General features: G+C 66.2%; 18 protein-coding genes, 1 tRNA gene and 1 pseudogene (1 of these 20 running past the window's edge). 18 read left to right on the top strand and 2 right to left on the bottom strand.

Annotated features, from left to right (window positions below):
* The 13 genes from mftE to CH262_RS14265 all read left to right on the top strand — a co-directional run.
* Window positions 1-221: the final stretch of a mycofactocin biosynthesis peptidyl-dipeptidase MftE gene (gene mftE, locus CH262_RS14325; protein ID WP_048319836.1), read on the top strand. The gene continues 466 nt to the left of window position 1, outside the view; the window shows 221 of its 687 coding nt (coding positions 467-687); the start codon falls outside the window, past its left edge; its stop codon occupies window positions 219-221.
* A gap of 126 nt (window positions 222-347) precedes the next feature.
* Window positions 348-1,745, top strand: coding sequence for a mycofactocin biosynthesis glycosyltransferase MftF (gene mftF, locus CH262_RS14320; RefSeq protein WP_027496281.1), 1,398 nt, complete (start codon window positions 348-350; stop codon window positions 1,743-1,745).
* Between the two features lie 3 nt (window positions 1,746-1,748).
* Entirely contained in the window at window positions 1,749-3,296 is a 1,548-nt protein-coding gene (gene mftG, locus CH262_RS14315; protein ID WP_094717860.1) for a mycofactocin dehydrogenase MftG, read from the top strand.
* Between the two features lie 57 nt (window positions 3,297-3,353).
* Window positions 3,354-3,491: a hypothetical protein gene (locus CH262_RS27655; protein ID WP_167326762.1), complete on the top strand. Its 138-nt coding sequence runs from the start codon at window positions 3,354-3,356 to the stop codon at window positions 3,489-3,491.
* A 109-nt stretch (window positions 3,492-3,600) separates the two neighbouring features.
* Window positions 3,601-4,896, top strand: a complete 1,296-nt coding sequence (locus CH262_RS14305; RefSeq protein WP_027496283.1) for a transcriptional regulator — start codon at window positions 3,601-3,603, stop codon at window positions 4,894-4,896.
* Between the two features lie 121 nt (window positions 4,897-5,017).
* Window positions 5,018-6,541 (top strand): acetaldehyde dehydrogenase ExaC, encoded by a 1,524-nt coding sequence (gene exaC, locus CH262_RS14300; protein ID WP_027496284.1) that lies wholly within the window; start codon window positions 5,018-5,020, stop codon window positions 6,539-6,541.
* Window positions 6,541-7,080, top strand: coding sequence for a DUF779 domain-containing protein (locus CH262_RS14295; RefSeq protein WP_179275009.1), 540 nt, complete (start codon window positions 6,541-6,543; stop codon window positions 7,078-7,080). Before exaC ends, CH262_RS14295 begins: the two co-directional genes overlap by 1 nt.
* A gap of 117 nt (window positions 7,081-7,197) precedes the next feature.
* Window positions 7,198-8,181 carry a cation diffusion facilitator family transporter gene (locus CH262_RS14290; protein ID WP_094715824.1) on the top strand — a complete coding sequence of 328 codons (984 nt, stop codon included), beginning with the start codon at window positions 7,198-7,200 and terminating at the stop codon, window positions 8,179-8,181.
* A 121-nt stretch (window positions 8,182-8,302) separates the two neighbouring features.
* On the top strand, window positions 8,303-9,757 hold the full coding sequence (eat, locus tag CH262_RS14285; RefSeq protein ID WP_094717859.1) for an ethanolamine permease: 1,455 nt from the start codon (window positions 8,303-8,305) through the stop codon (window positions 9,755-9,757).
* Entirely contained in the window at window positions 9,754-11,166 is a 1,413-nt protein-coding gene (locus CH262_RS14280) for an ethanolamine ammonia-lyase subunit EutB (RefSeq protein ID WP_094717858.1), read from the top strand. The genes eat and CH262_RS14280 overlap by 4 nt, the downstream gene beginning before the upstream one ends.
* A gap of 59 nt (window positions 11,167-11,225) precedes the next feature.
* On the top strand, window positions 11,226-11,999 hold the full coding sequence (eutC, locus tag CH262_RS14275; RefSeq protein WP_032365646.1) for an ethanolamine ammonia-lyase subunit EutC: 774 nt from the start codon (window positions 11,226-11,228) through the stop codon (window positions 11,997-11,999).
* Window positions 12,000-12,051: 52 nt separating this feature from the next.
* The gene (locus tag CH262_RS14270) at window positions 12,052-13,668 is read left to right on the top strand and encodes an AMP-binding protein (protein WP_179275008.1); all 1,617 of its coding nucleotides are present in this window, start codon (window positions 12,052-12,054) and stop codon (window positions 13,666-13,668) included.
* Between the two features lie 31 nt (window positions 13,669-13,699).
* The gene (locus CH262_RS14265; protein WP_094717856.1) at window positions 13,700-15,682 is read left to right on the top strand and encodes an acetoacetate--CoA ligase; all 1,983 of its coding nucleotides are present in this window, start codon (window positions 13,700-13,702) and stop codon (window positions 15,680-15,682) included.
* Here CH262_RS14265 and CH262_RS14260 read toward each other — a convergent pair.
* Entirely contained in the window at window positions 15,658-16,092 is a 435-nt protein-coding gene (locus CH262_RS14260; RefSeq protein WP_027496292.1) for an acyl-CoA thioesterase, read from the bottom strand. The genes CH262_RS14265 and CH262_RS14260 overlap by 25 nt on opposite strands.
* Before the next feature lie 76 nt (window positions 16,093-16,168).
* Here CH262_RS14260 and CH262_RS14255 point away from each other — a divergent pair, with 76 nt between their 5' ends.
* The 3 genes and pseudogenes from CH262_RS14255 to CH262_RS28435 form a co-directional block, all read left to right on the top strand.
* Entirely contained in the window at window positions 16,169-17,626 is a 1,458-nt protein-coding gene (locus CH262_RS14255) for an amidohydrolase (RefSeq protein WP_094717855.1), read from the top strand.
* A gap of 80 nt (window positions 17,627-17,706) precedes the next feature.
* The gene (locus CH262_RS14250) at window positions 17,707-18,132 is read left to right on the top strand and encodes a PPOX class F420-dependent oxidoreductase (protein ID WP_027496298.1); all 426 of its coding nucleotides are present in this window, start codon (window positions 17,707-17,709) and stop codon (window positions 18,130-18,132) included.
* Between the two features lie 296 nt (window positions 18,133-18,428).
* A pseudogene (locus CH262_RS28435) lies at window positions 18,429-27,941 on the top strand (amino acid adenylation domain-containing protein); the annotation flags it as partial.
* Window positions 27,942-28,332: 391 nt separating this feature from the next.
* Here the strand turns inward: CH262_RS28435 and CH262_RS27605 are convergent.
* Window positions 28,333-28,439: transfer RNA gene (locus CH262_RS27605), tRNA-OTHER, on the bottom strand.
* Between CH262_RS27605 and CH262_RS27600 the strand changes: the two genes are divergently transcribed.
* Together CH262_RS27600 and CH262_RS14240 are read left to right on the top strand one after the other, a co-directional pair.
* On the top strand, window positions 28,392-39,296 hold the full coding sequence (locus CH262_RS27600; protein WP_179275006.1) for a non-ribosomal peptide synthetase: 10,905 nt from the start codon (window positions 28,392-28,394) through the stop codon (window positions 39,294-39,296). The two genes, CH262_RS27605 and CH262_RS27600, sit on opposite strands and share 48 nt — an antisense overlap.
* Before the next feature lie 53 nt (window positions 39,297-39,349).
* Window positions 39,350-57,643, top strand: a complete 18,294-nt coding sequence (locus CH262_RS14240) for a non-ribosomal peptide synthetase (RefSeq protein WP_094717853.1) — start codon at window positions 39,350-39,352, stop codon at window positions 57,641-57,643.
* Window positions 57,644-57,671 lie beyond the last annotated feature (28 nt).

Here is a 57,671-nt window from a genome sequence, read left to right as displayed (position 1 = left end):
TCGACATGACGAAAGCGGCACCGGGAAACACCACCGAGATCGCGGCTCTACTGCCCGAGCTGCGCGCCGGCGGCCTGGCGCCCGTCACGGCCAACGGTGTGCTCGGCGATCCCCTCGGGGCCACCGCCGAGGAGGGACGGCTCATTTTCGAGCAACTGCGGGAACGCGTGCTGGGTGCGGTGCAGAGATGGAGTCCGTCCCCGCACGGCGTCATCGTGTGAGCGATCGCGGTGCAGAACCGGCGGAAAGCCTGTTCGAGGCCTCGAACAGAAACGGGGAGCAGGTATGTTCCGACCGATTTACCGGGTGGCCGACACACCGACCGTTTGTCCGCTTACGATGCCCTGATGGGTGAAGGTCGGTTGCCTGACGGCTTCGGGGTGCGAGTGGATCCACGCGTACGCACATTCTCCGAGGGACGCGTTCTGATCGGTGGTTCACCGATGCGGATGCTCACGTTGGCACCGACGGCCGCGGCAATGATCGGTGACGGTTTCATCGAGGTGACCGACTCGCAGTCCGCCCTCGTGGCGCGCAAACTGCTCGACTCGGGGGTGGGCAACCCGCGGCCCATGTCCATCCCGTCGCCCAGTGATGTCACCGTCGTGGTGCCGCTCAAGAACAACGAGGCCGGGCTCGCGCGGCTGATCACGGCGATGCACGGCATGCATGTGATCATCGTCGACGACGGATCCGACGTCCCTGTGGCAGTTCCTGCCGTGTCGTGGAGCGTGGGTAGCGTGACGGTGCTGCGGCACGAGACCTCACGCGGGCCGGCGGCCGCACGTAATACTGGACTGCGTTGCGCTACAACGGATTTCGTTGCTTTTCTGGACTCGGACGTGGTGCCGCGCAAGGGCTGGCTCGAGGTGATGCTCGGGCACTTCTCGGATCCGGCGGTGGGCCTGGTGGCACCCCGAATCGTCGCGCTGGAGCCCGAGGGCAGCGCACTGGCCCGCTACGAGCACGCCCGCTCCTCGCTCGACCTCGGACGCAAGGAAGCGGCGGTGCGCGCAGGAAGCGCGGTGTCGTACGTACCCAGTGCCGCCATGTTGCTTCGCCGGTCTGCTGCGGTGGAATGCCACGGGTTCGACGAGTCGATGCACGTGGCCGAGGACGTCGATCTGTGCTGGCGTCTGCAGGAGGCGGGCTGGCGACTGCGCTACGAGCCCGTGGCCCACGTGGCGCACGAGCACCGCGTCGCTTTCGTCGAATGGTTCGCCCGCAAACTGTTCTACGGCACCGGTGCCACGCCGTTGTCCGCGCGTCATCCGGGCATGGTGCCACCGATCGCGATGTCGCCGTGGACGTTGGTGACGTGTCTGCTCGCGGCCAGCCTGACGCGTATCGGATTGCTCGGCGCTCTGGCCAGTTTCGGGGTCACGGTCGTTCGGCTGCGCAAGATGTTCGTCGGTCTCGATCAGCCCACCCGCATCGCGGCCGTTCTCGCTGCCGAGGGCTTCGTGGCCGGGTTGTGGCAACTTGCCTCGGCGCTGTGTCGACATTATTGGCCGATCACGTTGCTCGCGGTGTTGTTGTCGAGCCGTATCCGGAAGATCGCGCTCGGTATGGCTGTGGCAGAAGCGTGTTCGGATTGGTACAAGCATCGTGAACTGGGCGGGCTCGATCCGGTTCGATACATCTTCTTCAAACGCGCCGACGACATCGCGTACGGAACCGGGCTGTGGAGCGGCGCGCTGTCGGCTCGTTCCATCGAGGCGTTGAAGCCCCGCCTGGACGGCTGACCCGTGCGCCGGGAAGGCCGGGCCGACGCCGAGGGAAGTCCACTCGACGCCGACGTCATCGTCGTCGGAGGCGGGTCGTGCGGCTGTGTCGTCGCGGCGCGACTGAGCGAGAATCCCGACCGCTCAGTTTTGCTGCTCGAAGCCGGGCCGGCATCTGCGGGGGTCGACGACATTCCGCGCAGCCTGGGCGACTCGACGACGCTCCCCATCGGTCCGGACAGCCGGTGGGTGAGCCGCTACAACGCCGAACTCACCCGCGACGTCACGCGCACGGTGACCCGGGGCCGAGTGCTCGGCGGATCGGGTGCCGTCAACGGTGGCTACTTCGTCCGGGCGATCCCCGCCGACTTCGATGCGTGGCCACAATCGAACTGGTCGTTCGATCAGGTGCTGCCGTTCTTTCGTCGTTCCGAGAGCGATCACGACCTCGATGCCGCCGGCGGTACCGGCATCGCGCGTCGCTGGCACGGAACGGAGGGGCCGATGCCGATCACCCGACCGCCCGCGCGGGCCTGGCATCGGGTGACCGCCGCGTTCGTGGACTCGGCGACGGACGCCGGGATCGACTACCGCAAGGACCTGAATGCTCCCGATGCGGGGGCGGGCGGTGTCGGTGCTGTTCCCTCGAACGTTCTGGGCGGGACACGGGTGAGCGCGGCCAGGGCCTACCTCCTGCCGAATGCCGACCGGACCAACCTTCGTATCCAGGGTGATACGACGGTCGTGTCGTTGAAGTTCAACGGCAGCAAGGTGATCGGAGTGGAGACAGTCGTCGGCGGAGTGCGCAGAATCGTTCGAGCCGATACCGTGATCGTGTCGGCGGGGTCCGTGCACACGCCCGCGCTGCTGATGCGATCGGGCATCGGTGATCCCGAAAACCTTGTCCCGCTGGGTATCTCGATGTTGGTCGACAGTCCGGGTGTGGGTCGCGGATTCTCCGACCACCCCGAGGTCGCCGTTCCCCTCGTTCCGAAACATTCCCCCGAACATTGCCCCGATGATCGGTTGTCGTCTCCGCTCGAGGCGGTGCTGCACGCGGGCGACGCGGAAATCCGGCCGTACACGAGGCGGTTCGACGAATTGATACCCGGACTGGACGTGGGGCCGCACTCGTTCGGCGTCGGTCTGATGCGGTCGACCGCGCGAGGACGCATCGTGTTGCGCACGGCGGACGCGTTCACTCCTCCCGCGGTGAACTACCACTACCTCGAATCGGAACAGGACCGTCGGGCGATGCGAGACGGGGTCGAACTCGCCGTCGACCTGCTCCGATCCCCGGCCATGGCGTCGGTCGTGGACGTTCCCGCCATCGCCGATCCGCTCGCGCCACTCGGTACGTCGCTGCACCTGTCCGGAAGCGCTCGAATGGGGCCAGAATCTGATCCGGGGTCGGTTCTGGACGACCATTGTCGGGTGCGTGGGATCGACGGCGTGTACGTCGTCGACACCTCGGCGTTCCCGGTAGTGCCCAGCAGAGGGCCCCACGCAACGGCCGTCATGTTCGCCGAACGGGCCGCGGTGCTGATCGATCAGCACGATCGCGGCGCATGAGGCGTAGCGTTCGTGGTCTGGGGACCGTTCAGGTTCCCCAACAGATGGGTTTCTGCCATGTCGGACAAATCGCCCCGCAACACGATGACCAAGAAATCCGGCAAATCGCTCAAGGACAAGCGCGCCGACAAGCGAGCGAAGTCGAGTGGCGACACCAGCAACGACATCATCACCTCCGCCGTCAAGAAGAAGTAGCCGGTCGTCGTCGACGGGACCGGCCCCGGTCGCACCCGTCGACAGCGGCTGTATCCTTGCCTGTGAGCTGGGTTACAACGATGTGGACAGGTCACGGAGGAAGCGTCGAATGGCAAGCCGATCGGACAGTGGCGGCAACCCCTGGGTCGCAGTGCGTCCCGGTGAGGATGTCACTGTGCTGGCGCGCCAAATGTCCAGTGCCCATCAATCTTTCGTCGACGACATTCGTACTCACGGCTCGGCGGTGCGGTCCGTCGTACTCGACTCGTGGATGCGAAGTCGAACCAAGGGTGTCGACCCGGACGGCGGTAGTCAGGCACCGGCCCTGAGCGGACCGGACCTCGACCGCTATCGCAACGGGCATCCGATGGCACTCATCCGCCCGGTGATCCGCAAACTGCTCGTCGAGGACGCCTCCGACACCGGTCTGCTCGTTGCGATCTCCGACGCGGAGGGCCGCCTGCTGTGGGTCGAGGGCGATTCCTCGGCCAAGGACCGTGCGCTGACGATGGATTTCGCCGAGGGCGTCGATTGGAGCGAGGAGAGCAAGGGGACCAACGCTCCGGGAACGGCACTCGCCGTCGATCACAGCGTGCAGATCTTCGCGTCCGAGCACTTCTCGCGATCGGTCCACGAATGGAGTTGCTCGGCAGCGCCGGTCCATCACCCCACCAGCGGCCACATCCTGGGAGCCATCGACATCACCGGCGGGCCGCGGGTGGCCGTACCCGAGGTGCTCTCGCTGGTGCGGGCTACCGTCGCAGCCGCCGAGTCCGAGTTACGCCTGCACCTGTTGAACTCGCCGAAATCGTTGGGCGACACGGCTCCTCGTCTCGAAGTTCTCGGATCCGGCCGGCCCGGAGTGGTGCGCGGCTCGGGCCGAACACCTCTCTCGCAGCGGCACGCCGAGATCCTCCTGTTGCTCGGCGATCATCCGGAGGGGCTCAGTTCGGACCATCTCGCCGTCCTGCTCGACGAGCAGGAACTCGACTCGGTGACCATCCGTGCAGAGATGTCGCGGCTGCGTAAGTCTTTCGGCACCGCAGGCCTCGCGTCCCGGCCGTACCGATTGGTCGGCGAGTTGTCCTCCGATGTCGGCGACATCCGACGTGCCCTGGACCGCGGCGACGTCGAGGCGGCTCTGCGGATCTACACCGGACCGGTGTTGCCCGGCTCGTCCGCACCCGGCATCGAGGAGATTCGCGAAGAATTGCGGTCTCGTATGCAGGCTGCACTGTTGCGGCTGGGGGATCCGGTGTTGCTCGCCCAGTGGACCTCCTCCATTCACGGTCGATCCGACGTGATCGCATGGGAGGCCTATCGCGCCACGCTGAGCCGCGATTCCGCACTCTACGGCCAGGTCAGCGCACGTATCGACCTGCTCGACCGCGATCTCGGAGTCTGACGCACCCGTCGCGGCGGTGCCGTCGGAGTGACGGCAACGTAGTTGCAACGTTGCACCCCCTAGTGTCCTGAATCACACACCGCATCAGCAGTGCAGCACGTGTCGATCAGGAGGATTTTCAATGTCCGTCTATGCCCGTCCAGGTACCGCCGATTCCGTCATGTCGTTCCAGTCGCGCTACGACAACTGGATCGGCGGCGAATGGGTGCCACCGGTCAAGGGCCAGTACTTCGAGAACCCGACTCCGGTCACCGGTGAGAACTTCTGCGAGGTCGCCCGTTCCACGTCCGAGGACATCGAACTCGCCCTCGATGCCGCGCACGCCGCCGCTCCCGCCTGGGGCAAGACGTCCGCGGCCGAACGCGCCGTGATCCTCAACAAGATCGCCGACCGCATCGCCGAGAACCTCGAGTCGATCGCTCTGGCCGAGTCCTGGGACAACGGCAAGCCGATCCGCGAGACCCTCAACGCCGACATCCCCCTCGCGGTGGATCACTTCCGGTACTTCGCCGGCTGCATCCGTGCGCAGGAAGGCTCACTGTCCGAGATCGACAGCGACACAGTCGCTTACCACTTCCACGAGCCGCTGGGCGTCGTCGGACAGATCATTCCGTGGAACTTCCCCATTCTCATGGCCGTCTGGAAGCTCGCGCCCGCGCTCGCTGCCGGTAACGCCGTGGTGCTCAAGCCCGCCGAGCAGACCCCCGCGTCGATCCTGCACCTGATCTCGATCATCGGCGACCTCCTGCCCCCGGGCGTGATCAACATCGTCAACGGATTCGGTGTGGAGGCAGGAAAGCCGCTGGCGTCGAGCCCGCGCATCGCCAAGATCGCCTTCACCGGCGAGACCACCACCGGCCGCCTGATCATGCAGTACGCGTCGCAGAACCTGATCCCGGTCACGCTCGAACTCGGTGGTAAGAGCCCCAACGTCTTTTTCTCCGACGTGCTCCAGGCCAACGACGACTACCAGGACAAGGCCCTCGAAGGCTTCACGATGTTCGCCCTGAACCAGGGCGAGGTGTGCACCTGCCCGTCGCGTTCGTTGATCCAGGCTGACATCTTCGACGAGTTCCTCGCACTGGCCGCGATCCGCACGAAGGCTGTGCGGCAGGGTGATCCGCTCGACACCGAGACCATGATCGGTGCCCAGGCGTCCAACGATCAGCTCGAGAAGATCCTCTCGTACATCGAGATCGGCAAGGGCGAGGGCGCACAGGTCGTCACCGGCGGCGAACGCGCACAGCTCGGCGGCGACCTCAACGGTGGTTACTACGTGCAGCCGACGATCTTCACGGGCAAGAACGACATGCGCATCTTCCAGGAAGAGATCTTCGGACCGGTCGTGTCGGTGACGTCGTTCAAGGACTACGACGACGCCATCGACATCGCCAACGACACCCTCTACGGACTGGGCGCAGGCGTCTGGTCCCGCGACGGCGGCGTTGCCTACCGGGCGGGCCGCGACATCAAGGCCGGCCGAGTGTGGACCAACACCTACCACCAGTACCCCGCGCACGCCGCGTTCGGCGGCTACAAGCAGTCGGGTATCGGTCGCGAAAACCACAAGATGATGCTCGATCACTACCAGCAGACCAAGAACCTGCTCGTGAGCTACGCCCAGAAGGCGCAGGGCTTCTTCTGATGGAGAACGCTCGGCCGCCCGCGCGGCTGAAGACAACCGCCGAGGCGATGGATCTTCTCCGTCGCCTCGGCGGTATCCACGGCGAACTGATGATGCATCAGTCCGGCGGATGCTGTGACGGCTCGTCGCCGATGTGTTATCCCGCAGGCGAATTCATCGTCGGCGATCGCGACGTTCTGCTCGGGTACATCGACCTCAGGCTCGGAGTGGGCGAGATAGCCCAGGACCTCCCCGAGGGTGTCGACGGCGTGCCGGTGTGGATCTCGGGTTCGCAGTTCCAAGCGTGGAAACACACCCAACTCGTACTCGACGTGGTGCCGGGCCGCGGCGGCGGATTCTCGCTCGAATCGCCAGAAGGCGTTCGCTTCCTGAGCCGTGGGCGCGCCTACACCGCGGAAGAGAACGAACTACTCGCCGAGCACCCACCGCTCGTCGGCGTCGACTGGGAAGAGGGCCGACGACCGCCGGTACCCGACGACCCACTCGTGGTCGCCGAGGCCGTCGACGCCTGTCCCGTGCCGGGAATGCTCCAGGGCTGAGTGCGGCTGCGCCGCAGTGGCGCGGCTCCGCTTCCGGGTCGTTCCGCGGGCTCCACTCCCGTGTGCCCCAGGCGGCACATAACCGCACCACTGCGCGCAGCGCATACAGTGCGAACGATGAAGAGCTCATCGAAGTCCGACGCGGCCGACGGCGGCGACAGCCTGCGCACCGTGGTGATCGCGTTCGTTGCCAACCTCGGTGTAGCCATTGCCAAGACGTTCGCGGCGGTGTTCACCGGGTCTGCGTCGATGGTCGCCGAGGCCGCTCACTCCTGGGCCGATACCGGTAACGAGATCTTCCTGCTCGTCGCCAATCGCCGCGGGGCGCGCGGCCCCGACGATCGGCGTCCGCTCGGGTACGGCCGGGAGACGTACTTCTGGTCGACGCTCGCGGCCATCGGCTTGTTCGTCGCCGGTGCGGCGGTATCGGTATGGCACGGCATCACCTCGTTGCTTGCCGGCGAGTCGAGCAGTGAGAACTACCTCGTCGCCTACGTCGTGCTCGCCATCGCCTTTCTGCTCGAGGGCGTGTCCTTCCTGCAGTCGGTACGGCAAATACGCGGCGAGGCAGCGCAATACGACAAGGACTTTCTCGATTACGCGTTGGAGACCTCGGATCCGACGCTGCGGGCAGTGTTCGCGGAGGACAGCGCGGCTCTGATCGGCATCGTGATCGCCGGTGCGGGAATCGGTTTGCACCAGCTCACCGGTTCGGCGGCGTTCGACGCCATCGGCTCGATTCTGGTGGGCGTTCTACTCGGGATCGTGGCGTTCGTGCTGATCGATCGAAACCGCCGATTCCTCACCGGGGAGCCAGGATCGAGAGCATTATGGAACGCGGTAGTGCAGCGAATCGAGCTACTCCCCGAGGTGGCGTCGGTCCGGTTCGTTCGCATCGAGTTCGTCGGTCCCAAACAGATCTACGTGGTGGCGAGTGTCGATCTCGTCGGTGACTTCGCAGAGTCACGCATCGCGCACACGCTCCGGCGGCTGGAGCGTGAGCTGGAAACCAACAGAGCTGTGGTGGACGCAGTACTGACAGTCGCAGAACCGGACGAGGGAGATATCGGTGACGTGAATGCGGTTGCACAGCAGCCGTAATTCGCCCGTCATTCACCGATGACACCCCGCTTACATCACGGACCTATCGTGAACCGGTTCGCGCGCCCCACACACCCGAATGGGCGTCCCCTCGCGAGGGACCTGGTACGAGAGGCTTGCAATGTCCGTGAAAGATCCACAGTCGCCTCACCCGAAATCCGGCTCCTACGAGGGCACACAGTCGCACGTCGAGGGCGGTGACTACCTGGCCAAGAGAACCTTGAAGAAGGGGACCGCCGGGTGGGTACTTCTCGCGGGCCTCGGTGTCAGCTACGTCATCTCCGGTGACTACTCGGGCTGGAACCTCGGTCTCGCCGAGGGCGGCTTCGGCGGTCTGCTCATCGCCGCGATCATCATCGCGGGCATGTATCTGGCCATGGTCCTCGGAATGGCCGAGATGTCCTCGGCACTGCCCGCTGCGGGCGGCGGCTACACCTTCGCCCGTCGTGCTCTCGGGCCGTGGGGCGGATTCGCCACCGGCACAGCGATTCTCATCGAGTACGCCATCGCTCCCGCCGCCATCGCCACGTTCATCGGCGCGTACGTGGAATCGCTCGGACTGTTCGGGATCACCGACGGGTGGTGGGTGTACCTGGTGGTCTATGCCGTGTTCATCGGAATCCACCTCTCCGGCGCAGGCGAAGCCCTCAAGATCATGTTCGTCATCACCGGCATCGCACTGGTCGGGCTCGTCGTGTTCGCCATCGCTGCCCTCGGACAATTCGATGCGAGCAACCTGACCGACATCGCGCCGACCGACGCAGCCGGTGCCTCGGGATTCCTGCCGTTCGGCTACCTCGGCATCTGGGCGGCTGTGCCGTTCGCCATCTGGTTCTTCCTCGCCATCGAGGGCGTGCCGCTGGCCGCCGAGGAGGCCAAGGATCCGACCAAGAACGTCCCGCGCGGCATCATCGCCGCCATGGGCGTACTGCTCGTCACCGGTGCCGTCGTGCTGTTCCTGGTGACCGGAGCGGGCGGGGCCGACGCCGTCAAGGAATCGGGAAACCCGTTGGTGGAGGCGCTCGGTGACGGGACTGCGAGCAAGATCGTCAACTACATCGGCCTGGCAGGACTGGTCGCGTCCTTCTTCTCGATCATGTACGCGTACTCGCGTCAGCTCTTCGCGCTGTCCCGTGCCGGCTATCTGCCGAAGACGCTGTCCATCACCAACTCTCGTAAGGCCCCTACGCTCGCGCTGATCGTGCCCGGCGTCATCGGATTCCTGCTCTCGCTGACCGGTCAGGGCGGAATGTTGCTGAACATGGCCGTGTTCGGTGCGGCACTGAGCTACGTTCTGATGATGGTCAGCCACATCGTGCTTCGCCGCAACGAGCCGAACATGGAACGGCCGTACCGAACCCCCGGGGGCGTTGTGACCACCGGATTCGCGTTGATCATCGCGGCACTGGCCGTCGTCGCCACCTTCGTCGTCGATTCCACTGCGGCACTGTGGTGTCTGGCAGTGTTCGTCGCGTTCATGGCCTACTTCGGCATCTACAGCAGACATCACCTGGTCGCCAACTCGCCCGACGAGGAGTTCGCCGCACTGGCCGAGGCCGAGGCCGAACTGGAATGACGATCTACACCCAGCAGGTATCCGGGACCACCTACACGTTCGACGGTCTGGTCGACCTGATGGCCAAAGCGACACCGCTGCGATCGGGTGACGAATTGGCCGGTTGCGCGGCCGAATCCGATGCCGAACGGGCTGCCGCGCAGTGGGCGTTGTCCGAGGTCTCCCTCGATGTCTTCCTGCACGATCTGCTCGTCCCGTACGAAACCGACGAGGTCACCAGGCTCATCATCGACTCACACGACAGGATTGCCTTCGGAGTCGTGTCACACCTGACGGTGGGTGGGCTGAGGGATTGGCTGCTGCAGGTGACCGCGGGGCCCGATGCGGCCGCGACACTGCGATCGGTCGCGGCCGGATTGACACCCGAGATGGTCGCGGCGGTCAGCAAGATCATGCGGAACCAGGATTTGATCGCGGTCTCTCGGGCCGCGCAGGTGACGTCGGCGTTCCGGACGACGATCGGCCTACCCGGGACTCTCACCACGCGTCTGCAACCCAACCACCCGACCGACGACCCGCGTGGCATCGCCGCGGCCACACTCGACGGGCTGCTCCTCGGGTCGGGTGACGCGGTCATCGGAATCAATCCCGCGACCGACTCACCTCAGGCCACCGCCGATCTGCTGCATCTGCTCGACGAGATTCGGCAGCGTTTCGAGATCCCGACACAGTCGTGCGTCCTCTCTCATGTGACGACGACGATGGAACTGATCGACAAAGGCGTACCGGTCGATCTGGTGTTCCAGTCCATCGCAGGCACCGAGGGTGCCAATTCGAGCTTCGGAGTGAACATTCCGTTGCTGCGCGAGGCCAACGAGGCCGGCAGATCGTTGCACCGCGGAACCGTCGGGAACAACGTCATGTACCTCGAAACGGGTCAGGGTTCGGCGCTGTCGGCAGGCGCGCACATCGGTACCGGCGACCGGCCCGTCGATCAGCAGACCCTCGAGACGCGTGCGTACGCCGTAGCCCGCGATCTCGAGCCGCTGCTGATCAACACCGTCGTCGGATTCATTGGGCCGGAGTACCTGTACGACGGCAAGCAGATCATCAGGGCAGGCCTCGAAGACCACTTCTGCGGCAAGCTTCTCGGACTGCCGATGGGAGTGGACGTCTGCTACACCAATCACGCCGAGGCCGATCAGGACGACATGGACACGTTGCTGACGTTGCTCGGTGCGGCCGGCGTCGCGTTCGTCATCGCAGTGCCGGGGGCCGATGACGTCATGCTCGGCTACCAGTCCCTGAGCTTCCACGATGTGCTCTACGTGCGACAGGTCCTCGGTCTGCGGCCCGCACCGGAATTCGAGTCGTGGCTCTCGCGGCTGGGGATGGCGGACGCCGACGGTCGAGTCCTCGACGTCGATGCCGCGGGATCGCCGCTGCGGGCCTTGATGAGTGCGCGATGAGCTCGCCTGCGGAACGACCCGAGGCAGGAGTGGAGCCTGCGGAACGACCGGATTTGGGAGTGGAGCCTGCGGAACGACCCGAGGCAGAGTTCTGGGGTGAATTGCGGGCGAGTACCCAAGCTCGGATCGGTCTGGGGCGCATCGGCGATTCGTTGCCGACGACGCGGGTGCTCGAGTTTCGCTCGGCGCACGCCGCGGCCCGGGATGCGGTGCACATGCCACTCGAGGTCGACGAGTTCGTGCGTCGGGTGGAGCAGGTGGGGCTCGGTACACCCTCGGTGGTGACGTCGTTGGCGACGAGCCGGGCCGAGTACCTGCGTCGTCCGGACCTGGGTCGTCAGCCGAAGGATCTGTCGGCGATTGCACATTCGGAGGACGAGATAGGCATCGTGCTGAGCGACGGATTGTCTCCCCGGGCCCTGGCGGACCACGGTGTCGCCATGGTGGAAGCGTTGAAAACCGAACTTGCCGAGCGGTATTCGATTGCTGCACCGGTCGTTGCGACCGAGGCCCGAGTGGCGCTCGGTGATCACATCGCGGCGGCGATGGGCGTGCGGACGGTACTGGTTCTCATCGGGGAGCGGCCGGGCCTGTCCGTCGCGGACAGTCTCGGTATCTACTTGACGCACCTTCCCAAGCCCGGCCGTACCGACGCCGATCGCAACTGCATCTCCAACATCCACCCGCCCGAGGGGCAGGGGTACGCGCAGTCGGCCCGTATCGTGGCAGGTCTGCTGGCCGGGGCCAGGAAGCTCGGACGGTCCGGCGTCGCGCTCAAGGACACGTCGCGCGCCGAGGTGCTCGAGGCTGCGGACGTCATCACGCTGGAGTAGGACCCCCATTCGGGGGTGGCCGGCCGTGACCGGCGTCACTACCGTGAGGCTCATGGACAGTTACGCCCGCGGCGATTCGGACACAGCGATACTCGACGACACGATCGGCCGAAACCTGCATCGCACCGTCGAGCGGCACGCCGAACGCGATGCCCTCGTCGATGTCGCATCGGGCAGGCGGTGGACCTACTCGGAGTTCGCGGCGGACGTCGAGTTGTTGGCGGCGGGGCTCCTCGTGGCCGGAGTACAAGTAGGCGATCGAGTAGGGATCTGGGCACCGAACTGCCCCGAATGGACGCTGGCGCAATATGCGACGGCGGAGATCGGGGCAATTCTGGTCAACATCAATCCGGCGTACCGCTCGCACGAGCTGCAGTTCGTGCTGAGACAGGCGGGTGTCTCGGTGCTGTTGTCGGCCACCGAGTTCAAAGGGTCCGACTACACGGCCATGATCGACGACGTGCGACCGGAAGTGACAACTCTGCGCGAGGTCCTCTTCATCGGAAGCATTCAGTGGGAAGCGATGACCGATCGAGGGCATCGAGCGTTGGCGAAGACTCCGCAGATGGTCGCCGACGTGTCGAGCACACTCCGCCCGGACGACGCGATCAACATCCAATACACCTCGGGTACAACGGGTTTCCCGAAAGGTGCGACGCTCAGTCACCGCAACATACTGAACAACGGCTTCTTCGTCGGCGAGCTCTGCCACTACACCGAGAACGACAGGGTCTGCATTCCGGTGCCGTTCTACCATTGCTTCGGCATGGTGATGGGCAATCTCGCGTGCACGTCGCACGGAGCAACGATGGTCATCCCCGGTCCCGCGTTCGACCCGGTGGCGACGTTGACGGCCGTGGCCGACGAGAAGTGCACCTCGCTCTACGGCGTACCGACCATGTTCATCGCCGAGTTGGCACTGGAGAACATCGGCGAATTCGATCTGAGCAGCCTGCGTACCGGAATCATGGCCGGATCACCCTGTCCCACAGAGGTGATGAAGCAGGTCATCGAACGCATGGGAATGGCAGAGGTGTCCATCTGCTACGGCATGACCGAGACGTCGCCGGTATCGCTGCAGACTCGCAGCGACGACTCGATCGAGCAGCGAGTGTCCACTGTCGGTCGTGTGGGACCGCACCTCGAAGTGAAGATCGTCGACCCCGTTCTCGGTGAGACACTGCCGCGAGGCGAGGCGGGTGAACTGTGCACCCGTGGCTACTCGGTGATGATCGGTTACTGGGAGCAGCCCGACAAGACCGCGGAGGCGATCGACAGCGACGGGTGGATGCACACCGGCGACATCGGGGTCATGGACGGTGACGGCTACGTCGCGATCACCGGGCGCATCAAGGACATGGTGATTCGCGGCGGCGAGAACATCTATCCCCGCGAGGTCGAGGAATTTCTCTATACCCACCCCGACATCCTCGACGCTCAGGTGATCGGTGTTCCCGACGAGAAGTACGGCGAGGAGTTGATGGCGTGGATACAGCTCAGAGACGGAGCCGCACCACTGGATTCGGACGCCGTACGGCAGTTCTGCAACGGTCGCCTCGCGCATTACAAGATTCCGCGCTACGTGCACGTCGTCGACGAGTTCCCGATGACCGTCACCGGTAAGGTGCGCAAGGTCGAGATGCGTGAACGCTCGCTCGGATTGATCTGAACCCAGCCGTTGGGCTGACATACTGACGTCCATGACCAGTGCGCTGTGGACGCCCACCGATACCGACGTCGAGCACGCTCGGGTCACCGAATTCTCGAGGTTCGTCGAGGCGCGCCACCAGGTGACGCTGCCCGACTACGCAGCGTTGTGGCGGTGGTCGATCGACGACATCGAATCGTTCTGGACAGCGGTGTGGGACTATTTCGACATTCGCTCCACCACCGAACCGGAGTCGGTGCTCGAGGGCCACGGCATGCCGGGGGCGCAGTGGTTCCCGGGTGCCGAGCTGAATTACGTCGATCAGGTCGTTCGGCACGCTCGAGGAGATCGAGCCGCCATTGTTCATGCCTCCGAGGACGGTTCGACGCGGACCGTCACGTGGTCCGAGATGATCGCCCAGGCCGGTGCGTTGGCGGGCACCCTGTCCGACGCGGGCGTCCGGCGAGGCGACCGCGTCGTCGGGTACCTGCCGAACGTGCCCGAGGCGATCATCGCCTTCCTGGCGACAGCAAGTCTCGGCGCGGTATGGGCTGCGTGTGGGCAGGACTACTCGGCGGCGGCAGCGCTCGACAGATTGGGGCAGCTCGATCCCGCGGCGTTGATCACCGCGTCCGGGTACGTCTACGGAGGGGCCTTCCGCGACAAAGGTGCGGACATGAACACTCTCGCAGAGGGATTGCCGACGGTACGCACGGTGGTCACGATCGGCGACGCTGCGGGAGCTGTGGGGACCGCGGGGACTGTGGGAACCGCGGGGGTTAGGCTGAATTGGGCGGACGCGACCGCGACACCGCGCGAGCTCGCTCCGGTCGCAGTGCCGTTCGATCACCCGTTGTGGGTCGTGTTCTCGTCGGGAACCACGGGACGGCCCAAGGGGATCGTGCACGGCCATGGTGGCGTGCTGCTCGAGCATCTCAAATCCGTTGCACTGCACTCGGATCTAGGACCCGACGATGTGTTCTTCTGGTACACGAGCCCGAGCTGGATGATGTGGAATTTCCAGGTGGCCGGCCTGCTCGTCGGGGCCACGATCGTGTGCGCCGACGGAAATCCCGCGTTCCCGAGAACGGATGCGCTGTGGGGCATTGCGGCCGCGCAGGGCGTGACGTACCTCGGTACCAGCCCCGGGTACGTCCTCGCGTGCATCAAGGCGGACGCACACCCCGGTGCCGATCACGATCTCTCGAGCCTGCGCGCCATCGGGATCACCGGGTCTGCGATGCCCGCGACGTCGTCGATCTGGCTGTCGGAGAACGTCGGAGCCCACGTACCGGTGTTTTCGATCTCCGGTGGTACCGATGTGGTGTCGGCGTTCGCCGGGGGAGTGCGGACCGTGCCGGTCTGGGCGGGCGAGTTGTCGGTTCCGTTCCTGGGGGTCGCGCTAGACGCCTTCGACGAGGCAGGCAGGTCGGTGCACGGCGCAGTGGGCGAACTGGTCGTCACCGAACCGATGCCGTCCATGCCGGTGCGGTTCTGGAACGATCCCGACGGAACCCGTTATCGGGACGCGTATTTCGATACCTATCCGGGCATCTGGCGGCACGGCGACTGGATCACCGTGACCGAACGCGGCAGCGTCGTCGTGCACGGTCGTTCCGATGCGACGCTGAACCGCAACGGGATTCGAATGGGAAGCGCAGACATCTATCAGGCCGTCGAATCTCTCGACGAGGTCACCGAGGCCCTGGTGCTCGGCATGGAACAGCCCGACGGGGGATACTGGATGCCGCTGTTCGTGGTGGTCCCGGATGGGCTCACCGCGGAGCTACGCGAGCGCATCGTTGCCGTCATCAGGACACAGGCGTCCCCGCGGCACGTTCCCGACGACATCGTCGCAGCGCCCGCGATCCCGCACACGCGGACCGGTAAGAAGCTCGAAGTGCCGCTCAAGAAAATGTTCCAAGGTGCTGCCGAGACAACTGCTCTCGACACCAGTGCCGTCGACGATCCGGAGGCGGTGCGCTGGTTCGCAGATCGTGCGGCGGAGTATCAGCGAGTCCAGCGCGCGAGGTAGGCCTTCTCCTCGGGTGCGATCCGGCGCAGAGTCTCTGCCCCGACGTCGACCATCGCCATGCGAGTGGTCGCCACCACCGCAGGCGGCGAATCCGGGGCCGCGCCCGCTGCCCGTACCTCGTAGCCGATGGTGAAATCGACCGCACGTACCTTCTCGAACCAGAGTGTGACGTCGAGCGGACCGTCGGAGTGCCGGAGCGGCTTCTTGTACGCGATGGTGACGTTCGCGATCAACGCACTCTTGATCAGGCTTTCGTTGGCCTCGCCCTCGCTGAGCAGCCATTCGATGCGCGCCTCTTCGAGCAGAGTGACCATCCGGGCGTGATTGATGTGCGCGAATGCGTCCATGTCCGACCACCGCACCGTGACGGTCGCGTGATATCCGACGGGGTCGGTCCGATCTGTCTGCATCGCCACAGGCTCTGTCTTCATTGCTAGAGGATGGCATGCGCGCCTGCGTCGGGGGCGACGCTCTAGAGTCCCAGGAGTGATTATCGCCAATGTCGCACTGGATGATTCCGGCGTGCTCTTCGACATCGAACTCGTCGGCTCGACCATCGGGTCCATCACCCCGGCCGGAAGCGATCGCACCCGCGGCGTCGAGGTCGTCGACGTGGCGGGGGGAGTGGCCCTGCCGGGTTTCGTGGACAGTCATGTTCATCTGACGCAATGGGCAGCGGCGCGGCGGCGTATCGACGTCGGGCCGGCCTCGTCGGCGGCCGATGCCGTGGCACTGGTGTTTCCCTATGCGCGCACAGCAGGCGATTCCGTAGTGCGCGCCAACGGGTTTCGGGACGCGCAGTGGCCCGACGAACCACACAAGGACCTGCTCGAGAACGCGCTGCCCGGTGTGCGTGTGGCGTTGACGAGCATGGACCTGCACACGCTGTGGCTGAGTCCGGCGCTGCTGCGCGATCTCGGTATCGACCATCCCACCGGAGTGCTTCGTGACGTCGACGGTCTCGAGGCCGTCATGGCGCTGGAGGCCTTGGAGGACCCGGCCGAGTTGGACCGAGCGGTGCTCGACGCCACCGCGGCACTGGCGGTCCGCGGAGTGACCGGCGTCGTCGATTTCGAGTTCGCGGACAACCGGACGGTCTGGGATCGACGCCTGTCGGCCGGATCTCCCGCAGTGCGCGTCGACACCACGGTGTGGCCGCAGTGGCTCGACGAAGCGCTCGATCGTGGGGAGCGCACCGGCGACGTCTCGGCCGTCTCGGACATGATCAGGCGCGGACCGCTGAAGGTCATGCTCGACGGCTCGCTGAACACCAGAACGGCCTGCTGTCACGATCGCTACCCGGGCGTCGACGGTGACAACGCCTACGGACTGTTGCTCGAGACCCGCGACGGACTGTTCGAGCTCGTCTCTCGCGCAGCTCGCGGCGGAATCACCTCTGCTGTCCATGCGATCGGTGACCGGGCGAACGGTGTTGCGCTCGATGCGTTCGAGCGGGCCGGTTGCGGAGGTCGTATCGAACACGCGCAGCAGCTCGTCCCCGAAGACATCGCACGCTTCGCGGCGCTGGGCGTTGCGGCGTCGGTGCAGCCGCAGCACGCCATGGCCGATCGCGACATCGCCGAGGATCTGTGGGCAGGTCGACGCTCGGTGGCCTACGGCTACGGGTCGCTACATCGAAGCGGTGCCACGCTGCTCTTCGGCTCCGACGCTCCGGTGAGTCCACCGGAGCCACTGGCAGGCGTTGCGGCGGCGGTATTCCGAACCGACGACGACCGGCCGCCGTGGCATGCCGAGGAATCGGTTCCTCTCGGCGCGGCACTGCGAGCGGCGAGCGGCGACCGCGCTGCGCTCCGCGTCGGGGACGTCGCGGACATCGTCGTTCTCGAAGAGCACCCGGTGCATCGCTCGGCGCACGATCTGGCCGACACGGAGGTGCGGGCCACGATCTGCGCGGGTCTGCTCACCCACGTCGGCCCGGCTTAGCATCGTCGATCGGGCGGCACGTCCTGGCCGAGTTCGTCGGTGACGTGAACCTGTCGGTCCGGCCGAGTAGCGTGACGTCGATGACGTCTTTCACCGATCCACGCGTGCGAGAGTTTCTGTCGGCAGGTACCCGCACCGGAAAGGTCGGCTACCTCGCTTCGGACGGACGGCCCCTGGTCGCCCCGATCTGGTTCGTCGTCGAGGACGATTCCATCGTGTTCAACACCGGAGCCGATACCGCCAAGGGGCGAGCGATTCGCAGGGACCCTCGGATCGTGTTGACCGTCGATCTCGAAGAGCCGCCGTACGGGTTCGTGCAGGTGCAGGGCGTTGCCTCGATCGACGAGGATCCCCGAGAACTGGTGCGTACGGCCACCGAGATCGGAGCGCGGTACATGGGCCGCGACAGAGGGGAGGAGTTCGGCAGACGCAATGGAGTTCCGGGCGAATTGATCGTTCGTTTGGTACCTACCAAGGTGATTGCCGCTTTCGACATGACGGCGTGACAACCGACGAACTCCGCGCGTGCGGGCCTGTAGATTGGCCGGGTGCCGAATCCAGCCACCGGTTCTGCACGTACGGGGGCGGGTGCTCTCGACGCGTGCTGGGCATGTAACGGTCCGGCCCATCTCGACGGATAAGTACTGAAAGGTAACTTCCGAGTTGTTCATGGTGAGAAAATAGAGATCGACGTAGTCAGCTTGCTCGATGTGTTCGGTGCCCATCGTTGTCCGCCGCTTCGGCGGCCGGTGGGGGCGCGTGTGATTGTGGGAAAGAGAGGAATCGATTGGACCCGCTAGGTGTGGAAGGTGCTGGAGACGACGACACGGGAGTCGACAGTCGGCAGCATCCCTCGTTCCCACTGTCACCGGCCCAATTGGGGATGTGGTTCGCGCAGCACGTGGACCCCTCGGTACCCGCCAACATCGCGCAGTACGTCGAACTGCGCGGTGATCTCGACGTCGAACTGTTGCGGCGCGCATCTTCACGCGCAGCCCTCGAACTGCAGTCCGGTTTCGTCCGTATCACCGAGATCGACGCGGAGCCACGACAGATCGTCGACCCCACCCTGGACGACTCGCTCGGACTGGTGGATCTGCGCGGCGAGAACGACCCTCGCGCGGCCGCCCTCGAGTGGATGCACGCCGATTACAGCGCTCCGATCGACATTCTTCGCGATCGACTGATCGCCGCCACCGTCCTGCGTATCGAGGACGATGTCTGGTTCTGGTACGAGCGCGTGCACCACGTCGTTCTCGACGGCTTCGGTGCCGTGACCTTCATGAACCGCGCTGCGGAGTTGTACACGTCCGAGGTCGAGGGCACCGAACCGACGAAGAACCTGGCCTCGGATCTGACCAAGGTCTACGACATCGAGATGTCCTACCGCGATTCGAGCCGCTTCCAGGCCGATCGCGAGTACTGGGCGTCGCGGATCGACGGAATCGACGGAGTCACCACCCTCGCCGGGCACACCGCTCCGCCGGCCCCGAAGAGTCAGATCGACAGCACCGCTCTGTCTGCCGACACGATGAGCAGTCTCGATGCCCTGCGCGCCGAGACCGACACGACGATGGCGACCATCGTCATCGCCGCGTTCGCGGCGTATCTGGCCCAGATGACCGGCCGCGAGGACGTCGTGCTGTCACTGCCGGTGACCGCGCGAACCACCGCGGTACTGCGCCGCTCCGGCGGCATGGTGTCCAACGTGGTGCCGCTGCGGTTCGACGTCTCGGGCGACACCACCGTCGAAACGATGCTGGCGCGCGTCAACGCCGAGGTCTCCGGCGCACTGCGCCACCAGCGGTACCGGCACGAGGACATTCGCCGCGACGCCGGCGGCGCAAGCGGTCAAGCTGCGTTCTTCGGTCCCTGGGTCAACATCATGCTGTTCTTCGGCGAGGTACGCCTGGGATCGATGGTCGGCGGGATCAACATCCTCTCCACCGGCCTCATCGAGGACTTCGGACTGAACCTCTACACGAGCGTCGCCGGGGCCACGACCCACATCGACTTCGAGTCCAACCCCAACCTGTACGGCCCCGATCAGTCCGGCCGCAATCACGAGCGGTTCGTCGACTTCCTCGGCCGTTTCGTGGCAGCAGCCCCGACGGACCTCGTCTGGGACCTGGCTCTGACCGACGGATCCGAGCGCGCACTGGTCGTCTCGGAGTGGAACCACACCGAACACGAGACCACGCCCAGCACTCTGCTCACCGCCTTCGAGGCTGCTGCGGCAGCTCGTCCCGACGCCACGGCTCTGGTGTACGAGGGCGACGTCCTGACTTACGGAGAACTGTCGGCGCGGGTGAACGGCCTCGCTCGCCATCTGATCGACATGGGCGTCGGCCCGGAGACTCTCGTCGGATTGTCCATTCGACGCTCGTTCGATCTCGTGGTCGGCATGTACGCCATCGTGGCGGCAGGCGGAGCGTGGGTGCCGATCGACCCGGATCATCCTGCCGAACGCACGGCCTACATCCTCGATTCCGCGCAGCCTCGGTGCGTACTGATCTCGTCGCGTGACGACGTGTCGCTGCCCGAGGGCACCGACACGGTCGCCGTCGATCTGGTCGACCTGTCCGCCCGGTCGTCCGCTCCGGTCCGCGACCCGGAACGGATTGCGCCGCTTCGTGTTTCGAATACCGCGTACGTCATCTACACCTCCGGCTCCACCGGCCGCCCGAAGGGCGTCGCCGTGGAGCACGCCGCCATCCACAATCAGATGGAGTGGATGCTGGCGGAGTATCCGATGGATACCACCGATGTCTATCTGCAGAAGACGGCGACGACGTTCGACGTCTCGCTGTGGGGTTTCTTCCTGCCGCTTCGAGTGGGCGCGACGATGGTGCTCGCCACCCCCGACGGGCATCGCGACTCGGTCTATGTGGCGAACAGGATCGCCGAGCATCGCGTCACGGTCACCGACTTCGTGCCCTCGATGCTGACCGTGTTCGTCGCCAACGCGCCGGCCAACACCTGTGCTTCGCTGCGTCACGTTTTCGTGATCGGCGAGGCGCTTCCGGTCGAGACGGCAGCAGCATTCCGATCCGTCTGCGCCGCAGGACTGCACAACCTCTACGGTCCCACCGAGGCGGCGGTCTCGGTGACGTACCACGAGAGCAGCCCACAGGACACGCGAACCGTCCCGATCGGTGTGCCCGAGTGGAACACCCGCGCCTTCGTACTGGACAGCCGGCTGCGACCCACTCCGGTGGGAGAAGCGGGAGAGCTCTACCTCGCGGGCGTCCAGCTGGCGCGGGGCTACGTGGGTCGCCCCGACCTGAGCTCGGATCGGTTCGTGGCCAACCCCTTCGGCGACGCCGGAGAGCGGATGTATCGTACCGGCGACCTCGTTCGGTGGCGCAGCGACGGAGTGCTGGACTACATCGGACGCACCGACTTCCAGGTGAAGTTCCGTGGCCAGCGCATCGAGCTGGGCGAGATCGAAACCGTGCTGCTCGCACACGAATCCATCTCGCAGGCAGTGACATTGGTCGTGCAGACGGTCACCGGCGACCAACTCGTCGCCTACGTCGTCGCCGGGCCGGGGAAGTCCATCGACTCCGCCGAGGCCATCGAATTCGCCGGGCATGCGCTGCCGTCCTACATGGTTCCCGCAGCAGTGGTCGTGCTCGATGCACTGCCGCTCAACACCAGCGGGAAGCTCGATCGAAAAGCGTTGCCGGAGCCGGTGTTCACCAGCGCCAAGAAGTACCGAGCACCGCAGAGTCGCGCGGAATACGTCGTCGCCGGAATCTACGAGGACCTGCTCGGCGCGTCCAAGGTCGGTCTGGACGAGGACTTCTTCGAGCTCGGCGGCAACTCGCTGATCGCCACACAGTTGGTGACACGAGTCGGCGGCGCACTCGGAGTACGCCTGGGAGTGCGCGAGCTGTTCGAGGCCCCCACCGTCGGCGCACTGGCCGCCCGGGCCGAGTCGGCCGCCGGCCGCGGATCCGACACCCCGATCCTCGAATCCCGGGAACGCCCCGAGCGCATCCCACTCTCGCCTGCACAGCAACGCATGTGGTTCCTCAACCGGTTCGATCCGGCCACTGCGGTGTACAACCTGCCGTTCTCGGTCCATCTGAGCGGTCCACTCGACGTGAGTGCCCTGTCGGCCGCATTCGCGGACGTCGTGGAACGACACGAGACGCTGCGCACCGTGTACCCGGAAGTGGACGGATCGCCCGAGCAGGTCGTGCTCAACGCGGCCAGGACACCGGCCACGATCACCCCGATCCGCATCGAACGGCACGAGCTCGGTGGCCGACTGCACGAGTTGGTGGCCAAGGGCTTCGACGTCACGATCGACACGCCGTTCCGAATCGCGCTGTTCGAGATGTCGCCCACCGAGTACGAACTGGCGATGGTCCTGCACCACATCGCTGCCGACGGAGCCTCCTTCGGACCGTTGGCGCGCGACGTCCTGCTGGCCTACTCGAGCCGGATACAGGGCCGCGCTCCCGAGTGGACGCCGCTCGAGGTCCAGTACGCCGACTACGCGCTCTGGCAGCGTGCGGTACTCGGTCCCGAAACCGATCCGCATTCGCTCGCTGCACGCGAAATCGCCTATTGGAGTGCCACACTCGAGGATCTACCCGATCAGCTGGCGCTGCCGTCGAGTAGGCCCCGCCCCGCCGTGTCGTCCAACGCAGGCAGCAAGCTGCGCATCGAGATTCCGGCCCGGTTGCACAGTGCTCTGGCCGATCTCGCCCGCGCGAACAACTCGTCGCTGTTCATGGTGATGCAGTCGGCGTACGCGCTGTTGCTGGCTCGACTGAGCGGCACCACCGACATCGCCATCGGCGCGCCGGTGGCCGGTCGCGGTGAGCCTGCACTCGACGACCTCGTCGGAATGTTCGTCAACACGTTGGTACTTCGTACCGATGTCGATCCGGCACTGTCGTTCGAGCAGCTGCTCGCTCGCGTCCGCGACACGGACCTGTCGGCATTCGCGCATGCCGACGTTCCGTTCGAGCGCCTGGTCGAGGTTCTCAATCCGGTCCGCTCGACATCACGGCACCCGTTGTTCCAGGTGGCGCTCTCCCTGGAATCGGCCATGTCTCGTGAACTCACCGTCGGCGGGCTTCGCGCCGTGGCCGCCGAATTCGACGTCCCGATAGCGAAATTCGACCTCCAGCTGTGGCTCACCGAGCATCAGGTCGACGGAACTGCCGCGGGTATCGATGCGGTGTTCGAGTACGCGACCGATCTGTTCGACGCAGATCTGGTCGACAGCTTCGCGCGGCGCTTCCTCGGAATTCTGGACGCAGTCACCACCGACGCGTCGGTTCCGGTCGGCGACGTCGACATCGTGGACGCCGCCGAATACGAGTCCGTCGTGTCCACCTGGAACGTGTCCGGGCCGGACGTCTCTCGCGACGTGACGTTGATCGACCTGCTCGACGCCGCGGCCTCGGCACAGCCGGACGGAGTGGCCGTGCGCTTCGGCGACACGTCGCTGACGTACGCCGAGTTCGATGCTCGGACCAATCGCCTTGCCCGCGTACTGATCTCGCACGGCGTGGGCCCCGAGAGCCTCGTCGCGGTCGCACTACCGAGGTCGGCGGAACTCGTTGTCGCGCTGGTCGCGGTCGTGAAAGCCGGTGGCGGTTACCTCCCCGTCGATCCGAGCTACCCGCTGGACCGCGTCGAATACATGCTCGACGATGCGCGTCCGACATCGATTCTCTTCTCGGGAACGGACCCGATCGAGTTGCCCGCGGACGTCGAATCTCGCATCGGCGCAACGTTCGTCGACATCGACACGGTCGATCTGTCGTCGATCTCGGGCGCACCGGTGACCGACACCGATCGCATTCGCCCGCTTCGCCCCACCAACGTCGCGTACGTCATCTACACCTCGGGGTCGACCGGTCGCCCCAAGGGTGTTCTGGTGCCGCACCGCAACGTGGTTCGGCTCCTCGCGAACACCGATGCGGTCTACGGCTTCGGAGCCGACGACGTGTGGACGATGTTCCATTCCTACGCGTTCGACTTCTCGGTGTGGGAACTGTGGGGTCCGTTGCTGTACGGCGGCACTCTGGTGGTCGTCGACTACTTCACCTCGCGCTCACCCGAAGCGTTCCATCAGCTGCTCGTGGACGAACGAGTGACGGTGCTCAACCAAACTCCGTCGGCGTTCTACCAACTGTCCGAGGCCGATCGCACGGCGGCCTCGACCGGCGGCGAGCTGTCTCTGCGCTACGTGATCTTCGGCGGCGAGGCCCTCGAACAGCGTCGATTGAGCGGCTGGTTCGAGCGGCACGGCGATCGTGCACCGCAGCTGATCAACATGTACGGCATCACCGAGACCACGGTGCACGTGTCGTATCAAGCGTTGGGCTCCGCGTCCGTCGCAACGACCGCATCGGTGGTCGGCAAGCCGATCGCAGGGCTGCGCGTCTTTGTTCTCGATACCCGGCTGCATCCGGTCCCGGTCGGGGTGCCCGGCGAGATGTACGTTGCGGGTGGACAATTGGCGCGCGGATACCTGGGACGCGCGCCGCTCACCGCGGTGCGGTTCGTGGCCGATCCGTTCGCCTCCGGCTCCGATGCCGGGTCGTTGCTGTACCGCACCGGCGATCTGGCGCAGTGGAACGCGTCGGGCGAGCTCGAATATCTGGGCCGCTCCGACGATCAGGTCAAGGTGCGCGGCTTCCGAATCGAGTTGGGCGAGGTCGAGGCCGCGGTCACCGCGCACCCCGCCGTCACCCAAGCCGCCGTCGTCGTCCGTGAGGATTCGCCCGGGGCGGCCCGGTTGGTCGCCTACGTGGTCTCGGCGGTGGCGAACGGTCGGCCGACCCTCGACCTCGAGGATCTGCGAACCGGTATCGCCGAACTGTTGCCGGAGTACATGGTTCCGTCGGCGTTCGTTGCGCTGGAGACGATTCCGTTGACGGTCAACGGAAAGCTGGACCGGCGCGCACTGCCTGCGCCGGTGTTCGAGGTGCGAGATTTCCGCGCACCGACGACACCGATCGAAGAGATCGTCGCCGACGTCTTTGCCGAGGTTCTCGGCGTCGAGCGGGTAGGACTGGACGACGACTTCTTCGAGCTCGGCGGTAACTCGCTGATCGCCACCCAGGTGGTCTCGCGGCTCGGAGTGGCACTCGACGCCACCGTGCCGGTGCGCATGCTGTTCGAGGCGTCGACGGTTGCACTGCTCGCGGTGCGCGTCGAACAGGCGGCGGGGGAGGGCGGCCGGACTGCACTGGTCGCGACCGTCCGGCCGGAGCGCATCCCGTTGTCGCTTGCGCAGCAACGCATGTGGTTCCTCAACAGGTTCGACGTCGACTCCGCTGCATACAACATTCCGTTCGCGCTGAAGCTGACCGGCGACCTGGATGTCGCCGCACTGCAGGTCGCCATCATGGATGTGATCGACCGGCACGAGTCGCTGCGCACCGTCTATCCCGACACCGCGCACGGACCGCAGCAGTCCATTCTCGACGCCGCTCAGACGGTGCCGAACCTGATGCCGATTCCGACCTCGGCAGCCGACATTCAGCGACAGGTCTTCGCGCTCGCGTCGACGACGTTCGACGTGACCGTCAACGTTCCGATCCAGGCGCGACTGTTCGAGATCGGCCCACGCGAACACGTGATCGCCATGGTGGTGCACCACATCTCGGCCGACGGATGGTCGATGGGACCGCTGGCCCGAGACATCATGATCGCCTACGCCTCGCGCACCGCGTGGGAGAACCCGGCCTGGATGCCGTTGGAAGTGCAGTATGCCGACTACAGCCTGTGGCAGCGTTCGGTTCTGGGCTCCGAGGACGATCCGCAGTCGTTGATCTCCGGTCAGGTGAACTACTGGGCCGACATCCTCGCCGGCCTACCCGACCAGCTCGATCTGCCGACCGACCGGCCGCGCCCCAGTCGCCAGTCCTACCAGGGCTCGTCCATCGGATTCGACGTGCCTGCCGATGTGCACCAGGGCCTGTCCGCTCTGGCACATACCCACAACGCATCGCTGTTCATGGTCGTCCACGCCGCACTGGCCGTGCTGCTGGCCCGACTGTCGGGCACAGAGGACATCGCCATCGGTACTCCGGTCGCCGGCCGCGGTGACGCAGCGCTAGACGACGTCGTCGGTATGTTCGTCAACACGCTCGTTCTGCGCACCGACATCGACTCCGGACGCACGTTCTCCGAACAGATCGGCCGCGCACGCGAAGTCGCGCTCGGAGCCTTCGGCCACGCCGATCTACCGTTCGAGCGTCTGGTCGAGGTCCTCAACCCGTCGCGGTCGCAAGCTCGACACCCGCTGTTCCAGGTCATGCTCTCGTTCGAGAACCTCACCCGAACACACGTCGACCTGCCGGGCCTGTCGGTGGACAGCGTCGCCCTCGATGCCGAAATCGCCAAGTTCGACCTGCAGCTCACCGTGACCGAGTCGATCGGACTGGACGGCCGCGGACAGGGTATGGCCGCCGAACTGACCTACGCGACAGACCTTTTCGATGCCGAGACCGTTCGCGGGTTCGCCGACCGGTTCGTACGGATGCTCACGGCCGTGGTGGCCGATTCGTCGGTGGCCGTCGGAGACATCGATCTGCTCGACGACGGCGAGCACGATCGCGTGGTGGCCGAATGGAACGACACCGAACACGAGGTCCCCGCCGACATCACTCTGGTGGACCTGTTCGACCGACAGGTCGCCCTGACCCCGGACGCAACTGCGCTGGTCTTCGAGGGTGAGCGGCTGACGTACGCCGAGTTCGATGCACGCGTCAACCGTCTTGCGCGCCATCTGGTCTCGCTGGGCGTCGGGCCCGACACGTTGGTCGGCCTCGCGATCGCCCGCAGCCTCGACCTGTTCGTCGGCATGTACGCGATCGTCAAGGCCGGGGCCGGATACGTGCCGATCGACCCGACCCAACCGGCGGATCGCAACGACTACATCGTGGCCACCGCGGCACCGATCCGGGTGTTGTCCACCGTGCGCGATCATGTCGAATTCCCCGACGTCGACACGATCGACATCGACACGCTCGATACTTCTAACCTGTCGTCGGAACCGTTGCGCGACAACGACCGACGCGCCCCACTGCGTTCGCGGAACCTCGCGTACGTCATCTTCACGTCGGGTTCGACGGGCCGTCCCAAGGGTGTCGGGGTGTCGCACGACGCGATCGTCAACCGGCTGCTGTGGATGCAGGGCGAATACGCCCTGACTCCACGCGACGTGGTGCTGCAGAAGACGCCGTCCACGTTCGACGTGTCGGTATGGGAGTTCTTCTGGGCGCTCCAGGTGGGTGCCTCGGTGGTGATCGCCGTTCCGGACGGTCACCGGGATCCCATCTACTTGCTCGATGTCATTGCGCGCGAACGCGTTTCGGTGGTGCACTTCGTGCCGTCGATGATGTCGGTGTTCGTGCCCGAAGTCGAGCGGCGTCGCAGCGCGGGAGCCTCGCTCCGACTGATGTTCGCCTCCGGCGAGGCGCTACCGCCCACCACCGCTCGCGCACTGCGGCGTGCTGTCGCGTCGGTGGAACTGCACAACTTGTACGGACCGACCGAGGCGGCCGTGGACGTGACGTACCACGCGGTCACGGATTCGGACTCCGACGTCATGCCGATCGGTGCTCCGGTCTGGAACACTGCTGTCTACGTACTGGATTCGCGACTGCATCCCACCCCGGTCGGTGTTGCAGGTGAGCTCTATCTCGCCGGCACCCAGCTCGCGCGCGGCTATGTGGGACGCCCCGACCTGACCGCGGACAGGTTCGTCGCTCACCCGTTCGCCGATGGCGGCGCGCGGCTGTACCGCACCGGCGACGTCGTGCGCTGGAATCGCGACGGCGAGCTCGAATACGTCGGACGTTCCGACTTCCAGGTCAAGTTGCGCGGCCTGCGCATCGAACTGGGTGAGATCGAAACGGCGCTGCTCGCGCAGCGGTCGGTCTCTCAAGCCGTAGTCGTGGTCCGCCGCGACCAACTCGTCGGATACGTGGTTCCTTCGGGGGTGTCGGTCGACACCGGAGCCGTTCTGTCGGCGCTACGCGGCCGTCTGGCGGAGTACATGGTGCCGTCGACGCTGATCGTGCTGCCCGAGTTCCCGCTCGGCGCCAGCGGAAAGCTCGACCGAAAGGCGTTGCCCGACCCCGCATTCGAGGTCACCGAGTACCGCGAACCGACCAACGACATCGAACGCACCGTCGCCGAGGTGTACGCCCAGGTGCTGGGCGTCGAGCGCGTGGGTCTCGACGACGACTTCTTCGAGCTGGGCGGAAACTCGCTCATCGCAACGCAACTCGTGTCCCGACTCGGCGTCGCGCTGGACACCCGGATCGCCGTTCGCGAGCTGTTCGACGCGTCCTCGGTGGCCGACCTCGCAGCCAGACTGGGCACCCTGGTCGCCACCGGCAGCAGGCCGCCGCTGGTACCGCAGCAGCGTCCGCAGCACATTCCGCTGTCACTGGCGCAACAGCGGATGTGGTTCCTCAACAAGTTCGACGTCGAATCGGCGGCCAACAACATCCCGATCGCCGTCCGGTTGTCCGGTCTGCTCGACCGCCGGGCCATGCAGATCGCGGTCGCGGACGTCGTCGCCAGGCACGAGTCTCTACGGACGGTGTTCCCGGAGACCGACGGCACGGCTCATCAGGTGATCGTCGACGCACAGACGGCCACACCGGAATTGACGCCGATCGAAATTTCCGCGCATCAGGTGGCCGATGCCATGCGCGAGCTGGCGACGACAGGATTCGACCTGTCGAAGGACCTCCCGTTCCGTACTCGGTTGTTCGAGGTGAGCCCCACCGAGCACCTGCTGGTGTTCGTGGTGCACCACATCGCCGCCGATGGTTTCTCGCTCGGCCCGCTCACCCGCGACGTCATGAATGCCTATGCGGCGCGGTCGATGAACCAGGAGCCGTACTGGACTCCGCTTCCGGTCGACTACGCCGACTACAGCCTGTGGCAGCGCGAGGTGCTGGGCTCCGAGGACGACCCCACGTCCGTGGTCTCGCAGCAGATCGACTACTGGACGACGACGTTGGCCGGTCTGCCGGATCAGCTCGATGTGCCCTCCGACCGTCCCCGGCCGGCGGTGGCGTCGAACAGCGGTGCGCTGGTGCGTTTCTCGATCGACGGAGAACTGCATCGCGCTCTGATCGAGGCGTCCCGACGTGAGAACGCGTCGCTGTTCATGCTGGTGCACACCAGCCTCGCGGTACTGCTCTCGCGGCTGTCCGGCGAGACCGACATCGCGATCGGCACACCGGTCGCGGGCCGCGGTGAGGCGGCGCTCGACGACCTGATCGGCATGTTCGTCAACACCCTCGTGCTCCGAACGGAGATCGACACCGCGCGCAGGTTCGACCAGGTACTCGCCGATGCTCGCGAGACCGATCTGTCGGCGCTGGCACACGTGGACGTTCCGTTCGAGCGTCTGGTGGAGATCCTCAACCCGGTACGTTCCACGGCACGTCATCCCCTCGTGCAGGTGGTGCTCGCGTTCCAGAACCTGGGGCAGAAGGATCTCGAACTACCGGGACTGTCGGTCTCGGGCGTCGACTTCGAGACCCTGGTTGCACTGTTCGACCTGCAGTTCACGTTCGTCGAATCGTTCGGACCCAGTGGCGCGGCGCAGGGTATGACGTTCGATGTCACCTACGCCACCGACCTGTTCGACGAGTCCACGGTGGTCACCTTGGGTGAGCGCCTGATCAAGGTCCTCGAATCCGTCGCCGACAACCTCTCGACCGTCGTGGGCGACATCGAACTGCTCGACGACGTCGAGTACAAGCGCGTGCTCGACGACTGGAACGACACCGACCACGACGTCGACCGGTCGCAGACGCTGGCCTCCCTCGGGCGGTCGGTCGAATCCGACGGAACCGCACTGGTATTCGGTGACGAGTCGGTGTCCTACGGCGAGTTCGACGCACGGGTGGCTCGTCTTGCGCGGTACCTCGTCGATCGTGGTGTCGGGCCCGAGACCACCGTGGCGATCGCTGCCCGTCGTTCGGTGGAGCTCCTCGTCGGAATTCACGCGATCGTCGCGGCGGGCGGTGCCTACGTACCGATCGACCCGGATCAGCCTGCCGAGCGAATTGCGCACATCCTGCGCACCGCGGCACCGGTGTGTGTATTGAGCACGTCACGAGACTCGGTGGATGCCGACGGGCTCGACGTGATCGACATCGACCTTCTCGATCTGTCCGGGTTCTCCGATGCACCGATCACCGACGCGGACCGAATCGGTGCTCTGGCACCGACGAACACCGCATACGTCATCTTCACGTCCGGGTCGACCGGGCAGCCGAAGGGCGTGGCCGTCACACACGAGGCAATCGTCAACCGTCTGCTGTGGATGCAGTCGGAATACGAGCTCGTCGCCGACGATGTCGTGTTGCAGAAGACCCCCGTCACGTTCGACGTGTCGGTGTGGGAACTGTTCTGGCCGTTGCAGATCGGGGCGACGCTGGTCATCGCGAAGCCGGACGGGCACCGAGACCCGCAGTACCTGCTCGAGACCATCGAGGCGCAGTCGGTCACGACGGCACACTTCGTGCCGTCGTTGCTCGAGGTCTTCGTCTCCGTCGTCGCAGCCGAGGCGTCGTCCGCAGCCGCGTCGCTGCGGACGCTGTTCGCCTCCGGTGAGGCGCTGCCCGCCGAGGTCGGCGAACGCGTCCGACGCGTCCTGCCGGGCGTGGCGCTGCACAACCTCTACGGACCCACCGAAGCGGCTGTCGACGTCACCTATCACGAGGTGTCCGAGGCGGACGTCGACCTGGTTCCGATCGGTGTCCCGGTGTGGAACACCAGAACGTACGTCCTCGACTCCCGACTGTCCCCGGTTGCTCCCGGGGTCGCAGGTGAGCTCTATCTCGCCGGAGTCCAACTGGCCCGCGGCTACCTCGGTCGAGTGGATCTGACGGCAGATCGATTCCTGCCGGATCCGTTCGGCGAACCGGGTTCTCGTATGTACCGCACCGGCGATCTGGTGCGCTGGCGGGAGTCCTCGTCTCACACCGGGCGTCTGGAGTACTTGGGCCGCACAGACTTCCAGGTCAAGTTGCGTGGTCTGCGCATCGAACTCGGGGAGATCGAGACCGTGCTGCGCCGGCACCCGTCGGTGGAGTCGGCCGTGGTGCTGGTTCGGCAGACGGCCGTCGCCGGAGATCAACTGGTCGCCTATGTCGTCCCCGCCTCCGGTGCGACCGTCGACGTGGCTGACCTGACGGCGTTCGCCGCCAGCTCGCTCGCCGGATACATGGTTCCGGCTGCGACCGTCGTGCTCGACGCACTTCCGCTGACCGCCAACGGCAAGCTCGACCGGCGCGCGCTCCCGGCACCTGATATCGAGCAGCGTGCCTTCCGCGCTCCGACGACCACGTCGGAAATCGTGGTGTCGCAGGTGTTCCGTGACGTGCTCGGCGTCGACGTCGTCGGAGCCGACGACGAGTTCTTCGCTCTCGGCGGTAACTCGCTCGTGGCGACCAGGGTGGCATCGCGCATCGGTGCCGCGACGGACACCACGGTCAGTGTTCGGACCATCTTCGAGGCGTCGACGGTGGCGGCTCTGGCGGCGAAGCTGGACGAACTCTCGGGATCGGGACGAAAGATGCCTCTCGTGCGCACCGAGTTGCCGGACTTCGTTCCGCTGTCGCTCGCCCAGCGCCGGATGTGGTTCCTCAACCGTTTCGACGTCGATTCGGCAACGGAAAATCTGCCCGTCGCCATCGAACTGATCGGTGACCTCGACGTCGCCGCGCTGCGCTCTGCCGTGGCCGACGTGATCGAACGGCACGAATCGCTGCGCACCGTCTACCCCGAGGTGGACGGGGTGGCGTCTCAGGTGATCGTCCCCGCAGCGCAGGTGGCTCCGGAACTGGCACCGACGAAGGTCACCGCCGACGACGTCACCGCCGCCCTGGCCGAGTTCTTCGTGCAGGGTTTCGACGTCACGGCCGCACCCCCACTCCGTGCCATCCTGCTCGAGCTCGACTCGAACCGGTATGTGCTGGCCTTGGCCACACATCACATTGCCGCAGACGGTTTCTCGATCGGACCGATGACTCGCGACCTCATGATCGCGTACGCGGCCCGGAGTGCAGGAAGCGAACCGGGTTGGGCACCGCTCGCGGTTCGCTACGCCGACTACACCCTGTGGCAGCAGACCGTGCTCGGTTCCGAGAGCGATCCCGATTCACCGGTGTCCGGCCAGATCCGACATTGGACGCGAACGCTGTCGGGACTGCCGGACGAGAGCACGTTCCCCGGCGACCGAGTGCGTCCCGATCGGTCGTCCTACCGCGGCGGCAACATTCGGTTGACGCTCGATGCGCAGACGCATGCGCGTCTCGGTGCGGTAGCCCGCGCCAATCAGAGCTCACTGTTCATGGTGTTGCACTCTGCTCTCGCGGTGTTGCTCTCCCGGTTGTCGGGCGAAACCGACATCGCCATCGGTACTCCGGTCGCCGGTCGCGGTGAGGCGGCACTCGACGACGTCATCGGTATGTTCGTCAACACCCTCGTGCTGCGCACCGAGATCGATCCCGGTGCTGCCTTCACCGAACTGCTCGCCCGTACGCGCAACACCGATCTGTCGGCGTTCGCGCACGCGGAGGTGCCGTTCGAGCGACTCGTCGAAGTACTCGACCCACCGAGGTCGGCCGCGCGGCATCCGCTGATCCAGGTGATGCTCACCGTGCAGAACATGGAGCAGACCGAACTCGAGCTCCCGGGCCTGACCGTGCGCGGAGTCGATCTCGACGTCGAGACGGCGAAGTTCGACATTCAGTTCACGTTCACCGAGAACCCGGCGGACGGCAGCTCGGCCATCGACGTGACGTTCGCCCGTGATCTCTACGACGAGGACACAGCCCGCGCTTTCGGTGAGCGCCTGATCCGCGTGCTGGAGTCGGTCGGTACCGATGCCGAGCAGCCCGTCGGGGACATCCCGGTGATGGATACGGCCGAGCGCGATCACGTTCTCGCCCTTGCCCAGGACGCACCGGCGGTCGCGGATTCTGCCGACTCCATCGTCTCCCTGTTCGCGGCCAGGGTCGCGGAGAACCCGGACGCTGCCGCCGTCGTCTTCGACGGTCGGTCGCGCACGTACGGAGACATCGACACCGAGTCGACGGCACTGGCGAGAGTTCTTGTCGCACAGGGTGTCGGCCGCGAATCCGCGGTCGCAGTCGTACTGCCTCGCACGGCCGATCTCGTGGTGGCGCTGCTCGCGGTGCTCAAGGCCGGAGGTGCATACGTACCGATCGATCCGTCGTACCCGGCCGATCGCATCGAGTTCGTGCTCGCCGACTCGCGTCCCGCCGCGGTACTGACCTGGACCGGTGTCGAGGTCGCGCTACCGCCGGAACTGCCCAGGGTCGACATGGACACCCCAGCGGACGATTCCCGGTTCGCAACGGACGTCCTTCCCGCGGTGACGGCCGCAGAAGCTGCGTACGTCATCTACACCTCGGGTTCGACCGGCACCCCCAAGGGCGTCGTCGTCCCGCACCGCAACGTCGTCCGCCTGCTGGCGAACACCCAGCGGCACTTCGATTTCGGTCCCGCCGACGTCTGGACTCTGTTCCACTCGTACGCGTTCGACTTCTCCGTGTGGGAACTGTGGGGCCCGCTCACCACGGGTGGCACCGTCGTCGTGGTCGACTACTTCACGTCGAGGTCGCCGGAAGCGCTCCGCGAGTTGTTGATTCGCGAACGCGTGACCGTGCTCAACCAGACCCCGTCTGCTTTCTACCAGTTCGACCAGGCCGACCGCACGGCATCGGGTGCTGCCGAGTACGCACTGCGCTACGTCGTCTTCGGCGGGGAAGCGTTGGAGCTGCGTCGATTGAGCGGTTGGTTCGATCGGCACGGCGATCGTTCCCCACAGTTGGTCAACATGTACGGCATCACCGAAACCACCGTCCACGTCTCGCATCGGGCGCTCGACGCGCAGGCGGCCGCGGAGGCATCGGGGTCACTGGTGGGTCGGGCGATCTCCGGGTTGTCCGTGTACGTGTTGGACGCGCGACTCGGCCTCGTGCCGGCGGGCGTCCCGGGAGAGATGTACGTCTCGGGCGGTCAGGTGGCGCGGGGATACCTGGGTCGGCCGGACCTGACGGCGACACGATTCGTGGCAGATCCCTTCGCAGGCGACGGATCCGTCCTCTATCGCACCGGCGACGTCGCCCGGTGGTCGCCCACCGGTGAGCTCGAATTCGTCGGTCGCGCAGACGATCAGGTCAAGATCCGCGGCTTCCGCATCGAACTGGGCGAAGTCGAATCGTCGGTTCTGTCGGCTCCGGCCGTCGGACAGGCCGCGGTGATCGTGCGCGAGGACGCTCCCGGTGCCGCGCGCCTGGTCGCTTACCTGGTGCCCGCGACCGGTTCCACGATCGACGTCGACGCCGTCCGAGCGTCGGTGGCCGAGCAGCTCCCCGAGTACATGGTGCCGTCGGCGTTCGTGGTGCTCGACGCAATTCCGTTGACCACCAACGGAAAGCTGGACCGACGAGCGTTGCCCGAACCGGCCGCGCGGACTCGCGAGTTCCGGCAGCCGACGACTCCGATCGAGTCGATGGTCGCCGAGGTGTTCGCCGACGTCCTCGGTCTCGACCGGGTCGGTCTCGACGACGACTTCTTCGAAATCGGCGGCAACTCGCTGGTGGCCACCCAGGTCGTGTCCCGGCTCGGTGCCTCCGCTGACACGACGGTCCCGGTCCGGGCGCTGTTCGAGGCCCCGACGGTCGCGGCACTCGCGGCGAGGGTCGAGCAGGGCTCGGGCGCGCGGCCGGCGCTGGTGCCGGGACCTCGCCCCGATCGAGTTCCACTGTCGCTCGCGCAGCAGCGGATGTGGTTCCTCAACCGGTTCGACTCGGACTCGACGGCGTACAACATCCCGTTCGCCCTGCGGCTGAGCGGCGATCTGAACGTCGGAGCGTTGCAGAGCGCGGTCTCGGACGTCATCGAGCGGCACGAGACACTGCGATCGGTGTACCCGGATTCGCCCGAGGGACCGCATCAGGTGGTTGTGCCGATGTCCCAGGTGCCGACGACTCTCGACGTCATCGACACCGACGCGGAATCGGTGACCGCTCGGGTGCTGGAGCTGCTGGCGTCGACGTTCGACGTGACCGCAGAGGTTCCGTTGAAGACCTCGCTGTTCCGAGTCTCCGACACCGAGTTCGTGCTGGCGATGGTGGTCCATCACATCAGCGCCGACGGTCTGTCGATGATGCCGTTGTCGACCGACGTCATGACGGCCTATGCCGCCCGTACCCGGAAGTCCGATCCCGCATGGGCACCGCTGCCGGTGCAGTACGCCGACTACGCGCTCTGGCAACGCGACGTTCTCGGCTCCGAGGACGACGCCGAATCGATTGCAGCGCAACAGATTCGATACTGGTCTGCCGCGCTGTCGGAGTTGCCCGAGCAGATCGAGCTACCTCTCGATCGCCAGCGTCCGGCGAGCCAGACGTTCCGCGGCAATCGCATCGATTTCCGAATCGACGTCGACGCGCACGCGCGTCTCGCGGAACTGGCACGTGCGCACAACGCGACCGTCTTCATGGCCGTGCATGCGGCCTTCGCAGTGCTGCTCTCGCGGATCTCGGGGTCCTCGGACATCGTCGTGGGTACACCCATCGCAGGTCGCGGCGAGGCCGAGATCGAGAATCTCGTCGGCATGTTCGTCAACACCCTGGTATTGCGACTCGATGTTCCGGGCGAGGCGACCTTCGGTGATCTCCTCGACGCCGCGCGTGAAACCGATCTGCAGGCGTTCGCCAACTCGGACATCCCGTTCGAGCGGCTCGTCGATGTGGTCAACCCCACGCGCTCGACGGCTCGGCACCCGCTGTTCCAGGTCGGCTTCTCGTTCCAGAACTTCGCTCGCCGCGAGTTCGAGCTCGACGGGTTGGAAATCTCGGCGCTCGACACCGAGACCGGCAACTCCCAGTTCGATCTGCATCTGATCGTGTCCGATGCCCAGCAGGGCGACGGCGCGGCAGGTGGCTTCGATGCCCTGCTGACCTACGCGACGGATCTGTTCGACGAGAGCACCGCCCGTTCACTCGTGGCCCGCTTCGAGGCCGTGCTGGCCGCCGTCGTGGCGTCGCCGTCGACACCCATCGGCGATCTCGACGTGCTGCTGGACGGCGAGCGATCTGCAATCGTCGAGGACTGGAACGACACGGTTCACGATTTCGGTGCCGTGGAACACACGACCCTTCCCGATCTGTTCGGTGCAGCCGCCGAACGCGACCGCGCTGCAGTCGCACTCGTCCACGACGACGGCGTGGTGACGTACGGAGAGTTCGCCGAGCGGGTCTCGCAGCTCGCGCGTCACCTGATCGGCATGGGTGTCGGGCCGGAAGTGCCTGTCGGCCTTGCCATTCGGCGCTCGGTCGATCTTCTCGTCGGCATGTACGCCATCTCGACGGCAGGCGGGGCGTACGTTCCGATCGATCCGGACCAGCCGGCCGAGCGCAACGCGTTGGTCCTCGAGACAGCCGCTCCTGCGTGCATTCTGATCTCCGGCGATGTGGGTGCCGAGATCACCGATGCTGCCCCGATCGTGGATCTGGCCCGGTTCGACGTCGATGCCTACTCGGGTGCTCCGGTTGACGCGTCCGAACGCACCGGGGTGCTCACTGCAGCCAACACCGCGTACGTCATCTTCACGTCCGGATCGACCGGTCGTCCGAAGGGCGTTGCGGTCTCGCACGGTGCCGTCGTCAACCAGCTGAACTGGCTGCGTGCGGAGTACGCACTCGACGAGACCGACGCAGCGCTGCTCAAGACCGCAGCGACGTTCGACCTGTCGGTGTGGGAGTTCTGGTCGCAGCTGACCTCCGGCGGACGGCTCGTCGTGGCCGAGGCCGACGGTCATCGTGACCCCGACTACCTGCTGGAACTGATTCGCACGCAGTCGGTGACGACACTGCACCTGGTGCCGTCGATGCTGTCGATGCTCGGCACCGTCGCCGCGGGCGAGGTATCGCCGAGCCTGCGGCGGGTGCTGGCGATCGGTGAAGCACTGCCCGCTGCCGTCGCACAGGAGTTCCGCAAGCGGAACGGATCGACCGAACTGCACAACCTGTACGGGCCGACCGAGGCAGCGGTGTCGGTGACCGCGCACGCGGTGACGGACGCCGATACGACCGCGGTGCCGATCGGTGTTCCCGAGGCGAACACGACGGTGTTCGTGTTGGACTCGCGGTTGCATCCGGTGCCTGCGGGTGTCAGCGGCGAGCTCTACCTGGCCGGCGCGCAGCTGGCGCGCGGCTACTTCGGGCGCGCGGACCTGACGTCGGAGCGATTCGTCGCCAATCCGTTCGACGCGAACGGTTCTCGGATGTACCGCACCGGCGACCTGGTGCGCTGGCGGGTGCCCGTCGGCGACGGAACGCAGGCCCCGGCGCACCTCGAGTACATCGATCGGGCCGACTTCCAGGTGAAGATTCGCGGATTCCGCATCGAGCTCGGTGAGATCGAAGCGGCCCTGCGGTCGCAGCCGGCAGTGGCAGATTCGGCCGTCGTGGTGCACAGCGGCGAGTCCATGGGTGACCAGTTGGTGGCCTACGTCGTCGGCCGGGCCGGGGAGGTCGTCGATGTCGCGCACGTCGAATCCGAACTCTCGCATCTCGTTCCGTCGTACATGGTGCCTGCGGCATTCGTGGTGCTCGAAGCGCTACCGCTCAATGCCAACGGAAAGCTGGACCGAAAGGCGCTGCCCGCGCCGCACTTCGAGGCCACCGAGTTCCGCGCACCGGTCACCCCGATCGAGGAGATCGTCGCGACGACCGTCGCCGAACTGCTCGGGCTGGACCGCGCGGGGCTGGACGACGACTTCTTCGCCCTCGGCGGAAACTCGTTGATCGCAACCCAACTGGTCTCGCGCCTCGGCCAGGCTCTCGACGCGCAGATTCCCGTGCGGTCGGTGTTCGCGGCGTCCACGGTGGCGGGCCTCGCTGCACACATCGCGCCGCTCGTCGGCGGCGGTGCCCGCCGGGAACTGACGGTGCGCGAGCGTCCCGATCGACTACCCCTGTCGATCGCCCAGGAACGGATGTGGACGATCAACCGCATCGACCCGGGTTCGTCCGCGTACAACATCCCCGTTGCGGTGCGGTTGACCGGTGCCCTCGACATCGCCTCGCTCCGCGGCGCGTTCGACGATGTGCTCGGCCGCCACGAGATTCTGCGGACGGCCTACCCCGATTCGGTCGACGGCCCGGTGCAGCAGATCGGTGGCGTCGCCGACGTCGGGGTGGATCTCGAACCCGAACAGGTGGCACCGGACGCCGTGGTGGCCCGCCTGACGGACGTCCTCGGTGCGGGATTCGACGTGACGAAGACCGTCCCGGTCCGGGCTGCGCTGCTGCAGGTCGGCGACGACGAACACGTCCTCGCCGTGGTGGCTCACCACATCGCCGCCGACGGGTTCTCGATGGGGCCGTTGATCCGCGATGTCATGGTCGCCTACACCGCTCGGGTGGCGGGGGAGATGCCGTCGTGGGCACCGCTGCCGGTGCAGTACGCCGATTTCGCGCTGTGGCAGCGTGACGTACTCGGCCGCGAGGACGACCCGGACAGTCCGCTGGCGAAGCAGCTGGCCTACTGGACCGCCGAGCTGGCGGGAGCGCCGGAACAACTGGCACTGCCGCTCGATCGCCCACGGCCACCTCGACCGACCATGGAAGGCGCGTCGTACGGCTTCACGTTCGGTTCCGACGTGGCGTCGGCCATAGAGAAGATCGCCCGCGAGCATGCGGCGACGACGTTCATGGTGGTGCACAGCGCGTTCGCGGTTCTGCTGGGCCGGTTGAGCAACTCGTCGGACATCAGCATCGGCACCCCGACCGCAGGACGCGGCGAGGAGCAACTGGACGACCTGGTCGGCATGTTCGTCAACACGTTGGTGCTGCGCACGCAGATCGATCCGAACGGCACGTTCCTGGACCTGGTGCGTCAGGCGAAGGACAAGGACCTCGCGGCGTTCGGCCACGCGGACGTTCCGTTCGAGCGGCTGGTCGATGCGCTCGGCCGCGCTCGGTCGAGCGCCTACACACCGCTGTTCCAGGCGATGTTGACGTTCCAGAACCATGCGACGGGCACGTTCGAGTTGCCGGGCCTGCAGGTGCAGGCGCTGCCGGCAGGCGACGATCAGGCGAAGTTCGACCTTCAGTTGACCGCTGTCGAGAACTTCGACGAGACCGGAGCGCTGCAGGACATCGAGGCGACGTTCACCTACGCGACGTCGATCTTCGACGAATCGACGATAGCGACGTTCGCCGAGCGGCTGTCGAAGATTCTGCGGACGGTCGTCTCCGATCCCGAGGTGGTGCTGCGATCCATCGACATCCTCACGGACGAGGAGAAGGCCGAGTTCGCGCCGCGCGCCAAGCCGAAGACGGTCGACGATCTACCGCAGTTGATTGCCGACGCAGCGGCGACCGCGCCCGATGCGGTGGCGCTCGAGCACGAATCGACGAGTGTCGATTTCGCGGCCCTGAACGCCAAATTGACGCAGATGTCGGCGACGATGGGCGCGGCGATGAAGCCGCAGGCTCTGGTGACGGTCACGCTGTCCGCACTGATTCCGGGCATCTTGCCCGCCCTCGGTGCAGAGGGGTTGTCGACCGCTCTGGCATCGTTGATCCAACGGGCGGAGTCGGTGATCGCGTCGTCGTGACGAAAGCCGAGCTCGCCGGTTGTGCACGTGGATCGATCAGGAGGAATAGTTAGATGGCGGTTGGACGTCGACGCGAGGCAGCATTGACGGTCGAGGACCTTCCGCGCTTGGTTCGGAGCGTCGCTGCGGTCGAACCGGACCGCGTGGCGCTCGCGCACCTCGGCACGGAGTTGACCTACGCCCGGTTGGACGAGGAGATCACCACCCTCGACACGGCCATGGGTGGGGTTCTGGGCCCGGACGCGCTGGTCCCGGTCGTGCTGTCCAACACCGTTCCCGGCCTCATCGAGGCCACCGACGGTGGTCTCGACGCCGTGGTCTCGTCGGTGGTCTCCGATGCCGCGACGGTTCTCGGTGACGACGACTCGGCGTCGAGCCCGGCCGAACCCGAGGCAACCACCCTCTACACCCTGTTCGCCGATCAGGCCGAGCGGACACCGGACGCACCCGCGCTCGTGTTCGGCGGCGAGAGTCGGTCCTATTCCGAGTTCGCAGAGTCGGTCGAACGCCTCGCCCGGGTTCTGATCGAGCGGGGAGTCGGCCCGGATTCGACGGTGGGGCTGTCGATCCGCCGCTCGTTCGATCTGCTGGTGGGTATGTACGCCATCTCGGCAGCCGGTGGTGCCTACGTTCCGTTGGACCCCGAGCACCCGGTGGATCGACTCGCCTACGTCCTCGATACCGCGCGACCGGTTCTGGTGCTCACGACATCGGAGGACCTGCCGCAGTTGCCGGACGGCACGCAGACTCTGCTCGTCGATGCCGTCGACGTCTCCGGCGTGACTGCAGGGCGCATCACCGATGCGGACCGGCTCGGCACCCTCGGCGAAGACGACCTCGCGTACGTCATCTTCACGTCCGGTTCGACCGGGCGGCCGAAGGGCGTGGCGGTGGGCCACCGCGCGATCGTCGCCAATATTTCCTGGCGGCAGCGGGAATACACGATGACCCCGGCCGACGTCGTCGTGCAGAAGACGCCGTTCACGTTCGACGTGTCGGTCTGGGAGTTCTTCTGGCCGTTGCAGATCGGCGCGACACTGGTGATCGCCGAGCCCGACGGGCACCGCGACCCCGCCTATCTCGCCCGCGTCATCGCTGAACACGGCGTGACGGTGACCCACTTCGTACCGTCGATGCTGTCGGTCTACGTTGCCGAACCCACCGCAGCACAGGCCGATTCGCTTCGCATGGTGTTCGCCTCCGGTGAGGCGCTGCCGGCGCGAACCGTCAACGCGTTCCACGCGATCTCCGGTGCCGAGTTGCACAACCTGTACGGTCCCACCGAAGCAGCCGTCGACGTCACGTACTACCGAACCCAGCAGGTGGAGGACGGCTCGGTACCGATCGGCGCTGCCGTCGACGACACCGACCTCTACGTGCTCGACGAGGGTCTGCGGCGCTCACCCCGGGGAGTCGAGGGAGAGCTCTATCTCGCGGGCGTGCAGCTCGCTCGCGGATACCTCGGACGCACGGACCTGACGTCCGATCGATTCGTCGCCGACCCGTTCGGTGAGCCGGGGGACCGGATGTACCGCACCGGCGACCTGGTGCGCCGACGCGCCGACGGCCAGATCGAGTACATCGGCCGCACCGACTTCCAGGTCAAACTGCGTGGCCTCCGTATCGAACTCGGCGAGATCGAGCAGGCGCTGCTCGCCGAGCCGCAGGTGACCCAGGCTGCAGTACTCGTTCACGCCGACCACTCGCAGGCGCAGTTGGGCGAGCAGCTCGTCGGCTATGTCGTGAGCACCGAGCCCGATATCGATCACGACGGCCTGGCCGATGCGGTGCGCCGGCGCATGCCCGAGTACATGGTGCCGTCGGTGTTCGTCGTGCTGGACGAATTCCCGCTGAACGCCAGCGGCAAACTGGACCGAAAGGCCCTGCCTGCACCCGATTTCGCCTCGCTCGTACGCGAGTATCGCGCCCCGGGCACCGACACCGAAACTGCTCTGGCGGCAATTTTCGAGACCGTTCTCGGTATCGACCGTATCGGCGTGGACGACGACTTCTTCGTTCTCGGCGGAAACTCGCTCAACGCCACCCGCGTGATCGCGCGAGTCAACGCGGAACTGGGCACAGCAGTGGATGTGCGGTCGTTCTTCGACGCACCGACCGTCGCCGAACTCGCCGCGGCCGTCGATGCCGCAGGCTCGACGCACGCGCGACCTCCGTTGGTGGCGCAGCAGCGGCCCGAACGTGTGCCGCTGTCGCTGGCCCAGCAACGGATGTGGTTCCTCAACCGATTCGAGCCGGACTCGGCTGTCAACAACATCCCGGTCGCCATCGCGTTGAGCGGCGAACTCGATTTCACCGCCCTGCAGGCGGCCTTGATCGACGTGTTGGACCGGCACGAGTCGCTGCGGACGGTCTACCCCGATCACGACGGCATCGGCTTCCAACAAGTACTCGAATCCGATGCGGTGGCAGTGGAATTGGAGCGCGCGACGGCAACCGATGCCGACGTTCCCGCCGTGCTGCTCCAGTTCGCGCTCAGGCCCTTCGATCTGGCGGTACAGCTGCCCTTCCGGGCGGTGCTTCTCGAGACGGCCGAGACCGAGCACGTGCTCGCGTTCGTGGTGCACCACATCGCGGCCGACGGATTCTCGATGGGCCCGCTGACCCGAGACGTGGTGGCCGCATACGTAGCGCGCACCAACGGGCAGCAACCACAGTGGACTCCGCTCGAGGTGCAGTACGCCGACTTCACGTTGTGGCAGAGGGCCGTCCTCGGCAGCGAGGACGATCCCGACTCTCTGATCTCGGCGCAGGAGAACTACTGGCGGCACCGACTCGGCGGCGCACCCGACCAGTTGGAGCTACCCACCGACCGTCCCCGCCCGGCGGTCGCCACGACCAACGGCGGCACGCACACGTTCGAGATCGACGCCGAACTGGTCCGCGCGCTGGAGAAGCTCGGAAGAGACCACAACGCAACGACATTCATGGTCGTGCACGCCGCGCTGGCCGTGCTGTTGGCCAAGCTCGCGGCCGCCGACGACATCAGTATCGGTACGCCGGTCGCCGGCCGTGGAGACGCGGCCCTCGACGACGTGGTCGGCATGTTCGTCAACACACTGGTGCTGCGCACCGAAGTCGATTCACGGACGTCGTTCGACGATCTGCTGCGCGAGATCCGGGAGGTGGACCTCGCTGCGTTCTCGCACGCCGACGTGCCCTTCGAGCGTCTGGTGGACGTGTTGGCCCCGGCGCGCTCGCAGGCACGCCACCCGCTGTTCCAGGTCATGTTGACGTTCCAGAACCTGGATCGAACCTCGGTCGAGCTCCCCGGCCTGACCATCGCAGCGGTCGACTACGAGGCAGACCTGGCGAAGTTCGATCTGCAAGTGACGCTGTGGGATTCGGCACCGGCCGGCTCCGAGCCCGCGGGCCTGACCGTCGCCCTGACCTATGCTGCGGACCTCTTCGACAAATCGACGATGGCTCGATTCGGAGAGCGGTTCGTTCGGGTTCTTCGTGCGATCACCGCAGCGCCCGCCGCAGCCGTCGGAGAGATCGACCTGCTCGACTCGGTCGAGCGGGAGTCGGTGCTGACGTTCGGTTCGGGACCGGCGCACGAGATCACCAGCGGAACAACGTTGGTGGGGCAGTTCGATGGTCGCGTCGAGCAGACCCCCGACGCGCAGGCCCTGGTGTTCGAGGACGTTCGGCTGACGTACGCCGAGCTCGATGCGCGCGCGAACCGCCTGGCGCGGTACCTGTTGTCGGTGGGTGTCGGGACCGATTCGACGGTCGGCCTCGCAGTCGGCCGCAGTATCGAGTTGTTCGTCGGTATGTACGCGATCGTCAAGGCCGGTGCTGCGTACGTACCCATCGATCCGGCTCAGCCGTCGGAGCGCAACGAGTACATCGTGAGCACGGCCTCGCCGGTACGGGTGCTCTCGAGCACCCGAGATCACGTCGAGTTCCCCGGCGTGGAGACGGTGGACATCGATACCGTGGACGTGTCGGAATTCTCGTCGGCGCCGGTGACCGATGCGGAGCGGACGGCACCGCTGCGGGCGGAGAACCTCGCATACGTCATCTTCACCTCGGGTTCGACGGGTCGGCCGAAGGGCGTCGGCGTATCGCACGCGGCGATCGTCAACCGGTTGTCGTGGATGCAGCACGAGTACCCCCTCGGTCCGCAGGACGTGGTGTTGCAGAAGACACCGGCTACGTTCGACGTGTCGGTGTGGGAGTTCTTCTGGGCCTTCCAGGTCGGCGCATCGGTGGTCGTCGCGGTTCCCGAGGGTCATCGGGATCCGTCGTACCTGCTCGATGTCATTGCACGCGAACGTGTTTCGGTAGTGCACTTCGTGCCGTCGATGATGTCGGTGTTCACGCCGGAGGCGTTGCGTCGGCCCGACGCGGGAGCGTCGCTGCGTACGGTGTTCGCCTCGGGGGAGGCGCTTGCGCCTGCTACTGCACATTCGCTGCGCCGCGCACTCCCACAGGTGTCGGTGCACAACCTGTACGGCCCGACCGAAGCTGCTGTCGACGTGACCTATCACGCGGTCTCCGACGCGGATACAGCCGTGGTGCCGATCGGTTCACCGGTGTGGAACACCGATGTGCGCGTTCTGGATTCGTCGTTGCGGCCGGTTCCGGTCGGGGTGTCGGGAGAGCTCTATCTCTCGGGTGTCCAGCTCGCCAGGGGATACGTGAGCCGACCCGATCTGACCGCGGATCGCTTCGTTGCCGATCCGTTCGCGGTCGACGGAGCGCGGATGTACCGAACCGGCGACGTGGTGCGGTGGCTGCCTGCCGGTGAGTTGGAGTACGTGGGGCGGTCCGACTTCCAGGTGAAGTTGCGTGGTCTCCGTATCGAACTCGGCGAAATCGAATCGGCTCTGTTGGATCTTCCCGAGATCGCTCAGGCCGTGGTGCTCGTGCGACGGGAACAACTGGTTGCCTACGTCGTCCCCACCGAAGGCCCGGTCGATGTGGACCGGGTACGCACCGCGCTACGTGGACGTCTGGCCGAGTACATGGTGCCGACCACCGTCGTGGAATTGGCCGAGTTCCCGCTCGGCGGAAGTGGCAAGCTCGATCGAAAAGCGCTGCCCGATCCGGAATTCGAGGCAACGCCCTACCGAGCACCGTCCGATCCGGTCGAAGAGATCGTCGCGAACGTGTTCGGCGCGGTCCTCGGACTCGACCGAGTCGGTGTGGACGACGACTTCTTCGCGCTCGGCGGCAATTCGCTCGTCGCCACTCAGGTCGCCGCACGACTCGGTGCCGAGCTGGGCACGACGGTGCCCGTCCGAACGATGTTCGAGGCAGGCACAGTGGCAGCCTTGGCTGCTGCGTTGGAAAGTCACGTCGGCCACGGAGTCTCCGCGCCTCTGGTGCCGCAGGAACGCCCCGAACGAATTCCGCTCTCTCTCGCCCAGCAGCGGATGTGGTTCCTCAACCGATTCGAGCCCGAATCGGCGGTCAACAACATCCCCGTGGCGATCCGGCTGACCGGAGCACTCGACACTGCGGCCCTGAACGCAGCGGTCGTCGACGTTCTCGATCGGCACGAGGCACTCCGCACCGTCTACCCGAGTGTGGACGGAGCGGGGCATCAGGTGATCCTGCCTGCCGAATCGGTGGCACCGGACCTGACGCCCACCACACCGTCCGCCGACGGTGCGGTGGCCGACCTGATCGCATTCGCCTCCGAAGGATTCGACGTCACCCGGTCGATTCCCCTGCGCGCGAAACTGTTCCAGGTCACCGACGACGAGTACGTGCTGGTCGTCGTGGTTCATCACATCAGCGCAGACGGGTGGTCCATGGGACCGCTCACCCGCGACGTGATGACGGCTTACCTCGCTCGTGTGGCCGGCGACGCTCCGCAGTGGACGCCGCTGGCGGTGCAGTACGCCGACTTCGCGCTGTGGCAGCGCGCCGTGCTCGGCGACGACGCGGATCCGAGCAGCCTGATGGCAGCACAGGCGGACTACTGGCGTTCGGCCCTGGCGGACCTGCCCAGTGAGCTGACCCTGCCGTACGACCGGCCGCGTCCTGCGGTGCAGTCGTACTCGGGCGGGCGGTTCCAGTTCGACATCGATGCGGATCTGCGTGCCTCGCTCGACGATCTGGCCCGGTCGACCGGAACCACCCTGTTCATGGTGCTCCACGGTGCACTCGCGTTGTTCCTGGCTCGCATGTCCACCTCGGACGACGTTGCGGTGGGTACCGCCGTCGCAGGCCGCGGCGAGGCCGTCCTGGACGACGTCATCGGCATGTTCGTCAACACCCTGGTGCTCCGCACCTCGGTCGATCGAAGCAAGGGATTCACCGACCTCCTCGGCCACGTCCGGGACGTCGACCTCGATGCATTCGCACACGCGGACATCCCCTTCGAGCGGCTCGTCGATCTGCTCGAACCCGAGCGAACGACGGCCAGGCACCCGCTGTTCCAGGTAGCGATCGCGTTCGAGAACCTGCCGCCGAGCGAATTCCATCTTCCCGATCTGACGGTCTCGGCGGTCGACGTCGAGGTCGACACCGCCAAGTTCGACCTGTCGCTGACGCTGCACGAGAAGTCCGACGGCACCGGTCTGTCCGCCGGTTTCCTCTACGCGCGAGACCTGTTCGACGACAACACGATCGAGGTGTTCTCGCGACGTTTCCGCTGGCTGCTCGAAGCGATCGTGGCGACACCGAACACCCCGGTGGGCGATCTGTCCATCCTCTACGACGACGAATACGACCGGCTCACCCACGTCCACGGTGACGACGTGTTGGCCGGCGGCACTCTGGCCGAGATCTTCGCTGCCGGAGCCGCACTCGACCCGTCGGCGACCGCGATTCGCTACGAGGGCCGCTCGATCTCGTACGCCGAACTCGATGCGACGTCCTCGCAGCTCGCCCGGGTGCTCATCGAGCGCGGGGCCGGCCCCGAATCCGTTGTGGCTCTGGGATTCCAACGCTCCTACTTCATGGTGCTCGCGGTCTGGGCAGTGGCGAAATCGGGGGCCGCGCACCTACCCGTCGACCCGACGTATCCGCAGGATCGCGTCGCCCACATGGTCTCGGACTCCGAGGCCCTACTGGGCCTGACCACCCGGGCACACTCGGATCGGCTCGCCGGCGGACAGCAGGACCTGACCTGGCTGAGCGTCGACGACGACGAGTGCGTGGCCGAGGTCCGCACCCGCTCTGCCGACCCGGTCACCGACGCCGACCGCCTGCGACCCGTCACGTTCCAGAACCCCGCCTACGTCATCTACACCTCGGGCTCGACGGGCAAGCCGAAGGGCGTTGTCGTCACGCACGCCGGACTCGGCGGCGTCCTCGACGCAGCAACCGATCTCTATCACCTGAAACCGGCCTCGCGGTTCCTCCACGTCTGCTCGCCGAACTTCGATCCGTCGGTTCTGGAGTGGATGGCGGCGTTCTCCGTCGGCGCGACGTTGGTAGTGGTACCCGCATCGATTCTCGGCGGCACCGAACTGGCCGAATTGTTGAAGGCGGAGAGGGTCACTCACACGATCATCACGCCCGCGGTGCTCGGCACGATGGATCCCCACGGGATCGATTCGCTCGAGGTGCTCTCGGTGGGCGGCGACGTGACCACTCCCGAATTGCTCGCCCGCTGGGCAGGGGACCGGAAGTACTTCAACGGGTACGGACCGACCGAGACCACGATCATCTCCAGCTTCGCCGAGTTGACGCCCGGCGAGCCGATCACCATCGGTCGACCGATTCACGGCATGTCCGTGCTCATCCTCGATTCCAGGCTCGAACCGGTTCCGACCGGTGTCGCGGGTGACCTGTATCTGTCGGGCGGTGCGCTCGCTCGCGGCTATCTCGGTAGGCCGAGTCTGTCCTCCGAGCGCTTTGTGGCCAATCCGTACGGTATCGACGGCGCACGGATGTACCGCACCGGCGACGTCGTGCGATGGACGGACGACCTGCAGCTGCAGTTCGTCGGCCGCACCGACTTCCAGGTCAAGGTGCGCGGGTTCCGTATCGAGCTCGGCGAGATCGACTCCGCGCTCACCGCTGTTCCCGAGGTCGACTTCGCCGTCACACTCGGACACGAACTGCCCTCGGGTGTCACCACCCTCGTGTCCTACGTGTTGCCGACGCGTGGTTCCGTCGTCGACGTCGACGAGCTGACCGCCTTCGTCGGAAAATCATTGCCCGCCTACATGATCCCGTCGTCGATCATCGTTCTCGACACCGTTCCACTGACCCCGGTGGGCAAGTTGGATCGCGCCGCGCTTCCCGCACCCGTGTTCGAGGCCCGGGAATTCCGCGCACCCACCACCGCGGTCGAAGAGATCGTCGCCGGAGTGTTCGCCGACGTCCTGCACCTCGAGCGAGTGGGACTGGACGACGACTTCTTCGCCCTGGGCGGTAACTCGTTGATCGCCACCCAGGTGGTCTCGCGGCTCGGCGCGGCCCTGGACACGGTGGTCCCGGTGCGGGCGCTGTTCGAGAGCTCGACCGTGGCCGCACTGGTGGCGCACGTGGAGAGCGCTGTCGGTTCGGGCGGGCGAGCTGCACTCGTGGCGGGTCCGCGTCCCGAACACCCGCCGCTCTCGCCTGCGCAGCAGCGGTACTGGTTCCTCAACCAGTTCGACACGACGTCGTCGGTGGACAACATTCCGTTCGCCGTGCGGTTGTCGGGTGAGCTCGACGTCGCTGCGCTGCAGTCGGCGGTGCGCGATGTCGTCGAGCGGCACGAGTCTCTTCGTACCCGGTACCCGGACTCGGCACAGGGCCCGTTCCAGCAGGTGTTGCCGGCGTCCGAGGTACCGATGGACCTCGCCGTCCGAGACGTGGCCGGTGTAAACGTCGTTGCCGCCGTGACCGAATTCTTTGCGCGGGGCTTCGACGTCACCGTCGAGGTGCCGGTCGACGCGCGCGTGTTCCGCGTCGACGAGAACGAGCACGTCCTGGCCTTCGTCGTCCACCACGTGTCGGCCGACGGCGCGTCGATGGGCCCGCTGGCCGTCGACGTCATGACCGCATACACCGGGAGATCTGCAGGGACGGCTCCGGACTGGGAGCCACTCGAGGTGCAGTACGTCGACTTCGCGCTGTGGCAGCGAACCGTACTCGGCACCGAATCGGATCCCGATTCGGTTGCAGCGCAGCAGGTGTCGTTCTGGAAGGATACGCTCGCCGAGCTGCCGGATCAGCTGGTGCTGCCCACCGATCGCCCGCGCCCGCCTGCGCAGAGTTTCCGTGGCGATGCCGTGCGGTTCACCGTCGACGCCGGCACGCACGCTGCTCTCGCCGAACTCGGACGTACCGAGCAGGCAACGTTGTTCATGGTGGTGCACTCGGCATTCGCGGTGTTGCTCGCACGCCTGTCCGGTTCCGAGGACATCGCGGTCGGAACGCCCATCGCCGGCCGCGGCGAGCGGGCTCTGGACTCGATGATCGGTATGTTCGTCAACACCCTGGTCTTCCGGTCGTCGGTCGAATCGTCGATGACCTTCCGCCAGTTGCTCGCTCAGGCCCGAGAGCGGGACCTGGCCGCGTTCGCGCACTCCGACGTTCCGTTCGAGCGTCTCGTGGAGGTGCTGAACCCGGTGCGGTCGACGGCACGCAACCCGTTGTTCCAGGTAGGCCTGTCCTTCCAGAACCTTGCCGAGTCGACGTTCGAGCTGCCGGGTCTGACGGTGAGTGCCGTCGAGGCGGATGCGGTGACTGCGAAAACCGATCTGCAACTGTCGATCTCGGATCGCTACGCCCCGGACGGCTCGCCCGCGGAACTGTCGGCCGAATTCAGTTACGCCACCGATCTTTTCGATCGCGCCACGATCGAAGGTTTTGCCGACCGGTTCGTTCGCCTCCTCGCCGCCGTGGCCGAGGACCCGTCGGCCGTCGTCGGCGATCTGGAGCTGCTCTCGCCCGAGGAACGCACCCGGATCGTCCGCACGTGGAACGACACCGATCACGATGTCGATGCGTCGCAGACGCTGGTATCGCTGTTCGATCGACAGGTGCAGGCGCAGCCCGACGCGGTCGCGGTGGTCCATGCCGGGCAGTCACTGTCGTACGGCGAGTTCGATCGTCGAATCAACCGGTTGGCCCGCGTCCTCATCGGTGCCGGTGTCGGCCCGCAGGTGACGGTTGCTCTGGCGATCAGGCGCTCGCTGGATCTGCTCGTCGCGATGTATGCCGTCGCCAAGGCGGGTGGGGCGTACGTGCCCATCGATCCGGATCAGCCGGCGGACCGCAATGCCTACATCCTGGAGGTAGCTGCTCCCGCTCTGGTCCTGAGTACTGCGCGGGACGGTGTCGATGTCGACTCGGTTCCGGTGCTGTTGGTCGACACCGATCCGCGAGTGCTCGACGCAGAGGTCTCGGACGCGCCCGTCACCGACAGTGAGCGCACCTCGCCGCTGCGGCCTGCGAACACCGCGTACGTCATCTTCACGTCCGGATCCACCGGCCGCCCCAAGGGTGTCGCGGTGAGTCATGCCGCCATCGTCAACCAATTGCTGTGGCAGAGCGCCCATTACGGACTGGGCAGCACCGACCGAGTGCTGCTCAAGACCGCGGCCACCTTCGACCTGTCCGTGTGGGAGTTCTGGGTCGCCACCGTCTCCGGTGGTGCGATCGTCGTGGCCGACGCCGAGGGCCACCGCGATCCCGCCTACCTCGTCGATCTGATGAACCGGGAATCGGTGACGACACTGCACACCGTGCCGTCCGTGCTCGACGCGCTGGTCACGGCGTCGGCGGGCACCCTGCCCGAACACCTGACGCGGATCCTGGCGATCGGCGAAGCGCTGCCGGTCGCCACGGCCGAGCGCGCGCTGCGCAGTTCTGCTGCGCGACTGGACAACTTGTACGGCCCGACCGAGGCCGCGGTCTCGGTGACTTCGCATCGGGTGACGACCGTCGACGGCACCACGGTTCCGATCGGTGGCCCGGAGTGGAACACCCGTGTCTACGTTCTGGATTCGCGTCTGGCTCCCGTTCCGGTCGGCGTCGCAGGTGAGCTCTACCTCGCGGGTGCGCAGCTGGCCGACGGGTACTTCGCGCGGCCGGATCTGAGCGCCGAGCGATTCGTCGCGGACCCGTTCACCCCCGGCGGCCGTCTGTACCGCACCGGTGACCTCGTATCCTGGCGCGCCGACGGCGAATTGGAGTACGTCGGGCGCACCGACTTCCAGGTGAAGATTCGCGGTTTCCGTATCGAGCTCGGCGACATCGATGCCGCTCTCGGATCGCTCGACGAGATTCGCGACGTCGCCGTGATCGCTCTCGCGGACACGGGATCAGGCGCGCGGCTCGTGGCCTACCTCGTGCCCGCCGATGGGGTGACGCTGGATCAGGACGGCATCCGTCGTGCACTCGCCGAACGTCTGCCGTCGTACATGATCCCGGCGGCCTTCGTCGTGCTCGAGGCTCTTCCTCGCGGCGTCAACGGAAAGCTGGATCGACAGGCGCTCCCCGAACCGCAGTTCGAGACAGCCGAATTCCGCGCGCCGACCAATCCGGTGGAAGAGGCCGTCGCGGCGGTCTTCGCCGAGGTGCTCGCTGTCGAGCGCGTGGGTCTGGACGACGACTTCTTCGCGCTCGGCGGTAACTCGCTCATCGCCACTCAGGTGGTCTCCCGGCTGGGGGCGGCGCTCGATACTCAGGTGCCTGTCCGCTCGATCTTCGAGTCTCCGACGGTGCAGTCGCTCGCACGTGCGATCGAGTCCGAGGTGGGTACCGGTGCGCGCCGGGCACTGACGGCTCGAACACGACCGGACTCGGTGCCGCTGTCGATGGCTCAGCAGCGCATGTGGTTCCTGAGCCAATTCGATCCGACCTCCGCCGTGAACAACATCCCGGTCGCAATTCGGTTGTCCGGCAGCATCGATGTCGATGCACTCACCAACGCCGTGCACGACGTGCTGGCGAGGCACGAAATTCTGCGCACCGTGTACCCGGAGGTCGACGGACGAGGCCATCAGGTGGTACTCGGTACCGCGGAGGCCGGCGTGACGGTTGTCGTCGACGACGTCGACGAGAGTTCGATCGAGCAGGCCCTGCGCGACTTCGTGTCCGCGGGATTCGACGTGACCCGAGCTGTTCCGGTCCGAATCCGGATCCTGCGGGTCAGCGAGACCGAGCACGTACTGGCCTTCGTCGCCCATCACATCGCCGCGGACGGGTTCTCGATGGGACCCCTGACGCGCGACGTCATGGTGGCCTACACCGCCCGTGCCGCGGGGGAGAACCCGCAGTGGGCACCACTCCCGGTGCAGTACGCGGACTACGCGTTGTGGCAACGCGAGGTACTCGGTTCCGAGGACGACCCCGATTCGCCGTTGGCGAAGCAGCTCGCCTACTGGACGACGGCTCTGGCCGGTGCCCCGGCACAGCTCGATCTCGCGACCGACCGGCCGCGTCCGGCGGTGGCGTCGTATCGCGGTGCGGCATACAACTTCTCGATCGACGAGGCTCTGCAGTCGAACATCGCTCGCGCTGCCCGCGCCAACAACGCCACGAACTTCATGGTGGTCCACACCGCGCTGGCGGTGCTCCTCGGCGCGATGGCGGGTACCGACGACGTGACGATCGGGACCCCGGTCGCCGGCCGCGGTGACGCCGATCTGGACGAGCTCGTCGGCATGTTCGTCAACACGCTCGCCCTGCGTACCGCGGTGCACCCCGCGGCAACGTTGCGCGAGCAACTCGCCGCAGTTCGCGAGGTCGACCTGGGAGCCTTCGGGCACGCCGACGTGCCGTTCGAGCGGCTCGTCGACGAGCTGGCCCCGGACCGCTCACAGGCTCGCCACCCGATCTTCCAGGTCATGCTGACGTTCCAGAACCTGAACCGCCAGACGTTGGCCCTGCCGGGGTTGAGTGTCGAGGGCATAGATCTGGGTAGCGCGTTCGCGAAATTCGACCTGCAGGTGACGCTCTGGGAGAACACGGACGACCGCGGTGCTCCCGCCGGAATCGACGTGCAGTTCGACTACGCCACAGATCTATTCGAAGAATCCAGCATGGCCTCCCTCGGGCGACGGCTCGTCCGGGTACTGCACGCGCTGACCGACACACCGGACGGGGTCGTCGGCGACATCGACATCCTCGAGGATGGCGAACGTACCCGCGTCCTCGAGGATTGGAACGCCACCGCGCACGAGGTGGATCCCGGCGCAACTCTGGTGTCGCTGTTCGAGACCCGAGTTGTCGAGTCCCCGGACAACACCGCCACGAGCTTCCTCGACGATCGGGTGACGTACCGCGAATTCTCCGAACGGGTCAACGCGCTCGCGCGTCTGCTCATCGCCGAGGGAGTCGGCCCGGAAACCGTGGTGGCGACGGCCATGCGCCGCTCCATCGACATGCTGACGGGTATCTACGCAGTGCTCGCCGCCGGTGGTGCCTACGTTCCGGTCGACCCGGATCTACCGGCCGAACGAATCGGCTACATCCTGGACACGGCGGCACCGGTGGTGCTGCTCACGACCGAGCGCGACGGTACAGATCTCGTGACCGACGCCGCCAGAATCCTGGTCGACACCGTCGACACGACAGGTCTGTCCACGGCACCGGTGACCGATGCCGAGCGAACCGCACCGCTGCGACCGGCGGACACCGCGTACGTCATCTTCACCTCCGGCTCCACCGGTCGCCCCAAAGGCGTTGCGGTCAGCCACGAGGCCATCGTCAACCGTCTGCTGTGGATGCAGGCCGAATACCGTCTGACCGAGCAGGACAAGGTGTTGCAGAAGACGCCGGTCACGTTCGACGTGTCGGTGTGGGAGCTGTTCTGGCCGTTGCAGATCGGTGCCGAACTCGTCATCGCGGTGCCCGACGGCCACCGAGATCCGGCATATCTGGTGAGCACCGTCGCCGAACGCGGCGTCACGGTCGCGCACTTCGTGCCGTCGTTGCTGGCCGTGTTCGCCGCTGCGGACGGTGTGTCGAACTGCACCGGCCTGCGTGCGGTGTTCGCCTCCGGTGAGGCATTGCCTGCATCGGTTGCCTCGGCCCTGCGCACTGCTCTGCCCGCAACCGAGCTGCACAACCTGTACGGCCCGACCGAGGCCGCTGTCGACGTCACCTATCACCATGTCCTGCCGTCGGACACCGTGTCGGTTCCCATCGGCGCACCGGTGTGGAACACGAGGGTGACCGTGCTCGACGCGCGACTGCACCCCGTTCCCGTCGGGGTGCCCGGGGAGCTGTATCTCGCCGGGCGTCAACTGGCCCGCGGATACCTCGGCCGCCCGGACCTGACCGCCGACCGGTTCGTCGCCGACCCGCACGGCAGTGCCGGCTCGCGGATGTATCGCACCGGAGACCTGGTGCGCTGGAGGCGCGACGGTGAACTCGAGTACCTCGGCCGCACCGACTTCCAGGTCAAACTCCGAGGCCTGCGGATCGAGCTCGGCGAAATCGAAGCCGCGTTGACTGCAGATCCGTCGGTCGACCAAGCCGTCGTTCTCGTGCGCCGGACGCCGTCGGCAGGTGAACTACTGGTCGGCTACGTCGTTCCTGTCGTCGGGGAGACTATCGACTCCACAGCGGTCACCGCCTCGGTTGCGAACCTTGTTCCCGAATACATGGTTCCGGCCGGGCTCATCGTGCTCGATGCCCTGCCACTCGGGCCGAACGGCAAGCTGGACCGCAGAGCACTACCCGAACCGGAATTCGGCAGCGATGCCGAATTCCGTACCGCGACAACCGACACCGAACGCATCATTGCCGAGGTCTTCGCAGACGTCCTCGGCCTCGACGCCGTCGGGGTCGACGATTCGTTCTTCGCGCTCGGCGGCGACAGCATCGTCTCGATTCAGCTCGTCTCTCGCGCCAAGGCCAGGGGAATTCAGTTCGGGCCGCGAGATGTGTTCGAGCGCAAGACCGTTGCCGGTCTCGCCGAGGTCGCCGTGATCGTCGGTGAGGGCAGCGACGCGGTCGTGCTCGAGGAACTCGACGGCGGCGGTGTCGGTTGGCTGCCGCTACCCCCGTTCGGTGTGGCGATGATCGAACGCGGCGGCGGGTGGTCACGCTTCCACCAGGCCGTGACCTTGGAGTTGCCGATCGGCATCGACCGAGCCGGAATTCTCGCCACGGTGACCGCAGTGGTCGATCGACACGACGTGCTGCGGTCGACCCTGGTGCACGACGACCGCGGCTGGGGCCTCGAGGTTGCGGGCACCGGAGCCGTCGATGTGGATGCGTTGCTCACCCGCGCCGATACCGATTCGGCTGCAACAGTATTCGACGATGCGGTGGGAACGCTCGACCCCACGGCCGGGCGCATGCTCGCCCTCGTCTGGGTCGACCGAGGACCCGAGGTGCCGGGCACGCTGACCGTGGCGGCGCACCACCTCGTGATCGACGGAGTGTCGTGGCGAATCCTGGTCCCCGACTTCGTCTCCGCCTGGGCTCAGGTGTCCGGGGGAGTGACCCCGACCCTCCCCGAGGTCGGGACCTCGATGCGGCGTTGGACCCATGCACTGGTCGACGCGGCAGCGAGCGAGGCGCGGCTGGCCGAATTGCCGCTGTGGCGTTCGATCGCCGACACCGAGGACCCCGTGCTGGGCAACCGCCCCTTCGATCCCGCGGTCGATGTCGTGGCGACGCTCGAACGGGTGAACATCGAACTGACACCCGACGTCACGCGCACCTTGCTGACCACCGTTCCGGAGATCTTCCGCGGCGGAGTGGGCGACGGGTTGCTGGCCGGGCTCGCCTTGGCCGTCACGAGACTGCGGTCCGAGCGCGGCATCACTGCACCGGCAACACTGGTGCAGCTCGAAGGCCACGGCCGCGAGGAAGCGGTGGTTCCCGGAGCTGATCTGGGACGGACCGTCGGCTGGCTGACCAGCATGTTCCCCGTTCGCCTCGACCTGACCGGAATCGACGTCGATGCTGCGTTCGCGGGAGGGTCGCAGCTCGGAGACGCAGTCAAGGCAGTCAAGGAGCAGATGCTGGCGCTGCCCGATCGAGGCATGGGCTGGGGACTGCTCCGCTACCTGAACTCGGAGACCGCTGCGGAACTGGCCGAACTCGGCACCGGCCAGATCAGCTTCAACTACCTGGGCCGGGTCGACGCCGGCGAGGTCCCGGACGAGATGAAGTCGCTCGGCTGGTTGCCGGCCGCCGACGGTGACCTTTCTGCACCCGGTGACGCCGACATGGCCGCGAACAAGACCGTCGACATCAACGCGATCGTGCTCGACACCGACGAGGGCGGGGTCCTGAGCGCCGGCTTCGCGTTCCCGACCGGAGCCGTGTCTGCGGACACGGTCGAGCGTCTCGCCGGGCTGTGGTCCGAGGCGTTGTCGGCGCTGGCCGCGTACGCCGAGGCACCCGGCTCGGGCGGCCTGACCCCGTCGGACGTGCCTCTGGTGGCGCTGTCGCAGGCCGACATCGCGTCGTTCGAGGCGCGTTACCCACAGCTGACCGACATCTGGTCGCTGTCACCGTTGCAGCAAGGACTGCTGTTCCACGCGTTGTTCGCCGATGCGTCGATCGACGTCTACACCATGCAGGTCGTACTCGACCTGGCCGGCGAGGTGGACGCCGAACGGTTGCATCACGCTGCCCAGACGCTGCTGGACCGGTACGACAATCTGCGTACCTCGTTCACCGCGACCGCGGACGGCGAGACGGTGCAGATCGTTCAGCAGAACGTTCGGCTCCCGTGGAAAACGATCGATCTGTCTCATCTCGACGGGCTCGAACGCGACGCTGCCGTCGCCGACGCACTGGCCGCGGATCAGCGACGGCACTTCGACGTCTCCACGGCACCCCTGCTGCGGTTCCTGCTCGTCAGGATCACGCCGACTACGTACAAGCTCGCGATGACCAACCATCACGTGTTGCTCGACGGGTGGTCGTTGCCGCTGGTGATGAAGGAACTGTTGTACCTGTACGCCGCTCGTGGTTCCACCTCGTCGATGCCGAGGGTTCGCTCGTATCGCTCCTACCTGGCATGGCTGAACCGACAGGACCCGGCCGTGTCTCTCGGTGCGTGGACCACCGCGTTGGCCGGAGTCGAGGAGCCGACGTTCGTCGCGCCGCCGAGTGTCGGACGTGAGATCTCCGCCCGCTCGGCAGAGACGGAGCGATATGTCGATCCCGAGACCACCGCGTCGCTCGTGGCGCTCGGTGGCAGGCTCGGCGTCACGGTCAACACGCTGGTGCAGGCGGCCTACGGCCTGCTGATCGCACACATCACCGGCCGTACCGATGTCGTGTTCGGTGCCACGGTCTCCGGCCGTCCCGCTGCTCTTCCAGGCGTCGAGTCGATGATCGGCCTGTTCATCAACACCATCCCGGTGCGCGTTCGATTCGATCCGGCCGACACTGTCGAGAACTACCTGGTCCGGATTCAGGGAGAACAAGCAGACCTGCTCGACCACCATCACATGGGACTCGTCGACATCCAACGGGCGATCGGAATGGGGAATCTGTTCGACACCCTCACCATCTTCGAGTCCTACCCGGTGGACGAAGCCGAGCTGACGCAGCAGGCGGCAGCGATCGACGGAATGACCGTCGAGTCGGTGAGCTCGAACGACAACACTCACTACCCACTGACGTTGTTGGTCGTGGCCGAGGATCGAATCTCGTTCACGCTCAAGTACATCAGCGATCTGTTCGACGCTGCGTACGTCGAGTCCATCCTGTCCCGGCTCGTCGGTGTTCTCGAAACCTTCGTCTCCGACACCACGACGGCGGTCGGCGATATCGATCTGCTCGGCTCGGAAGAACGAACCCGTGTGATCGACACCTGGAACGACACCGCACACGAGGTCGACGCCGGCATCATGCTGACCGCGCCGTTCCGGGCTCGGGTTGCGGCGAACCCGGACGCCACGGCCGTGCTGTACGAGGGCACCGCAGTGACCTACGCCGAGTTCTCGGAGCGGGTCAACCGTCTTGCCCGACACCTGATTTCGCTCGGCGTCGGCCCGCAGTCGCTCGTCGCTCTCGGCATGAGGCGAGGCATCGACCTGATGGTCGGCATGTACGCCGTCCTCGAAGCCGGCGGCGCATACGTACCCATCGATCCGGACCACCCGGCCGAGCGCATCGAGTACATCCTCGACACCGCGGTGCCGGTCGCCGTTCTCTCGACCAGCCACGATCGGACGGGACTGCCGGAACGGTTCCCGATTCTCGAACTGGACACCCTCGATCTAGCGTCCTACCCGGCAGACGCCGTGGCCGACGCCGACCGACTGGCACCGGTACGCCCGGAGAACACCGCCTACGTCATCTTCACGTCCGGGTCGACCGGGCGACCCAAGGGCGTCGCGGTGCCGCACCGCGCGATCGTCAACGAGATGGCGTGGATGATCGACCAGTATTCGCTCGACGAGAACGACGCTCGCACCGACCTGGAGTGGGAGGAAGAAGCCCCACAGTGACACGTCGAACGTCGTCGCCGTCTTCTGC

The organism is Rhodococcus sp. 05-2255-1e (genome assembly GCF_002259025.1).
Classification (GTDB): domain Bacteria; phylum Actinomycetota; class Actinomycetes; order Mycobacteriales; family Mycobacteriaceae; genus Rhodococcoides; species Rhodococcoides fascians.
This window is presented reverse-complemented; position numbering and strand designations above follow the sequence as displayed.

Coding starts and splice junctions, on each gene's coding strand:
- CH262_RS14265 (WP_094717856.1), top strand. CDS start 13,700: ATGACCAGTGCGCTGTGGACGCCCACCGATACCGACGTCGAGCACGCT.
- eat (WP_094717859.1), top strand. CDS start 8,303: ATGTCCGTGAAAGATCCACAGTCGCCTCACCCGAAATCCGGCTCCTAC.
- CH262_RS27655 (WP_167326762.1), top strand. CDS start 3,354: ATGTCGGACAAATCGCCCCGCAACACGATGACCAAGAAATCCGGCAAA.
- CH262_RS14305 (WP_027496283.1), top strand. CDS start 3,601: ATGGCAAGCCGATCGGACAGTGGCGGCAACCCCTGGGTCGCAGTGCGT.
- exaC (WP_027496284.1), top strand. CDS start 5,018: ATGTCCGTCTATGCCCGTCCAGGTACCGCCGATTCCGTCATGTCGTTC.
- CH262_RS14270 (WP_179275008.1), top strand. CDS start 12,052: ATGGACAGTTACGCCCGCGGCGATTCGGACACAGCGATACTCGACGAC.
- CH262_RS14280 (WP_094717858.1), top strand. CDS start 9,754: ATGACGATCTACACCCAGCAGGTATCCGGGACCACCTACACGTTCGAC.
- CH262_RS14240 (WP_094717853.1), top strand. CDS start 39,350: ATGGCGGTTGGACGTCGACGCGAGGCAGCATTGACGGTCGAGGACCTT.
- CH262_RS14260 (WP_027496292.1), bottom strand. CDS start 16,092: ATGCAGACAGATCGGACCGACCCCGTCGGATATCACGCGACCGTCACG.
- CH262_RS14250 (WP_027496298.1), top strand. CDS start 17,707: ATGACGTCTTTCACCGATCCACGCGTGCGAGAGTTTCTGTCGGCAGGT.
- CH262_RS14290 (WP_094715824.1), top strand. CDS start 7,198: ATGAAGAGCTCATCGAAGTCCGACGCGGCCGACGGCGGCGACAGCCTG.
- mftF (WP_027496281.1), top strand. CDS start 348: ATGGGTGAAGGTCGGTTGCCTGACGGCTTCGGGGTGCGAGTGGATCCA.
- CH262_RS14295 (WP_179275009.1), top strand. CDS start 6,541: ATGGAGAACGCTCGGCCGCCCGCGCGGCTGAAGACAACCGCCGAGGCG.